53 protein-coding genes (1 of these 53 cut by a window edge) are annotated in these 56,500 nt (G+C 73.1%); 41 read left to right on the forward strand and 12 right to left on the reverse strand.

Annotated features, from left to right (window positions below):
• Positions 1–101: 101 nt before the first annotated feature.
• Positions 102–779: a hypothetical protein gene (locus ACLQ2W_RS18035; protein ID WP_405090861.1), complete on the reverse strand. Its 678-nt coding sequence runs from the start codon at positions 777–779 to the stop codon at positions 102–104.
• A gap of 69 nt (positions 780–848) precedes the next feature.
• Here ACLQ2W_RS18035 and ACLQ2W_RS18040 point away from each other — a divergent pair, with 69 nt between their 5' ends.
• The 3 genes from ACLQ2W_RS18040 to ACLQ2W_RS18050 are packed head-to-tail and all read left to right on the forward strand — an operon-like array spanning position 849 to position 5,232.
• On the forward strand, positions 849–3,467 hold the full coding sequence (locus ACLQ2W_RS18040; protein WP_425787448.1) for a valine--tRNA ligase: 2,619 nt from the start codon (positions 849–851) through the stop codon (positions 3,465–3,467).
• Positions 3,464–4,807 carry a bifunctional folylpolyglutamate synthase/dihydrofolate synthase gene (locus ACLQ2W_RS18045; RefSeq protein WP_107162748.1) on the forward strand — a complete coding sequence of 448 codons (1,344 nt, stop codon included), beginning with the start codon at positions 3,464–3,466 and terminating at the stop codon, positions 4,805–4,807. The genes ACLQ2W_RS18040 and ACLQ2W_RS18045 overlap by 4 nt, the downstream gene beginning before the upstream one ends.
• Complete coding sequence (locus ACLQ2W_RS18050) at positions 4,804–5,232, forward strand: DUF4233 domain-containing protein (RefSeq protein WP_425787449.1); 429 nt, start codon at positions 4,804–4,806, stop codon at positions 5,230–5,232. The genes ACLQ2W_RS18045 and ACLQ2W_RS18050 overlap by 4 nt, the downstream gene beginning before the upstream one ends.
• A 69-nt stretch (positions 5,233–5,301) precedes the next feature.
• On the opposite strand, the gene ACLQ2W_RS18055 is transcribed toward ACLQ2W_RS18050, so the two are convergent.
• On the reverse strand, positions 5,302–6,555 hold the full coding sequence (locus ACLQ2W_RS18055; protein WP_425787450.1) for a VOC family protein: 1,254 nt from the start codon (positions 6,553–6,555) through the stop codon (positions 5,302–5,304).
• Positions 6,556–6,699: 144 nt separating this feature from the next.
• On the opposite strand from ACLQ2W_RS18055, the gene ndk reads away from it, so the two are divergent.
• On the forward strand, positions 6,700–7,125 hold the full coding sequence (gene ndk, locus ACLQ2W_RS18060) for a nucleoside-diphosphate kinase (protein WP_405090857.1): 426 nt from the start codon (positions 6,700–6,702) through the stop codon (positions 7,123–7,125).
• Between the two features lie 31 nt (positions 7,126–7,156).
• On the opposite strand, the gene sigJ is transcribed toward ndk, so the two are convergent.
• Positions 7,157–8,041, reverse strand: coding sequence for an RNA polymerase sigma factor SigJ (gene sigJ, locus ACLQ2W_RS18065; RefSeq protein ID WP_425787451.1), 885 nt, complete (start codon positions 8,039–8,041; stop codon positions 7,157–7,159).
• Positions 8,038–8,481: a carboxymuconolactone decarboxylase family protein gene (locus tag ACLQ2W_RS18070; RefSeq protein WP_425787452.1), complete on the reverse strand. Its 444-nt coding sequence runs from the start codon at positions 8,479–8,481 to the stop codon at positions 8,038–8,040. Before ACLQ2W_RS18070 ends, sigJ begins: the two co-directional genes overlap by 4 nt.
• Before the next feature lie 422 nt (positions 8,482–8,903).
• Between ACLQ2W_RS18070 and ileS the strand changes: the two genes are divergently transcribed.
• Positions 8,904–12,050, forward strand: coding sequence for an isoleucine--tRNA ligase (gene ileS, locus ACLQ2W_RS18075; RefSeq protein ID WP_425787453.1), 3,147 nt, complete (start codon positions 8,904–8,906; stop codon positions 12,048–12,050).
• A gap of 158 nt (positions 12,051–12,208) precedes the next feature.
• Positions 12,209–12,901, forward strand: a complete 693-nt coding sequence (locus tag ACLQ2W_RS18080; protein ID WP_107155667.1) for a lysophospholipid acyltransferase family protein — start codon at positions 12,209–12,211, stop codon at positions 12,899–12,901.
• Between the two features lie 12 nt (positions 12,902–12,913).
• On the opposite strand, the gene ACLQ2W_RS18085 is transcribed toward ACLQ2W_RS18080, so the two are convergent.
• A complete protein-coding gene (locus tag ACLQ2W_RS18085) occupies positions 12,914–14,875 on the reverse strand; it encodes a hypothetical protein (RefSeq protein ID WP_425787454.1) in 1,962 nt (653 codons plus the stop codon).
• Positions 14,876–15,089: 214 nt separating this feature from the next.
• On the opposite strand from ACLQ2W_RS18085, the gene ACLQ2W_RS18090 reads away from it, so the two are divergent.
• The 11 genes from ACLQ2W_RS18090 (at position 15,090) to ACLQ2W_RS18140 (ending at position 27,966) form a co-directional block, all read left to right on the forward strand.
• Positions 15,090–17,075: a TIGR03960 family B12-binding radical SAM protein gene (locus ACLQ2W_RS18090; protein WP_425787455.1), complete on the forward strand. Its 1,986-nt coding sequence runs from the start codon at positions 15,090–15,092 to the stop codon at positions 17,073–17,075.
• Between the two features lie 168 nt (positions 17,076–17,243).
• Positions 17,244–17,681: a hypothetical protein gene (locus ACLQ2W_RS18095; RefSeq protein ID WP_107155670.1), complete on the forward strand. Its 438-nt coding sequence runs from the start codon at positions 17,244–17,246 to the stop codon at positions 17,679–17,681.
• Positions 17,682–17,694: 13 nt separating this feature from the next.
• Positions 17,695–19,119 (forward strand): hypothetical protein, encoded by a 1,425-nt coding sequence (locus ACLQ2W_RS18100; RefSeq protein ID WP_425787456.1) that lies wholly within the window; start codon positions 17,695–17,697, stop codon positions 19,117–19,119.
• 10 nt (positions 19,120–19,129) lie between these two features.
• Entirely contained in the window at positions 19,130–20,371 is a 1,242-nt protein-coding gene (mycP, locus tag ACLQ2W_RS18105) for a type VII secretion-associated serine protease mycosin (RefSeq protein WP_425787457.1), read from the forward strand.
• Between the two features lie 61 nt (positions 20,372–20,432).
• A complete protein-coding gene (locus tag ACLQ2W_RS18110; protein ID WP_425787458.1) occupies positions 20,433–21,248 on the forward strand; it encodes a TIGR03936 family radical SAM-associated protein in 816 nt (271 codons plus the stop codon).
• A 130-nt stretch (positions 21,249–21,378) separates the two neighbouring features.
• Positions 21,379–24,540, forward strand: a complete 3,162-nt coding sequence (locus tag ACLQ2W_RS18115) for an Rne/Rng family ribonuclease (RefSeq protein ID WP_425787459.1) — start codon at positions 21,379–21,381, stop codon at positions 24,538–24,540.
• Positions 24,541–24,661: 121 nt separating this feature from the next.
• Complete coding sequence (locus tag ACLQ2W_RS18120) at positions 24,662–25,132, forward strand: hypothetical protein (RefSeq protein WP_425787460.1); 471 nt, start codon at positions 24,662–24,664, stop codon at positions 25,130–25,132.
• A 187-nt stretch (positions 25,133–25,319) separates the two neighbouring features.
• On the forward strand, positions 25,320–25,637 hold the full coding sequence (rplU, locus tag ACLQ2W_RS18125; protein ID WP_091072401.1) for a 50S ribosomal protein L21: 318 nt from the start codon (positions 25,320–25,322) through the stop codon (positions 25,635–25,637).
• Positions 25,638–25,647: 10 nt separating this feature from the next.
• Complete coding sequence (rpmA, locus tag ACLQ2W_RS18130; protein WP_091072397.1) at positions 25,648–25,902, forward strand: 50S ribosomal protein L27; 255 nt, start codon at positions 25,648–25,650, stop codon at positions 25,900–25,902.
• Positions 25,903–25,991: 89 nt separating this feature from the next.
• A complete protein-coding gene (obgE, locus tag ACLQ2W_RS18135; RefSeq protein ID WP_425787461.1) occupies positions 25,992–27,446 on the forward strand; it encodes a GTPase ObgE in 1,455 nt (484 codons plus the stop codon).
• Between the two features lie 70 nt (positions 27,447–27,516).
• Entirely contained in the window at positions 27,517–27,966 is a 450-nt protein-coding gene (locus ACLQ2W_RS18140; protein ID WP_425787462.1) for a GNAT family N-acetyltransferase, read from the forward strand.
• Positions 27,967–28,227: 261 nt separating this feature from the next.
• Here ACLQ2W_RS18140 and ACLQ2W_RS18145 read toward each other — a convergent pair whose 3' ends face one another.
• Positions 28,228–28,704: a DUF4383 domain-containing protein gene (locus tag ACLQ2W_RS18145; protein ID WP_405090844.1), complete on the reverse strand. Its 477-nt coding sequence runs from the start codon at positions 28,702–28,704 to the stop codon at positions 28,228–28,230.
• Between the two features lie 196 nt (positions 28,705–28,900).
• On the opposite strand from ACLQ2W_RS18145, the gene ACLQ2W_RS18150 reads away from it, so the two are divergent.
• The 3 genes from ACLQ2W_RS18150 to ACLQ2W_RS18160 are packed head-to-tail and all read left to right on the forward strand — an operon-like array spanning position 28,901 to position 30,802.
• The gene (locus tag ACLQ2W_RS18150; protein WP_425787463.1) at positions 28,901–29,683 is read left to right on the forward strand and encodes a hypothetical protein; all 783 of its coding nucleotides are present in this window, start codon (positions 28,901–28,903) and stop codon (positions 29,681–29,683) included.
• A 31-nt stretch (positions 29,684–29,714) separates the two neighbouring features.
• Positions 29,715–30,167: a phage holin family protein gene (locus tag ACLQ2W_RS18155; RefSeq protein WP_405090842.1), complete on the forward strand. Its 453-nt coding sequence runs from the start codon at positions 29,715–29,717 to the stop codon at positions 30,165–30,167.
• Positions 30,164–30,802: a DUF3618 domain-containing protein gene (locus tag ACLQ2W_RS18160; protein ID WP_405090841.1), complete on the forward strand. Its 639-nt coding sequence runs from the start codon at positions 30,164–30,166 to the stop codon at positions 30,800–30,802. The genes ACLQ2W_RS18155 and ACLQ2W_RS18160 overlap by 4 nt, the downstream gene beginning before the upstream one ends.
• 41 nt (positions 30,803–30,843) lie before the next feature.
• Here ACLQ2W_RS18160 and ACLQ2W_RS18165 read toward each other — a convergent pair whose 3' ends face one another.
• Positions 30,844–31,923 carry a glycosyltransferase gene (locus tag ACLQ2W_RS18165; protein WP_425787464.1) on the reverse strand — a complete coding sequence of 360 codons (1,080 nt, stop codon included), beginning with the start codon at positions 31,921–31,923 and terminating at the stop codon, positions 30,844–30,846.
• Positions 31,924–32,042: 119 nt separating this feature from the next.
• Positions 32,043–33,290 (reverse strand): cytochrome P450, encoded by a 1,248-nt coding sequence (locus ACLQ2W_RS18170; RefSeq protein WP_425787465.1) that lies wholly within the window; start codon positions 33,288–33,290, stop codon positions 32,043–32,045.
• Positions 33,291–33,562: 272 nt separating this feature from the next.
• Here ACLQ2W_RS18170 and ACLQ2W_RS18175 point away from each other — a divergent pair, with 272 nt between their 5' ends.
• Positions 33,563–33,952 (forward strand): hypothetical protein, encoded by a 390-nt coding sequence (locus ACLQ2W_RS18175; protein WP_425787466.1) that lies wholly within the window; start codon positions 33,563–33,565, stop codon positions 33,950–33,952.
• 10 nt (positions 33,953–33,962) lie between these two features.
• Here ACLQ2W_RS18175 and ACLQ2W_RS18180 read toward each other — a convergent pair whose 3' ends face one another.
• Positions 33,963–34,181, reverse strand: coding sequence for a DUF397 domain-containing protein (locus tag ACLQ2W_RS18180; protein ID WP_013287999.1), 219 nt, complete (start codon positions 34,179–34,181; stop codon positions 33,963–33,965).
• 66 nt (positions 34,182–34,247) lie between these two features.
• Between ACLQ2W_RS18180 and pepN the strand changes: the two genes are divergently transcribed.
• The 6 genes from pepN to ACLQ2W_RS18210 all read left to right on the forward strand — a co-directional run bounded on the left by pepN (position 34,248) and on the right by ACLQ2W_RS18210 (position 40,332).
• Positions 34,248–36,764, forward strand: a complete 2,517-nt coding sequence (gene pepN / locus ACLQ2W_RS18185) for an aminopeptidase N (RefSeq protein ID WP_425787467.1) — start codon at positions 34,248–34,250, stop codon at positions 36,762–36,764.
• Positions 36,765–36,855: 91 nt separating this feature from the next.
• On the forward strand, positions 36,856–37,452 hold the full coding sequence (gene nadD, locus ACLQ2W_RS18190) for a nicotinate-nucleotide adenylyltransferase (RefSeq protein ID WP_425787468.1): 597 nt from the start codon (positions 36,856–36,858) through the stop codon (positions 37,450–37,452).
• A 146-nt stretch (positions 37,453–37,598) separates the two neighbouring features.
• Positions 37,599–37,970: a ribosome silencing factor gene (gene rsfS, locus ACLQ2W_RS18195; protein WP_107155880.1), complete on the forward strand. Its 372-nt coding sequence runs from the start codon at positions 37,599–37,601 to the stop codon at positions 37,968–37,970.
• Positions 37,967–38,596: a histidine phosphatase family protein gene (locus tag ACLQ2W_RS18200; protein ID WP_425787469.1), complete on the forward strand. Its 630-nt coding sequence runs from the start codon at positions 37,967–37,969 to the stop codon at positions 38,594–38,596. The genes rsfS and ACLQ2W_RS18200 overlap by 4 nt, the downstream gene beginning before the upstream one ends.
• Positions 38,597–38,644: 48 nt before the next feature.
• Positions 38,645–39,496 (forward strand): DegV family protein, encoded by an 852-nt coding sequence (locus tag ACLQ2W_RS18205; RefSeq protein ID WP_425787470.1) that lies wholly within the window; start codon positions 38,645–38,647, stop codon positions 39,494–39,496.
• Positions 39,497–39,555: 59 nt separating this feature from the next.
• Complete coding sequence (locus ACLQ2W_RS18210; RefSeq protein ID WP_425787471.1) at positions 39,556–40,332, forward strand: SDR family NAD(P)-dependent oxidoreductase; 777 nt, start codon at positions 39,556–39,558, stop codon at positions 40,330–40,332.
• A gap of 252 nt (positions 40,333–40,584) precedes the next feature.
• Here the strand turns inward: ACLQ2W_RS18210 and ACLQ2W_RS18215 are convergent, their stop codons facing one another.
• A complete protein-coding gene (locus ACLQ2W_RS18215) occupies positions 40,585–40,878 on the reverse strand; it encodes a hypothetical protein (protein WP_425787472.1) in 294 nt (97 codons plus the stop codon).
• A gap of 195 nt (positions 40,879–41,073) precedes the next feature.
• Here ACLQ2W_RS18215 and ACLQ2W_RS18220 point away from each other — a divergent pair, with 195 nt between their 5' ends.
• From ACLQ2W_RS18220 to ACLQ2W_RS18250, 7 genes are all read left to right on the forward strand, one after another.
• A complete protein-coding gene (locus ACLQ2W_RS18220; RefSeq protein WP_425787473.1) occupies positions 41,074–41,841 on the forward strand; it encodes a Scr1 family TA system antitoxin-like transcriptional regulator in 768 nt (255 codons plus the stop codon).
• Entirely contained in the window at positions 41,838–42,032 is a 195-nt protein-coding gene (locus ACLQ2W_RS18225; RefSeq protein WP_425787474.1) for a DUF397 domain-containing protein, read from the forward strand. Before ACLQ2W_RS18220 ends, ACLQ2W_RS18225 begins: the two co-directional genes overlap by 4 nt.
• A gap of 191 nt (positions 42,033–42,223) precedes the next feature.
• Complete coding sequence (locus tag ACLQ2W_RS18230; RefSeq protein WP_425787475.1) at positions 42,224–43,150, forward strand: helix-hairpin-helix domain-containing protein; 927 nt, start codon at positions 42,224–42,226, stop codon at positions 43,148–43,150.
• Positions 43,147–45,522 (forward strand): ComEC/Rec2 family competence protein, encoded by a 2,376-nt coding sequence (locus ACLQ2W_RS18235; RefSeq protein ID WP_425787476.1) that lies wholly within the window; start codon positions 43,147–43,149, stop codon positions 45,520–45,522. The genes ACLQ2W_RS18230 and ACLQ2W_RS18235 overlap by 4 nt, the downstream gene beginning before the upstream one ends.
• Positions 45,523–45,811: 289 nt before the next feature.
• Positions 45,812–46,174, forward strand: coding sequence for a hypothetical protein (locus ACLQ2W_RS18240; protein ID WP_425787477.1), 363 nt, complete (start codon positions 45,812–45,814; stop codon positions 46,172–46,174).
• A 423-nt stretch (positions 46,175–46,597) separates the two neighbouring features.
• A complete protein-coding gene (gene holA / locus ACLQ2W_RS18245) occupies positions 46,598–47,578 on the forward strand; it encodes a DNA polymerase III subunit delta (RefSeq protein ID WP_425787478.1) in 981 nt (326 codons plus the stop codon).
• Positions 47,575–48,072, forward strand: coding sequence for a hypothetical protein (locus ACLQ2W_RS18250; protein WP_425787479.1), 498 nt, complete (start codon positions 47,575–47,577; stop codon positions 48,070–48,072). The genes holA and ACLQ2W_RS18250 overlap by 4 nt, the downstream gene beginning before the upstream one ends.
• Positions 48,073–48,349: 277 nt before the next feature.
• Here ACLQ2W_RS18250 and rpsT read toward each other — a convergent pair whose 3' ends face one another.
• Positions 48,350–48,616: a 30S ribosomal protein S20 gene (gene rpsT / locus ACLQ2W_RS18255; RefSeq protein WP_405090828.1), complete on the reverse strand. Its 267-nt coding sequence runs from the start codon at positions 48,614–48,616 to the stop codon at positions 48,350–48,352.
• A gap of 187 nt (positions 48,617–48,803) precedes the next feature.
• A complete protein-coding gene (locus ACLQ2W_RS18260) occupies positions 48,804–49,790 on the reverse strand; it encodes a phosphotransferase family protein (RefSeq protein ID WP_425787480.1) in 987 nt (328 codons plus the stop codon).
• 74 nt (positions 49,791–49,864) lie between these two features.
• Here ACLQ2W_RS18260 and ACLQ2W_RS18265 point away from each other — a divergent pair, with 74 nt between their 5' ends.
• The 7 genes from ACLQ2W_RS18265 to ACLQ2W_RS18295 form a co-directional block, all read left to right on the forward strand.
• Complete coding sequence (locus ACLQ2W_RS18265; protein ID WP_405090826.1) at positions 49,865–50,401, forward strand: DUF4240 domain-containing protein; 537 nt, start codon at positions 49,865–49,867, stop codon at positions 50,399–50,401.
• 128 nt (positions 50,402–50,529) lie between these two features.
• Positions 50,530–52,407: a translation elongation factor 4 gene (gene lepA / locus ACLQ2W_RS18270; protein ID WP_405090825.1), complete on the forward strand. Its 1,878-nt coding sequence runs from the start codon at positions 50,530–50,532 to the stop codon at positions 52,405–52,407.
• A 236-nt stretch (positions 52,408–52,643) separates the two neighbouring features.
• Positions 52,644–52,928: a GlsB/YeaQ/YmgE family stress response membrane protein gene (locus tag ACLQ2W_RS18275; RefSeq protein ID WP_343445592.1), complete on the forward strand. Its 285-nt coding sequence runs from the start codon at positions 52,644–52,646 to the stop codon at positions 52,926–52,928.
• 259 nt (positions 52,929–53,187) lie between these two features.
• Positions 53,188–53,472, forward strand: a complete 285-nt coding sequence (locus ACLQ2W_RS18280) for a GlsB/YeaQ/YmgE family stress response membrane protein (RefSeq protein ID WP_405090823.1) — start codon at positions 53,188–53,190, stop codon at positions 53,470–53,472.
• Between the two features lie 220 nt (positions 53,473–53,692).
• The gene (locus ACLQ2W_RS18285; RefSeq protein WP_425787481.1) at positions 53,693–54,985 is read left to right on the forward strand and encodes a sugar ABC transporter substrate-binding protein; all 1,293 of its coding nucleotides are present in this window, start codon (positions 53,693–53,695) and stop codon (positions 54,983–54,985) included.
• Positions 54,982–55,971, forward strand: a complete 990-nt coding sequence (locus tag ACLQ2W_RS18290) for a carbohydrate ABC transporter permease (RefSeq protein WP_425787482.1) — start codon at positions 54,982–54,984, stop codon at positions 55,969–55,971. The genes ACLQ2W_RS18285 and ACLQ2W_RS18290 overlap by 4 nt, the downstream gene beginning before the upstream one ends.
• On the forward strand, positions 55,968–56,500 hold the 5' portion of the coding sequence (locus tag ACLQ2W_RS18295; protein WP_357300924.1) for a carbohydrate ABC transporter permease. Its footprint extends 298 nt past the window's final position; only the first 533 of its 831 coding nucleotides appear in the window; its start codon is at positions 55,968–55,970; the stop codon falls past the right edge of the window. The genes ACLQ2W_RS18290 and ACLQ2W_RS18295 overlap by 4 nt, the downstream gene beginning before the upstream one ends.

Genomic DNA, 56,500 nt, shown 5'->3' on the forward strand with positions numbered 1-56,500 from the left:
AGCGCCGATGGTACTGCACTCGGGAGGGTGTGGGAGAGTAGGACACCGCCGGACAATCTTCCAGTTCAGGGCCACCCTTCGGGGTGGCCCTGAACTGCGTTTCACCGACGCTGCACGCCCTCGCGGATCTCCCGGAACAACGTGGCGGCGTCGTCGACCGCCCGGCCGGGGAACATCCCCATCGCCACGCTGCCGTGATCGGCCCAGCCGCACACCGCGAAGTCACCGCCGTCGCCGCTCGTGGTGCCGCACTTCATCACGCCGCCCAGCCGGCCGGCGTCGACCTCGCGTACCGCCGAGACCTTGCCGGTCTCGTCGGCCATCAGGCCGAAGAGCGTGTCCAGGTCCCGTTCGGGCTGCCAGAGCAGTGTGGTGCCGCCGAACAGCAGCACCGACCGCTTCGCGTCCGCCGGATCCGAGTAGACCGCGCCGAAGCTGCGGTCCAGGTCGATGTCGGCGGCGAATCCGTCGCGCAGGTACTCGGCCGTGCTGCGGGCCCGGTCGCTGTCGTCCCGGGTGAGCCCGGCCACCCCGGGCGGCTGGGTCAGCTCGGTGTCCTTCTGCTGGAGCACCCGCCAGCCGCCCAGGCCGAGCGCGCCGGCGCCGGCGAGGCCGGCCGCCAGGACCGCGGCCAGCACGACCTTTCGACGTCGCGAGACGGGCCGTCGTTCGGGTTCCAGCGCGGGGTCGCGGCGGCTCAGTCGGATCGGCTCGTCGGTCAGCTCGACCGGACCGTGACCCCCGTCGACCTGACGCTCGGTGAGATGCGCGTCGGACATGTCCGCCACCGTACGCGAATCACCGGTGGCGCACGTCAGGTCTCCGGAAGCGCTCCGTAGACTTTGAGAGTGACCGAGAGACTGGATGCCCGACGCCCCGACGCCCCGACCCTTGCCGGCCAGTACCAGCCCGGCGAGGTAGAGCAGCGACGGTACGAGCAGTGGGTAGCCGGCGGGCACTTCCGGGCGTCGGCGCAGAGTGACAAGCCGCCGTTCGCCATCGTCATCCCGCCGCCGAACGTCACCGGCTCGCTGCACATGGGCCACGCGTTCGAGCACACGCTGATGGACGCGCTCACCCGGCGCAAGCGGATGCAGGGCTTCGAGGCGCTCTGGCTGCCCGGCATGGATCACGCCGGCATCGCCACCCAGAACCTGGTCGAGCGGCAGCTCGCCGGTGAGGGGCTGTCCCGCCACGATCTCGGGCGGGAGAAGTTCGTCGAGCGGGTCTGGCAGTGGAAGGCCGAGTCCGGCGGCGCGATCCTGGGCCAGATGCGCCGGCTCGGCGACGCGGTCGACTGGGACCGGGAGCGCTTCACCATGGACGACGGCCTTTCCCGGGCCGTGCAGACCATGTTCAAGAAGCTCTTCGACGACGGGCTGATCTACCGGGCCAACCGGATCATCAACTGGTGCCCGCGCTGCCTCACCGCGCTCTCCGACATCGAGGTCGAGCACACCGACGACGAGGGCGAGCTGGTCTCGATCCGCTACGGCGACGAGGTCGTGGTGGCCACCACCCGGGCCGAGACGATGCTCGGCGACACCGCGGTCGCGGTGCACCCGGACGACGAGCGGTACCAGCACCTGATCGGGACCGAGGTGGCGCTGCCGCTCACCGACCGGCGCATCCCGATCGTCGCGGACGAGCACGTCGACCCGAGCTTCGGCACCGGCATGGTCAAGGTGACCCCGGCGCACGACCCGAACGACTTCGAGATCGGGCAGCGGCACGACCTGCCCTCGCTGACGATCATGGACGAGCGTGGTGTGATCACCGCGCCGGGGCCGTTCCAGGGCCTGGACCGGTACGAGGCCCGCCCGGCGATCGTGGCGGCACTGCGCGAGCAGGGCCGGATCGTGGCCGAGAAGCGGCCGTACCTGCACGCGGTGGGGCACTGCTCGCGGTGCAAGACGACAGTCGAGCCGCGCCTGTCGTTGCAGTGGTTCGTCAACACCGGGCCGCTGGCCAAGGCGGCCGGCGACGCGGTGCGGGACGGCCGGGTGAAGGTCGAGCCGGCCGAGCTGGCCAAGCGCTACTTCGCCTGGGTGGACAACATGCACGACTGGTGCATCTCCCGCCAGCTCTGGTGGGGCCACCGCATCCCGGTCTGGTACGGCCCGGCCGGCGAGATCGTCTGCGTCGGGCCGGACGAGGCCGCCCCCACCGGCGAGGGCTGGCACCAGGACGAGGACGTGCTGGACACCTGGTTCTCCAGCGGCCTCTGGCCGTTCTCCACGCTCGGCTGGCCGGAGCAGACGCCGGACCTGGCCAAGTTCTACCCGACCAGTGTGCTGGTCACCGGCTACGACATCCTGTTCTTCTGGGTCGCCCGGATGATGATGTTCGGCCTGTACGCGATGGACGGCGTCCAGCCGTTCGACGTGGTGGCGCTGCACGGCATGGTCCGCGACGAGCACGGCAAGAAGATGTCGAAGTCGTTCGGCAACGTGGTCGACCCGCTGGACTGGATCGACCGGTTCGGCGCCGACGCCACCCGGTTCACGCTGGCCCGCGGCGCCAACCCGGGCCAGGACGTGCCGGTCAGCGAGGAGTGGTGCCAGGGCTCCCGCAACTTCTGCAACAAGCTGTGGAACGCCACCCGGTTCGCGCTGCTCAACGGCGCGCACACCGACGGTCCGCTGCCGGCGGCCGGTGAGCTGTCGACCGTCGACAGGTGGATCCTGTCCCGGTTGGCGCACGTCACCGCCGAGGTGGACGAGCAGTTCGAGGCGTACGAGTTCGCCAAGGTCTGCGACCTGCTGTACCACTTCGCCTGGGACGACGTCTGCGACTGGTACGTGGAGCTGAGCAAGTCGGTGCTCGCCGAGGGCGGGCCGGCGGCCGACGCCACCCGCCGGGTGCTGGGCCACGTGCTGGACCAGTTGCTGCGGTTGCTGCACCCGGTGATCCCGTTCGTCACCGACGAGCTGTGGGCCGCGTTGACCGGCGCGGAGACGCTGCTGGCGGCCCGGTGGCCGGCGGTGGACCGTACCGGGATCGACGACGCCGCGGAGGCGGAGGTCGCCACGTTGCAGCGGGTGGTGACCGAGGTCCGCCGGTTCCGTTCGGACCAGGGGCTGCGGCCGACCCAGCGGGTCGCCGCCCGGCTCGACGGCCTGGCCGGCGCAGGTGTCGCGGCGCACGAGCCGCTGATCCGGTCGCTCGCCCGGCTCGACGCGCCCGGCGACGACTTCCAGGCCAGCGCCACGTTGGCCATGCCCGGCGAGGTGAGCGTCGCGCTCGACACCCGCGGCGCGATCGACGTGGCGGCCGAGCGTGCCCGGCTCACCAAGGACCGCGCGGCGGCCGAGAAGGAAGCCACCCAGGCGCGGGCGAAGTTGAACAATCCGGCGTTCGTCGGCAAGGCGCCCGAGCCGGTGGTCGCGAAGATCCGTGAGCGGCTGGCGGTGGCCGAGACGGACCTGGCCCGGATCGACGCCGCCCTGGAGGCCCTGCCCTCATGAGCGACCGTACCGACCACGCCGCGTTCGTCGAGGTGGAGGCCGCGCTGAACGCGCGCGGCTTCACCCGGATGCGGTTCGAGCTGGAGAAGATCGAGAGCCTGCTGGACCTGCTCGGCAGCCCGCAGCGGGCGTACCCGTCGATCCACCTGACCGGCACCAACGGCAAGACCTCGACGGCCCGGATGATCGATTCGCTGTTGCGGGCGTTCGGGCTGCACACCGGGCGTTACACCAGCCCGCACCTGGAGACCGTCCGGGAGCGGATCAGCCTGGACGGCGAGCCGGTGAGCGAGGAACGGTTCGTCTCCACGTACCGGGAGATCGCGCCGTTGGCCGAGCTGGTCGACCAGCGTTCCGCCGAGCCGCTGACGTACTTCGACCTGACCACGGCGCTGGCGTTCGCCACGTTCGCCGACGCCCCGGTCGACGTGGCGGTGGTGGAGGTCGGGCTGGGCGGCGCGGAGGACGCGACGAACGTGATCCAGGCCGGCGTCGCGGTGATCACGCCGATCGGGTTGGACCACACCGAGTGGCTGGGCGACACGATCGAGGACATCGCGCTGCACAAGGCGGGCATCATCCACCCGGGCGCCACGGTGATCGCCGCGGCGCAGGAGGAGGAGGCGGCCCGGCCGATCCTGGAACGCTGCGCCGAGGTCAACGCCACGGTCGCCCGCGAGGGCGCCGAGTTCGGGGTGATGCGCCGGGCGGTCGCCGTCGGTGGTCAGGTGCTGACCATCCAGGGCCTGGGCGGGGTGTACGAGGAGATCTTCATTCCGCTGCACGGCGCGCACCAGGCGCAGAACGCGGCCGTGGCGCTGGCCGCGGTGGAGGCGTTCCTGGGGGCCGGCGCGCGGCGGCAGCTCGACGTCGAGGCGGTGCGGGAGGGCTTCGCCGCGACCAGCTCCCCGGGCCGGTTGGAGCGGGTGCGTACCGCGCCGACGGTGCTGCTCGACGGCGCGCACAACCCGCACGGGATGGCCGCCACCGTGGCCGCGCTCCAGGAGGAGTTCGCGTTCAGCAAGCTCGTCGGCGTGCTGGCGGTGCTCGGCGACAAGGACGCGGCGGGCCTGCTCGAACTGCTGGAGCCGGTGCTGGACACGATCGTGGTCGCGGAGAACAGCTCGCCCCGGGCGATGCCTGTCGACGAGCTGGCCGAGCTGGCCCGGGAGGTCTTCGGGCCGGACCGGGTGCAGGTGACCCGGGACATGCCCGATGCCATCGAGGCGGCGGTGGCGGAGGCCGAGTCCGACGTGCCGGGCGAGCTGGCCGGGGTGGGCGTGCTGATCACCGGTTCGGTGGTGACCGTGGCCGACGCCCGCCGGCTGCTCAAGCGATGACCGGCCCGGAGCAGCGCCCGGACGCGCAGCCGGGGCCGGAGCAGTCGGGGTCGGAGCAGTCGGGGTCGGAGCAGTCGGGCGGAGTCCGCCGCTCCGGGCTGCGCAACCCGGACCGGGCGGTACGCGGGCTGGGTGCCGGCACGCTCGCGCTGGAGGCGCTGGTGCTGCTGCTGGCGATCCAGCCGATCCGGGTGGTCGGCGGTGACCTGGGCGGCGCCGCGATCGGCGTGATCGTCGCGCTGGCGGTGGCCTGTGTGGTGCTGGCCGGCATGATGCGCCGCCCCTGGGCCTGGCACGCCGGCACCGTGCTCCAGGGCCTGCTGCTGCTCTCCGGGCTGCTGCACTGGTCGCTGTTCGGGCTCGGCGTGATCTTCGCGTTGGTGTGGGCGTACGCGCTGCACGTGCGGCGGGTCATCCTCGGCTGAGCGCTGCCACGGGTTAAGCGGGGGCCCTTCCTCTACCGAATGCGTTAAGAAGGGGCCCCGCCTTGCACCTCAGGCGTCGGCGAGGGTGCGCCACTGGGTGAGGGCGACGCCGTGCCCGTCGGGGTCGCGGAAGGCAGCGGCCCAGACCTCCAGCTTGGTGCCCCGGTTGACCACCCGCGGGGCGTACGTGAAGCGCACGCCGGACTCGCGCAGCCGCTCGTACGCCGCCTGGATGTCGTCGACCTCCAGGTTGACGTGCACCAGCCGGCGGCTGATCGGGGCGGCCCCGGTCACCCGGCGCAGCACCAGCCGGGTCGGCCCGGAGGAGAGCACGGCGTTGCCCTCGCCCCGGTCCATCTCGTCGAAGCCCAGCTCCCGGTAGAAGTCGAGGGACCGGTCCAGGTCGGTGACGAGCAGCGTGATGCCGACCCCGCTGATCGGGCTGGCCAGCTCGTCCGGCTCGGCGTCGCCGACCGGGCCGAAGATGGCCTCGTCCAGCTCCTGCGGGGTGGGCGTGGTGGCGGACCCCGGAGCGTCCAACGGCACGTCGATCGACTCCACCGGGACCGTGGCCGGGTCCTGCTCCTCGGCCGGCGGGCGGGGCGCCGGCGCGCGGCGCGGGAGCGGGCCGAGGGCGGTCGGCTCGACCACTTGCCCCTCCAGCACGACCGGGCCGCCGGGCCGCTGGTGCATCACCACCGGCTCGCGCTCCTCGCCGCGCAGCGTGACGTCGTCCAGCAGTGGGTCCGGTGCGGGCGGGTAGTCGTCGCGGAAGTCGTCCTCCGGGGCGCGCCCGGCCCACGGCGGCGCCTCCTGCCCGAAGAGCGGCTCGTCGAGCGGCTGTTCCGGCCCGGCGTACTCGGGCGGCAGGTCGGCGACCGTGGCGGCGTTCTCGGCGTGGGTGGGCACCTCGTCCCAGAGCACCCGGACGTGGCGCTGGTCGTCGAGGGCCACCCGGACCGGCAGCGCCTGGCCGAGCGAGGGCCACTTGGCCACCGGCACCCGGGGCTCGATGATCTTCTTGGAGCGGGGCGGCAGCCCGGGGGCGTCGATCACCAGTTGCAACTCGCAGCGACCGAACGCGTACTGCGTGGGTGGCTCGGACGCGCTGTGCACGTGCCCCAGGCCGACCACCCAGGTGCGGCCACCGCCGCGCACCGTGGCCAGGGCTATCGCGAGCACCAGCAGCGCGACGCCGAGCGCCACGATCGCCCAACTGGTCATGCCGAGCCCGAACAGGGTCACGAAGGCGGCGACGGTGCCCAGCACCGCGCCGATCAGTTTGCGTACCGGCGCGATGGTGCGGTTCCCGCCATTCGCCACAGTGGACCTCCCAGGGGTTCCAAGGCCAGGCTAGGCCGCCGCGGCGGGCCAGGGAAGACGCAGCCGCCGCGCCGGCGCCGGGACCGGGTCGCTACGCTGACCGTACCCAGCCTGACCCCGGTTCGTGCACAGGAGGAAACCAGCGTGTCCAGCAGCAGCCCGGCAGAGCGGACGCTCGTACTGATCAAGCCCGACGCGGTGCGCCGCGGTCTGGTGGGGGAGATCCTGTCCCGTTTCGAGCGCAAGGGCCTGCGGATCGACGCGCTGGTGAGCCGGACCATCGACGGCGACTTCGCCGACCAGCACTACGCCGAGCACGTCGACAAGCCGTTCTACCCGCCGCTGAAGACGTTCATGACCGGCGGCCCGCTGGTGGCCCTGGTGCTCTCCGGCGACCAGGTGATCGAGGTGGTGCGCGGCATGATCGGCAGCACCGACGGTCGCAAGGCCGCCGCCGGCACCATCCGTGGCGACCTGTCGCTGTCGAACCGGGAGAACCTGGTGCACGCCTCCGACTCGACGGACAGCGCCAAGAGCGAGATCGCGCTCTGGTTCCCCGAGCTGGACTGACCGCGGCCCGACCGGCGCGGGCCCGTCCGGTTCAGCCGGCGACCCGGGTGAGCTTGTCGGGGTTGCCGACCAGGTAGACGCCGGTGATCCGGCCGCCGGCCGCGGCGACCCCGAGCGTGTAGCAGGCGCCGTCCGGCCAGCTCAGCACCAGCGCCGGCGCGCCGTTGAGCTCGACCGACGCGATCCGCACCCCGGGCCGCCGGCGGCCGTACACCCCGGCGAAGAAGCGGGCGATCCGGTCCGCGCCGTACAGCGGTTTGCGGGCCGCGCGGATCCGCCCGCCGCCGTCGGACCAGGCGGTGGCGTCGGCCGCGACCAGATCGGTCAGCCGGGCCAGGTCACCGTCGCGCGCCGCGGCGAGGAACGCGTCGAGCAGTCGGCGCTGCTCGGCCGGGCCGGCGGTGAAGCGCCGCCGCTGCTCGGTCAGCCGGGCCGCCGCGCGGTGGTGCAGCTGGCGGCAGTCCGCCGCCGACCGGTCCAGGATGTCGCCGATCTCCGCGTACGGCAGCGCGAACGCGGTGTGCAGCACGTAGACCGCCCGCTCCGGCGGGGTGAGCTGTTCCAGCAGGTGCAGCAGGGCGGTGGAGACCGTCTCCCGCAGCTCGACGGTCTCCAGCGGCCCGAACGGCGACGGGTCGGTGGGCACCGGCTCGGGCAGCCACGGGCCGACGTACGTCTCCCGGGCGGCCTGCCGGGCGCGCAGCCGGTCCAGCGCCAGCCGGGTCACCACCCGGGACAGGTAACGGCGCGGTTCGGTGACCGTTTCCCGGTCCACGCCGAGCCAGCGCAGGTACGCCTCCTGGAGCACGTCCTCGGCGTCGTGCAGGCTGCCCAGCAGCCGGTAGGCCAGCCCGAGCAGCATCGGCCGGTGCGCGGTGAGCGCACCGGCCGACTCCGCCGCCGGCGTGGCGGTCACACCTCGCGCGGTGGCTGGGTCCGACTGCTGATCACGATTCGGTTCCACACGTTGATTGTGGCGATCGCGACGACGAGGTCCGCCAGCTCCTTCTCCGACCAGACCTTCGCGGCGGCGTCCCACACGTCGTCCGGCACGCCGTGCTCGCCGAGCCGGGTGACCGCGTCGGTCAGCGCCAGCGCGGTCCGCTCCCGCTCGTCGAAGAACGACGGCGCCTCCCGCCAGGCCGCCACCGCGAACAGCCGCCGGCTGTCCTCCCCGGCGGCCAGCGCGTCCCGGGTGTGCATGTCCACGCAGAACGCGCAGCCGTTGAGCATCGACGCCCGCACCTTCACCAGCTCCAGCACGGTGTGGTCCAGGTTGCCCCGGATGTAGGTCTCCAGCCCGAGCACCGCCCGGTACGCCTCCGGCGCCACCGTCGCCAGGTTGATCCGGCTCATCGTCTTCTCCCTCGTGTCGTCGCTACGCCCACACGACGGATCCGACCCCGGCCGGTGTGACGCCCCGACGGTGTGACGCCGGTCATGCGAGGTGTGAGGAGGGGCCCCCGCCAATCCGTATGCGTTAACCGGGGGCCCCTCCTTACTCGGAGGCGGCGGGGTGGGCGGGGAGGGTAGGCTGGGGCGTACAGGCGTCGACCCGGCCATCACCGGCGAGCCTCCGGAAGAACGGTCGGGCAACCGGCTCAGTAGAACCGGACGGGACGGCCCGTCACAGCCGACCAACGAGCGGGCGGTCGCACCTCGACCGCCAAGCGGGGTGGTACCGCGGACCACCCGGGGGCGTCGTTCCAGGCGTACCCGGAAAGGTTCGTCCTCGCAGACCCACCGACGAGTGAGCTGCGCGAGGAGAGCGACCCCCGATGGCCTATCCGTTGCACGACCCGACCGGCGCCGGTGTCCCGGCGAGCCCGGACCTGCCCGCGGTCGAGCGTCGGGTGCTTGAGCACTGGACCGCCGACAAGACCTTCGAGGCGAGCCTGGAAGCCCGCCCCGCCGGAGACGACGGCAAGAACGAGTACGTCTTCTACGACGGCCCGCCGTTCGCCAACGGCCTGCCGCACTACGGCCACCTCTTCACCGGTTACGTCAAGGACGTGGTGCCGCGCTACCAGACCATGCGCGGGCGGCACGTCGAGCGCCGGTTCGGCTGGGACTGCCACGGGCTGCCGGCCGAGGTGGTGGCCGAGAAGCAGCTCGGCATCACCAGCAAGGCGGAGATCCTCGACCTCGGCGTGGCGCGGTTCAACGACGCCTGCCGGGCCAGCGTGCTGGAGTTCACCCAGGACTGGGAGCGCTACGTCACCCGGCAGGCCCGCTGGGTCGACTTCGCCAACGACTACAAGACGCTCGACCTGGACTACATGGAAAGCGTCATGTGGGCCTTCAAGACGCTGCACGACAAGGGCCTGGTCTACGAGGGCTTCCGGGTGCTGGCGTACTGCTGGCGGTGCGAGACCCCGCTGTCGAACACCGAGACCCGGATGGACGACGTCTACCGGGACCGGCACGACCCGACGCTGACCGTGTGGTTCGAGCTGACCGCCGACGAGAACGCGCCGGAGCCGCTGCGCGGGCCGGTCAAGCTGGGCGTCTGGACCACCACGCCGTGGACGCTCCCGTCGAACCTGGCGCTCGCCGTCGGCCCCGACATCGAGTACGCGGTGCTGGACCGCGACGGCGAGCGGTACGTCGTCGGCGCGGCCCGGCTCGGCGCGTACGCCAAGGAGCTGGAGGGGTACCAGCAGGTCGGCACCGTGCACGGCCGGGACCTGGTCGGTCGCCGCTACACGCCGCTCTACGACTTCCTGGTCGAGCCGGCCGGGCCGAACGCCTACCAGGTGCTCGGCGCGGAGTTCGTGACCACCGAGGACGGCACCGGGATCGTCCACCTGGCGCCCGCGTTCGGCGAGGACGACCAGAACACCTGCAACGCGGCCGGTATCCCGACGGTGGTCACCGTGGACGACCACACCCGGTTCACCGCCTTGGTCCCGCCGTACCAGGGCGAGCAGGTCTTCGACGTGAACAAGCCGGTTATCCGGGAGCTGAAGGAGCGGGGGGTGGTGTTGCGGCAGGACGTCTACACCCACTCGTACCCGCACTGCTGGCGCTGCGACACGCCGCTGGTCTACAAGGCGGTGTCGTCGTGGTTCGTCGCGGTGACGCGGTTCCGGGACCGGATGGTCGAGCTGAACCAGCAGATCAACTGGACGCCGGGGCACATCAAGGACGGCTCGTTCGGCAAGTGGCTGGCCAACGCCCGGGACTGGTCGATCAGCCGGAACCGGTTCTGGGGCTCGCCGATCCCGGTGTGGCGCTCCGACGACCCGACCTATCCGCGCGTCGACGTGTACGGGTCGCTGGACGACATCGAGCGCGACTTCGGCGTACGCCTGACCGACCTGCACCGGCCGGCGGTGGACGACCTGGTCCGTCCCAACCCGGACGACCCGACGGGCAGGTCGATGATGCGCCGGGTGCCGGAGGTGCTGGACTGCTGGTTCGAGTCCGGCTCGATGCCGTTCGCCCAGGTGCACTACCCGTTCGAGAACCGGGACTGGTTCGAGCACCACTACCCGGGCGACTTCATCGTCGAGTACATCGGGCAGACCCGCGGCTGGTTCTACACCATGCACGTGCTGGCCACCGCGCTGTTCGACAGGCCGGCGTTCCGCAACTGCCTGAGCCACGGCATCCTGCTCGGCTCCGACGGGCGCAAGATGTCCAAGAGCCTGCGCAACTACCCGGACGTCTACCACGTCTTCGACGCGTACGGGTCGGACGCGATGCGGTGGATGCTGATGTCGTCGCCGGTGCTGCGCGGCGGGGACATGGCGGTCACCGAGTCGGGCATCCGGGACGCGGTGCGTCAGGTGCTGCTGCCGCTGTGGAACGTGTGGTATTTCTTCACGCTCTACGCCAACGCGGACGGCTACCAGGCGCGTCGGCGCACCGACTCGACGAACGTGCTCGACCGGTACGTGCTGGCGAAGACGAACGAGCTGGTGGCGACCGTCGGCGCGCAGATGGACGCGTACGACATCTCCGGCGCGTGCGCCACCGTCCGGTCCTACCTGGACGCGCTGACCAACTGGTACGTGCGTCGCTCGCGGGACCGGTTCTGGGCCGGCGACGTGGACGCGTTCGACACGCTCTCGACCGTGCTGGAGACGCTCTGCCGGGTGGTGGCGCCGTTGGCGCCGCTGACCGCCGAGGAGATCTGGCGCGGGCTGACCGGCGAGCGGTCGGTGCACCTGACCGACTGGCCGTCGGCGGACGAGTTCCCGGCCGACCACGAGCTGGTCTCCGCGATGGACAACGTCCGGGCGGTCGCCTCGGCGGCGCTGTCGCTGCGCAAGGCGAAGGGCCTGCGGGTCCGGCTGCCGCTGGCGACGCTGACCGTGGCCTCGCCGGTCGCCGACCAGCTCCGGCCGTTCGCCGAGCTGGTCGCCGACGAGGTCAACGTGAAGGAGGTCGTGCTCACCGGCGAGGTGGCGGCCTACTGCCAGCAGGTGCTGACCGTGGTGCCGCGGGCGCTCGGCCCGCGCGTCGGCAAGGCGGTCCAGCAGGTGATCAAGGCGGTCAAGTCGGGGGAGTGGGAACTCGTCGACGGCGCCCCGGTCGCCGCCGGGGTCACCCTGGCCGAGGGCGAGTACGAGCTGCGGCTGGTCGCCGCCGACGCCGAGCACTCCGCGCCGCTGCCCGGCGGGGAGGGCGTGGTCGTGCTGGACACCGAGGTCACGCCGGAACTGGCCGCCGAAGGGCTGGCCCGGGACGTGGTCCGGGTGGTGCAGCAGGCCCGCCGGGACGCCGACCTGGACATCTCGGACCGGATCACGGTGGCGGTGTCGGCGTCCGAGGAGGTGCGCGCGGCGGTCGCCGCGTACACGGACTTCGTGGCGCGGGAGGTGCTGGCGGAGAGCATCGACTTCGTCGAGGGCCTCGACGGCTTCGCCGGCGAGGTCGGCGACGGCGAGCGCGTGGTGGTCAGCGTCCGCCGCGTGTGAGGTGTAAGGCGGGGCCCCTTGTTAACGCCTTCGGTAGAGAAGGGGCCCCGTCTCACCCGACGCACCGGCGGGTGGACTGCCCGCCACCCGCTCGGCCGGGGGTGGCGGCGTCGGCTACCGTGACAGCGCCTGTTCCGCGTACGACCGCCGGAGGACCCGTGCCCCTGCTCTACACCATCGGCAAGCTCACCGTGGCGCCCACGCTCCGGTTGGCCTTCCGTCCCCACGTGGAGGGGTTGGAGCACATCCCGGCGACCGGCGGTGCGATCTTCGCGGGCAACCACCTCTCCGTCGCGGACGAGCTGCTGCTCGGCACCGTGGTGCCCCGCCACCTGGCCTTCTGGGCCAAGTCGGAGTACTTCAACGGCACCGGGGTGAAGGGCGGCTTCTCCAAGTTCGTGCTCACCGGGCTGGGCGCGATCCCGGTCGAGCGGGCCGGCGGTCGGGCGGCGCTGTCCGCGTTCGACGCGGCCATCCCGGTGCTCCAGGCCGGTGACCTGGTCGCGGTCTATCCGGAGGGCACCCGCTCGCCGGACGGGCGCCTCTACCGCGGGCGCACCGGCGCGGCCCGGCTGGCGGTGGCCGCCGGCGTGCCGATCATCCCGGTCGGCGTCACCGGCACCGACAAGGCCCAGCCGATCGGGACGCGGGTGCCCCGCCCCGGTCGCGCCAAGATCACCATCAAGTTCGGCAAGCCGCTGGACTTCACCGGCCGGCCCGACGACCGGACGTCGCTGCGGACCATGACCGACGAGCTGATGACCGAGATCCAGAAGCTCACCGGCCAGGAGTACGTCCCGCGCTACGCGCCGAAGCGCGCCGAGCAGACGCCGGGCGAGTCGCCCGCCTGACCCGGCCCCGGGTCAGGACTTCTTCGGGACCACCACCTGCTCCCGCAGCTCGTTCAGCAGCCGGCCGCTGTCGTCCACCGACAGTCGGGTGAACACGCCCGTGGTCAGACTGCCGTAGTCGACCGAGGTGCACACCACCACCGCGTCGTCGTCCGTCCGGCCGACCGCGCAGCGCTCGTACCGGCCCCGCACACCGGTGTCCACGCTGACCGAGGCTTGCAGGGCGTAGTCGCCGGCCAGGCGCTTCAGCTCGGCCTCGGCGTCGGACTCCGGGGTCAACCGGAAGCCGGTGCTGCCGAAGAGGGTCACCCGCTTGCCGTCGTCGGTGGCGTAGATGCCGGCGAACGTGTCCTCGGCGAGCAGGTCCGCCTGGCGTACCTGGCTCTTCAACTCCTCGGCGGCGGCCCGGCTGCGCTCGTCCTGACGCAACTGCATCGAGTCGAGCTGGTCCGGGAGGCTGGCGCTGGCCGGATACTGGCTGGACAGCGGCTGGACCCACCACAGCGGGACGCCGCAGCAGCAGGCCACGGAGAGCAGCAGCACCCAGGGCCAGCGGCGCCGCCGGCGTCGCGGCGCGTACCCCTTGGGCGCCTGCCACCCGGGCGGCGGCGCGACCGGCGGCGGAGTCCCGCCCCGGCGCTGCTTCGGCGGTCGGGCCTGCTTCGGTGCCCGGGGAGCGACCACCGGGGCCGGTGGCGGAGTGTGCGCCGGCGGTGACACCGGGCGGGCGGCGGGTGACGCCGGGTACGGCGGCGTGTGCGCGGGTGGCGAGACCGGCCGGGCGGCCGGCGGCCCCGGGTACGGCGGGGCGGGCGCCGGCGGTGACACCGGCCGCACGCCCGGCGGCGGGGCGGGGTGCGGCGCCGGGTGCGCCGGCCAGGGCGCGGTGTACGGCATGGTCGCCGGTGGCGCCGGCAGATCGGCCGAGTGGAGGTCCCAGCCGGTGGTGTCCACGCCCGCCCACGGGTCGACCGGGGTGGCGTGCTCGGGGGAGCTGACCGGCGGTACCGGGGTGGGCTCGGCCGACTCGCCCCAGCCGCGCCGGCGCGGCGGCGGGGGCGGAACCGCGGCGGAGCCGCTCCACCGCGGCGCCGGCGGCTCGACGCGGGTCGGCGGTGACCCGTTCTCGACCCGGGTGGCGTTCGGCCCCGGCTCGATGCGGGTGGCGTTCGGGCCGGTCTCGATGCGGGTGGCGTTCGGGCCGGTCTCCATGCGGGCGGCGTCCGGCGCGTTCTCGACCCGGGTGGGGTGCGGGCCGTCCTCGACCCGGGTGGGTGCCGGTTCCGGTGGCGGTGGGGTGGCGCGGCCGGGCACGGCCGCGGAGCCGCGGGCCCGGCCGACCGGTACGGCCGGCACTGCCGGGGTGGCGTCGGTGCCGGTGCCGGTGCCGGTGCCGGAGGTTGGCGGCGCCTGGTGTTCCGCGTCGGTGTCGGGCGTCGGCGGCGCGTCGCGCTCTGCCCCGGTCCCGACGGCGCTGGTCCCGACGGCGCTGGTCCCGACGGCGCTGGTCCCGACGGCGCTGGCCCCGACGGCGCTGGTTCCGACGGCGCTGGTCCCGACGGGTTCGGTCCCGAGAGTGTCGGTTCCGACGGCGCTGGTTCCGACAGCGTCGGTTCCAGCGGGGCTGGTCCCGGCGGCGTCGGTCCCGGCGGCGTCATCGTCGGCCGAGGTGTCCGAGGTTGCCGAGGCGTTCGCTGCCTCCGACGGCGTCGAGGCGTTCGAAGGGTCGGGGACCTGCGAGGTGGCTCCCGCGGTGACCGGCTCCCCGGCCCCGGCGATGGGGGCCTCGTCGGGCGCCGCCACCAGCGGCACCCCGGTCTCCGGTGCGTCGGGTGGAGACGGCGCGTCGGGTGGGGACGGCGGGGTGGTGGCCTGGGCGTCGGCCGGCGTCGGTACGGCGGTCGACGGCTCGGTGACGGCTGGCCCATCGGCCCCGTCGGCCGGCCGGCCCGCCTCCGGCTGCGGCTGCGACATCGCGGCAATCTCCTCTCGCGCCCGTTGCGAGGTTAGTACCGCCCCGCCACCCCCGACGAATCCCCGCCTCCGCCCGCCAGCCCGATGATCAAGGAGTTCGTGTCGGCCCAGGGCCCGGATCCGCGCGCCAACTCCTTGATCAACGGGGACGGGGCCGGGGGGAACGGTGCCGGTGGGGGAGGGCGGGGTGGGGGACCGCGTATCCTTGGGCATCATGAGTGCCCCGTCGACGACGCCGCGCCCGGTCGCGGCCAATTCCGTGTGGCCCCGGCTGGAGCCGCTGCTGCCCCAGGTGACCAAGCCCATCCAGTACGTCGGGGGCGAGTTGGGCGCGGTGGTCAAGGACTGGGACGCGGCGACCGTCCGCTGGGCGCTGATGTACCCGGACGCCTACGAGGTGGGCCTGCCCAACCAGGGCGTGCAGATCCTCTACGAGGTGCTCAACGAGCTGCCCGACGTGCTCGCCGAGCGTACGTACGCGGTCTGGCCGGACCTGGAGGCGCTGATGCGCGCCCACGGCGTCCCGCAGTTCACCGTCGACGCGCACCGCGCGGTACGTGACTTCGACGTGTTCGGCGTCTCGTTCTCCACCGAGCTGGGCTACACCAACCTGCTCACCGCGATCGACCTGGCCGGCATTCCGCTGCTCGCCGCCGACCGCACCGACGCCGACCCGGTGATCGTGGCCGGTGGGCACGCCGCGTTCAACCCGGAGCCGATCGCCGACTTCGTCGACGCCGCGGTGCTCGGCGACGGCGAGGAGGCGGTGCTGGAGATCACCGCCATCGTCCGGGAGTGGAAGGCCGAGGGCTCCCCGGGTGGCCGGGACGAGCTGCTGCTGCGGCTGGCCCGCACCGAGAGCGTCTACGTGCCGCGCTTCTACGACGTCGACTACCTGCCCGACGGCCGGATCCAGCGGGTCGTGCCGAACCGCCCGGACGTGCCGTTCCGGGTGCACAAGCGCACCACGATGGATCTGGACGCGTGGCCGTACCCGAAGAAGCCGCTGGTCCCGCTCGCCGAGACGGTCCACGAGCGGTACGCGGTGGAGATCTTCCGGGGCTGCACGCGAGGCTGCCGGTTCTGCCAGGCCGGCATGATCACCCGCCCGGTGCGGGAGCGCTCGATCACCACGGTCGGCCAGATGGTGCAGCAGGGGCTGGAGTTCTCCGGCTTCCACGAGGTGGGCCTGCTGTCGCTGTCGTCGGCCGACCACTCCGAGATCGGTGACATGTGCTCCGGCCTGGCCGAGCAGTACGCCGGCACCAACGTCTCGCTGTCGCTGCCGTCGACCCGGGTGGACGCGTTCAACATCGACCTCGCCCAGGAGTTGTCCCGCAACGGGCGGCGGACCGGCCTGACCTTCGCCCCGGAGGGCGGGTCGGAGCGGATCCGCAAGGTGATCAACAAGATGGTGTCGAAGGAAGACCTGATCCGCACCGTGGTCACCGCGTACACCAACGGCTGGCGGCAGGTGAAGCTCTACTTCATGTGCGGCCTGCCCACCGAGACGGACGAGGATGTCCTGGAGATCGCCGACATGGCGCACGAGGTGATCCGGGCCGGCCGTGCGGCCACCGGGTCCAAGGACATCCGCTGCACGGTCTCCATCGGCGGGTTCGTGCCGAAGCCGCACACCCCGTTCCAGTGGGCCTCGATGTCCACGCCCGAGGTCATCGACGGCCGGCTCAAGCTGCTCAAGCAGGCGATCAACAGTGACCGTTCGCTGGGCCGGGCGATCGGCTTCCGCTACCACGACGGCGAGCCGTCGCTGATCGAGGGCCTGCTGTCCCGGGGCGACCGCCGGGTCGGCGCGGTGATCCGCAAGGTCTGGGAGAACGGCGGCCGGTTCGACGGCTGGAGCGAGCACTTCTCGTACCAGCGCTGGGTGGACGCGGCGGCCGAGGCGTTGCCGGCGTTCGGGGTGGACCTCGACTGGTACACCACCCGGGAGCGCGAGGAGTTGGAGGTCCTGCCCTGGGACCACCTCGACTCCGGTCTGGACAAGGACTGGCTCTGGCAGGACTGGCAGGATTCGCTGTCCGAGTACGAGCAGGACGACTGCCGCTGGACGCCCTGCTTCGACTGCGGCGTGTGCCCGTCCATGGACACCGAGATCCAGATCGGCCCGACCGGCCGCAAGCTGCTGCCGCTGACGCCGGTCGGCGGGATGCGGCTGCCCGCGGCGGCCCAGGGCTGAGCCGCACCGACGCGTGACGGAGCGCGGGAACCCCTCGGGGGGCCCGCGCTCCGTCGTGTCACGTGTCGACCGTCGGGCGGTCGGGGCGGGGCTGCCCCGGCTGGTGCTTCCTCGATACGCTGCGTCCGTATTGGACCGGCCGGGCCGGTAGCGGGGGAGGACAGCAGCATGGGCATCACACCGCCGGACACCGGCGACCTGCACGTCAGCGTCGAGGACCTGGACGCCGCCGCCGACTACGTCGAGCGCCTCAAGCAGTACGTCGACGACACCATCGGCTACGAGATGGAACGCATCAAGGAGCGGATGAAGGGCGACAGCAACAACGCCCAGGCGGTGCCGAACGGCACGCCGTTCGGCGCGTACGAGGACGCGCGGATGCAGTGGGCGGCGCTGACCCGGTCGACGGCCAACATGGAGGCCCATCTCAAGGCCATCTCCAGCAAGCTGGCCGGGCTGAAGAAGGGCACCGAGGACATCGCGAAGGCGTTCCGCGACGCCGAGGCCCGCAACGCCGCCAACGGCAAGCAGATCGAGCGGCTGCTGGAGTCCGCGGCGCCGCCGCCCGAGGCGGGGCAGCAGCCCACCTACCCGTACCCGGCCTGAGGGAGAGGCGATCATGGCTGGAGGCACCTGGGAGCGCTGTGTCCGGGAGGTGACGCTCTCCGCGGATCCGGAGACGGTCGGGTCGGTCGGCGTCGGCTGGAGCAACCTCTCCGCCGGGCTCGGCCACCTGCGCGACGCGCTTGTCGGGCGCTCGTTCGTCGGCCCGATCGCGTCCGGTCAGGAACGCCCGCACAGCGGCGGTCTCCCCGGGCTGCTGGCCGGCTGGACGGGCAGCGGCGGTGACGCGTACCGCGAGCACCTGGGCGGCATCGGCAAGGACATCGAGGAGCTGATCACCCACGCCAGTGACGTCAGCGGCGCGCTGTCGCGGATCGAGGGCGACATCCGCAAGGCGGTGGCCAGCATCCCGATCCCGCTGATGGACGACTTCGGCTGGAACGAGTGGAGCCTGCCCGGCGGCACCGAGCTCGACGACGCCCGCGACGGCGAGAGCCAGTCCGGCTTCCTCGCCTCGCTGCGCAGCGACTACCAGCAGAACCAGTCGCTCTACGCCGACGGCGCGTTCCGCGACAAGGCCGACGACCTCGAGGCGACGATGAGGGTCGACGGCAACGCCGACGACCAGAAGCGTGGCGGCTGGTGGGACACCAAGTCGCACCTGGACAACTGGTACCGGGACAACCAGGAGGCGGCCAACAGGGCGATGTCGCCGCTGCCCGCCGCGGTGGAGACCGAACGCCCGAAGCTGGTCGTGCCCCAGCCCTCGGCCAATGACGCGCGTGACGGCTACACGCCCGACAACCGCGTCCCGCCGTCCGGTGTGCCCGACACCGGGTTGCCCGGCGGTGGTGGTGGCGGGGGCGGCAAGGTGCCCTCGCTGGGCAGCACCGGCATCGGTGGTGGCGGCGGTGGCTCGTACGGTGGCGGTTCGTTCTCACCGCCGCCCACCACGGGCGGCGTCGATCTCGGCGGCGGCCAGACCGGCGGTGGGTCGTCCGTCCCGCCGGTCACCGGTGGCGGCTACCCGGGCTCGGGTGACCACGACTACGGCACCGGCCTGGCCGGCGCGGGCGGGCCGGGCACGATCACGACCGGCGGTCCGGGCAGCGCGTTCGGCGGCGGTGGGCTGGGCACCGTCGGTGGTGGTGGCGGGTTCGGCGGCGGCGGCGCCGGGCTGGGCGCCGGTGGTGGTCCCGGCGGTGGTGGTCTCGGCGCGGCCGGCGGGCCGGGCGTGGGTGCGCTGCCCGGGCTGGTCGGCGGCGGCAACGGCAAGGTCCCGCCGCTGACCAGCGCCGCCAGCGCGCTCCGCAACGCGGCCGGCGCGGGTGCCGGCGGGGGCATGATGGGCGGCGGGATGATGGGCGGGCACGGCGGCGCCGGGCACGGCGGGGGCGGTGGCGAGCACTCGTCGTGGTTGACTGAGGACGACGATCCGTGGGGTGCCGGTGACAGTGCGTCCCCGGGCATCCTGCGATGAGGACGGACGGATGAGGGCGCACGTCGCCGCGCTCCGGCCGGTGGCGGCCGGCCTGCTGGCCGGCCTGACGGTGCTGGGCGCGGCCCAACCGGTGGTCGCCGCGCCGCGCCGGGCCGAGCAGTGGTACCTCGACGAGCTGCGCATCGACCGTGCGCATCGGATCTCCACCGGGCGTGGGGTGGTGGTCGGCGTGGTGGACACCGGTGTCGACGCCACCCATCCGGCGCTGCGCGGTCGCGTGCTGCCCGGCGACCGCAGCTACGGCGCCCGGGGCGACGGCCGGGAGGACCCGGACGGTCACGGCACGCACATGGCCGGCATCATCTCGGCGGCGAACGTCGGCGACGGCGTGGACGGCATCGCGCCGGACGCCCGGATCCTGCCCATCAAGCAGGAGCCCGGCCCCGGAACCGTGCCCGACGGCGCGTCCGCCCTGGGCATCCGGATGGCGGTCGACGGGGGCGCGACGGTGCTCAACCTCTCCTTCGGCCGGGCCGGCGCGCCCGACCCGGACGAGGAGGAGGCGATCCGGTACGCGCTGGCGCGCGACGTCGTCGTGGTCGCCGCCGGCGGCAACCGCAAGGCGGGCGACGTGGACATCGCCTCGCCGGCCCGGATCCCCGGCGTGATCGCGGTGACCGGCACCACCCGGGGCGGCGGCTTCTGGTCCGGCTCCGCCCAGGGCCCGGAGGCGGTCGTCGCCGCGCCGGCGGACGGGATCTACAACGCCGGTCGCGACCACGGCTACGGCTGGGGTGACGGCACCTCCGACTCCAGCGCCATCGTCTCCGGCGTCGCGGCGTTGATCCGTGCGAAGTACCCGCAGCTCTCCGCGTCCGACGTGATCAACCGGATCATCCGCACCGCCCGGGACGCCGGCCCGTCGGGCCGGGACCCGCAGTTCGGCTTCGGCCGGATCGACCCGGTGGCGGCGCTCACCGCGGACGTGCCGTCGGTCTCGGTGAACCCGCTGCTCGACCCGGCCTCGCCGAGCGCGGCCGCGCCGCAGGCGGCCGAGGACGACGACTTCGACGTGACGGAGTACGGCGACCGCGGCGGCCCCACCGACCAGCAGGTGCTGGTGGTCGGCATCGGCATCGCGGTGGCCCTGGTGGTGCTGCTGGCGCTCGTGGTGTTCCTGATCTGGAACCGGCGCCGGCACCGACGTGAGCTGGCCCGGGTGGCGCAACTCCCGGACGACGCGCTCGACCGGCTGGACGGCCCCACCCCGGCCGGCGACCGCCGCCCCTGACCACCCCACCGTAGCGGGGGTGGTGGGGGCGGGTGTGGGAGGCGGTGCGGGCTGCGCCAGGATGGGACGGACACGCGCAGGCACAGCCGAGGAGTTCACGATCGCCAGAAAGCCTCAACCCGAGGGCGGCCAGGCGCCCGTCGTCCAGCGGGTCCGCATCCGGTACGCCAAGCGTGGACCGCTGCGGTTCACCTCGCACCGGGACTTCGCCCGGGCCTTCGAACGCGCGTTGCGCCGCGCCGGCGTGCCGATCGCGTTCTCCCAGGGCTTCACCCCGCACCCCAAGATCTCGTACGCCTCCGCGGCGCCGACCGGCGTGGCCAGCGAGGCGGAGTACCTGGAGATCGGCCTCCGTGAGCCGGTCGACCCGGAGCGCCTCCGGGCCGCTCTGGACGCCGCGCTCTCGCCCGGGCTCGACGTGCTCGAGGCGGTCGAGGCGTCCGGTGGCAGCCTGGCCGACCGGATCGAGGCGTCGTACTGGCGGATCGAGCTGCCCGAGGTCGATCCGGACGTGCTCCGGGCCGCCGTGGCGGCCTTCACCGCCGCCGAGGAGATCCAGGTCGAGCGGATGACCAAGCAGGGCCGGCGGACGTTCGACGCCCGCGCCGCTGTGATCGCCATCGATGCGCTGGTGCCGGCTGAGACGCCTTCCGGAGCGGCGACCGTACCGTGTGCGATACTCGAACTGGTCGTGCGGCAGGTCACCCCGTCCGTGCGACCCGATGACGTCCTTTCCGGCCTCCGCGTGGTGGCGGACCTGGAGCCGCCGGTCACCCCGAAGGTGATCCGGCTGGCGCAGGGCACGCTGACCGCGCAGGGCGAGATCGTCGATCCGTTGGACGCGGATCGCGACGGGGCAGCCATCGGAGGGCACTGACCGACGGTCAGCGCTCTGGCAGGCAGACTTCGGCGGTCGCGCACCTGCGCGCCCGGCGGAAACACCTTTGCGGCAACCCTGCGTGGCAGCGCTCAACCGCGCCCGGGGCAGCCAGAACTGGAGAACGTCCATGCTCGAGAACGAGCCCGAGGGCGGCGAACGGACCGGCGCCGAGCCGGCCGACCCGACCGCCACCAGCACCGACGGCGTCGCCGAGGTGAAGCCGCCGCCCCGCAAGCGGGCCAGCCGCCGCAAGGTCGCGCCGCTCAACCAGCCGGAGCAGACCGACGCGCCGGTCGAGGCGTCCGCCGCGGCCACCGGCAGCGGCGAGTCGCCGCAGGCCGAGGTGTTCGCGCCGGTGGCCGGTGAGTTGGAGGCCGCGCCGAAGACCACCCGCCGGCGCCGGAAGGCGACTCCGGCGAAGGCGGTCGAGGAGCCGGTGGCCGCCGCCGAGGTGCAGGCCACCTCGGACGAGGTGGTGCCGCCGGTCAAGGTCACCCGGACCCGCCGCCGCAAGGCCACCCCGCCCGCCGCCGAGCCGATGCCGGCCGCCGAGTCGCCGACCGAGGCGTCCGCCGAGGTCACCGGCCCGTCGGTCGAGCCGGCCACCGGGGCTGCCGGGCCGTCGGGTGGTGCCGTGGTCGACGGACCGGTCTCGGTGCCGGGCGGCGCGGGCGAGATCGCCGAGGGCCGGGCCCCGCTTGACGAGGACGTGCTCGACGAGGACGCGGTCGGCGAGGACGCCGTGGACGAGCCCACCCCGGGCGAGGGCGCCACCCGGTCCCGTACCCGCGGGGCCGCGGGCGAGGGCGGTGCGCGGTCGCGTGCCGGCGGGCGGCGCGTGTCCCGGCGTACCGACGAGGTTGACCTGGCCCGGGCCGGCGGGCCGGCGGACGCCACCGGCGTGGTGTCGACCGGCGCCGCGGTGCCGGGTGTGGCGGACGAGCCGGCGGCCGAGGAGCGGCCGGCCACCGGCCGCCGGCGTCGCGCGGCGCTCTCCGCGCCCACCGTCCTGTTCATGCCCCCGCAGCCCGAGGAGGCCCCGGCGGTCCGGGTCACCTACCCGGCCGTCGAGGAGGCGGCGGAGGAGCCGGTCGAGACCGGCCGCCGTCGCCGTCGCGGCCGGCGGGAGGCCGAGCCGGTGGCGGCCGAGGTCGAGCCCGAGGCCGTCGAGGAGGAGGAGCCGGCCGCCGAGGCGGACGAGTCCGCCGACGCCGACGCCGAGGACGACGACGACACCGCCGAGGGTCGCCGCCGCCGCCGTCGTGGTCGCCGGGGCCGTGGCCGGGGCAAGGGCGGCGCCGACGAGGCCGACGAGGACGAGACCGGTACGGCGGAGCCGGCCGAGGCGGAGGCCGAGGAGAGCGACGAGGAGGCCGAGGGCGACGGGATGACCCGTCGTCGCCGTCGGCGTCGTCGCCGGGGCGCGGGTGAGGCGGAGACCACCACCGAGGACGGCGTGCCCACCGTCGTCAAGATCCGTGAGCCGCGCAAGGCGGTCGACGAGGTGCAGGGCGTCTCCGGGTCGACCCGGCTGGAGGCCAAGCGGCAGCGCCGCCGGGACGGCCGCGAGCAGCGGCGTACCCGGCCGCCGATCCTGAGCGAGTCGGAGTTCCTGGCCCGCCGCGAGGCGGTCGACCGGACGATGGTGGTGCGCCAGCGTGGCGACCGCACCCAGATCGCGGTGCTCGAGGACGGCGTGCTGGTCGAGCACTACGTGACCCGCAACTCGTCCGGCACCATGGCCGGCAACGTCTACCTCGGCAAGGTGCAGAACGTCCTGCCGAGCATGGAGGCGGCCTTCGTCGACATCGGGCGCGGGCGCAACGCCGTGCTGTACGCCGGCGAGGTCAACTGGGACGCCACCGGCCTGGAGGGCCGGGCCCGCTCGATCGAGCAGGCGCTGCGCTCCGGCGACCCGGTGCTGGTGCAGGTCACCAAGGACCCGATCGGGCACAAGGGCGCGCGGCTCACCAGCCATGTCGCGCTCTCCGGCCGGCACCTGGTCTACGTGCCCAACGGCAACGCCTCCGGGATCAGCCGCAAGCTGCCGGACACCGAGCGCAAGCGGCTGCGGGACATCCTCAAGAAGCTGGTGCCGGACGGCGCCGGGGTGATCGTCCGGACCGCGGCGGAGGGCGCCAGCGAGGACGAGCTGGCCCGGGACGTCAAGCGTCTCCAGGCGCAGTGGGACGACATCCAGGCCAAGGCCGCCTCCGGCGGTGCCCCGGTGCTGCTCTACGAGGAGCCGGACCTGGTCATCCGGGTGGTCCGGGACCTCTTCAACGAGGACTTCCGCGAGCTGGTCATCGAGGGCGAGTCGGCGTACGACGTGGTCGAGTCGTACCTGTCGCACGTCTCGCCGGACCTGGTGGCGCGGCTGCGCCGGCACGCCGGCGTCACCGACGTGTTCGCCGAGTACCGGATCGACGAGCAGATCCTCAAGGGGCTGGACCGGAAGGTCTTCCTGCCTTCCGGCGGGTCGCTGGTGATCGACCGGACCGAGGCGATGACCGTCGTCGACGTCAACACCGGCAAGTACACCGGCTCCGGCGGCAACCTGGAGGAGACGGTCACCCGCAACAACCTGGAGGCGGCCGAGGAGATCGTGCGCCAGTTGCGGCTGCGCGACCTCGGCGGCATCGTGGTGATCGACTTCATCGACATGGTCCTGGAGTCGAACCGGGAGCTGGTGCTGCGCCGGCTCACCGAGTGCCTGGGCCGGGACCGGACCAAGCACCAGGTCACCGAGATCACCTCGCTGGGCCTGGTGCAGATGACCCGCAAGCGGATCGGCGCGGGCCTGCTGGAGGCGTTCAGCGAGACCTGCGAGTGCTGCAAGGGCCGGGGCGTGGTGATCCACACCGAGCCGGTGCCGGAGAAGCCGCGTGCCGCTGGCGCGGGGGAGAAGGTCAAGGCGGTCGCCTCGGCGGTCGCGCCGGTCGAGGAGAAGGGCCGTCGCCGGGGTCGCAAGGCCGCGGCGGAGAAGCCCGCCGTGGAGGCCGCGGCGGAGTCGCCGGCCGCCGCCGCGCCGGAGCGGACCGTCGTCGAGGTGGCCGAGTCCGCCGACGACTACTACGACACCCAGGGCTACGACCTGTCCCGGTTCGAGACCGAGACGCCGGCCGCCCCGGCGGTCGCGGACAGCCAGGAGGGCGACTCGGCCCGACTCGCCGCCGCTGACGACCCGGACGCGATCGGCGACGGCGACAGCGACGACGAGGGCGCCGACGGCGGCTCGTCGCGGCGGCGGTCCCGCCGTGGCGGCGCCCGGCGGCGTACCCGGCCGTGAGCCGCTGACCTGCGTGGCGTTTGACAGGGCCCCTGGTCCGGCAACAGAGTGCCGGGAGCAGGGGCCCTGCCGTTGCCCGTCGACCCCCGGTCGGGCCGGCCGCGCCCCGGAGGGAGAAGACATGCGCCGGGTGTTCGCGGTCACCGCGTTGACCGGACTGCTGCTGGCCGGGTCGGGCTGCGCCGAACGGACCGACCCGTTCTCGGTGGGCTTCGCCTCACCGGCCCCGGCGGCCACGTCGCTCACTCCGGCCCCGACCGTCACCGGCGACGCGGGGGTCTGCGCCCGCGCGAAGCAGGCCGGGTCCGTGGCCGTCCAGACGTACGTGCAGAAGCTGGCGGAGATGCTGCGGGCGGGCGGCACCGGGGACCGGGGCACGGAGAAGGCCGCCCGGCGGGACGCGGAGGCCGCGCTGGCGGGCTGGCGGGACGTGCTGCGGGAGCAGTCCGGGCGGGCCACCGACCCGCGCCTGCGGACGCTGCTGGCGGACCTGGCCACCGAGGTGGGCGGGCTCGGCACCGACGTGCGGAAGATCGACGAGACCGCGTTCGACCGGCTCCAGCAGCGGCTCGACCAGCTCTGCCCGGCGTGACCGGCAGCCCGGTTTGGGCGGCGGACCGGGTATGGCGTACTCTTGCCTGCGGCGCACTTTGGTGTGCCTAGTTCCCGCGCGCCCGCGCCGCCGGTGTCACGGCTCCCGGCGAGACGCCGTGGGAACGACCCGCCGGCAACGGTGGGAAAAGACGCCAGCAGCCTCAACGACAGGGAGTGCGCCTCCGATGTACGCGATCGTCAAGACCGGCGGCAAGCAGTACAAGGTCGCCGAGGGCGACGTGATCGAGGTCGAGAAGCTCACCGGTGCCCCCGGTGACGCGGTGAAGCTCACCGCGGTGCTCCTCGTCGACGGTGACGACCTGGTGACCGACGCGGCGAAGCTCGCCAAGGTCGCGGTGTCCGGCGAGATCGCCGCGCACACCAAGGGCCCGAAGATCCGGATCCACAAGTTCAAGAACAAGACCGGCTACCACAAGCGTCAGGGTCACCGGCAGCCGCTGACCCAGATCAAGGTGACCGGCATCTCCAACAGCGGGAAGTAGGTCGTCGGAAATGGCTCACAAAAAGGGTGCGTCCAGCTCGCGTAACGGTCGCGACTCCGCGGCCCAGCGGCTCGGCGTGAAGCGCTTCGGTGGTCAGGTCGTCAGCGCGGGTGAGATCCTCATCCGTCAGCGTGGCACCAAGTTCCACCCCGGTGACCTGGTCGGCCGTGGCGGCGACGACACGCTGTTCGCGCTGTCCGCCGGTTCGGTGCAGTTCGGCACCAAGCGCGGTCGCAAGACCGTCAGCATCGTGCCTCAGCAGTAGTTCGAAGCCGAAGCGGGCCGCGGACCTCGGGTCCCGGCCCGCTTCGGCTTTCCACGTGCGGGGCGGACCCCGCTGGAAGGATTGGCGTCGTGACGACGTTCGTTGACCGGGTCGTCCTGCACATGCAGGCCGGCGACGGCGGGCACGGCTGTGTCTCGATCCACCGGGAGAAGTTCAAGCCCTTCGGTGGCCCGGACGGCGGTAACGGCGGCCATGGCGGCAGCGTGTCGCTGGTGGTCGACCCGCAGGTCACCACGCTGCTCGACTTCCACTTCCGGCCGCACCTGAAGGCCGAGAACGGCAAGGGCGGGGCCGGCTCGAACCGGGACGGCGCCAACGGCCGCGATCTGGTGATCAAGGTGCCGAACGGCACCGTGGTCCAGACCCTGGACGGCGAGGTGCTGGCCGACCTGGTCGGGATGGGCACCACCTTCGAGGCGGCCCGCGGTGGCCGGGGCGGTCGGGGCAACGCCTCGCTGGCCAACGCCCGCCGCAAGGCGCCCGGCTTCGCCGAGCTGGGTGAGCCCGGCGACAAGCTCGACGTGGTGCTGGAGCTGAAGAGCGTCGCCGACGTCGGCCTGGTCGGGTTCCCGTCCGCCGGCAAGTCCTCGCTGATCTCGGTGATCTCGGCCGCGAAGCCGAAGATCGCCGACTACCCGTTCACCACGCTGGTGCCCAACCTGGGCGTGGTCCGGGTGGACAACCACACCTTCACCGTCGCGGACGTGCCGGGCCTGATCCCGGGCGCCGCCACCGGCAAGGGGCTGGGCCTGGAGTTCCTTCGCCACGTCGAGCGGTGTGCCGTGCTGGTGCACGTGGTCGACACCGCGACGCTGGAGCCGGGCCGCGACCCGCTCGCCGACATCGACGCCATCGAGTCGGAGCTGGCCCAGTACGGCGGGCTGGCCGACCGGCCCCGGCTGGTCGCGCTGAACAAGGTCGACGTGCCGGACGGGAAGGACCTCGCCGACATCGTCCGGCCCGACCTGGAGGCCCGTGGCTTCCGCGTCTTCGACGTCTCCAGCGCCACCCGCGAGGGCCTGCGCGAGCTGACGTACGCGATGGCCCAGGTGGTCGACGAGGGCCGCCGCGCCGTTCCGGACGTCGAGCCGACCCGGGTCGTGCTCCGCCCGAAGGCGGTCGACGACGCCGGTTTCACCATCGAGGCCGAGGCGGACGGCTCCTACACCGTCCGGGGCAGCCGGCCGGAACGCTGGGTGAAGCAGACCAACTTCGACAACGACGAGGCGGTGGGCTTCCTGGCCGACCGGCTGGCCCGGCTGGGCGTCGAGGAGAAGTTGGCCAAGGCCGGCGCGCAGGCCGGCGACCTGGTGCGGATCGGCGAGCGCGAGTTCGACTGGCAGCCGACGCTCTACGCGGGCGTCGACTTCACGCCCGGCAACCGGGGCACCGACGTGCGGTTGGAGGACAAGTCGACACGCCCCTCGGCCGCGGACCGGCTGGAGGCCCGCAAGGCCCGCCGGCAGCGCCCGGAGGACGAGATCGAGGCGGGTCCGACGGCGGAGGACACGGACGACGATTAGTTCGGTCGCGTCCGTGTTGCGGACGTTGACCGGAAACCTCCGTGAAATCCGGCCGACCTACCGTGACGGGATGCTGATCGAATGCCGGCCCGCCACCGATCCGGAGGTCGCCGCGCTCGTCGTGGCCCAGCAGCGTGAGCTGCGGGACGCCGACGGCGGGCTGGACGGGCAGGTCACCGTCACCCACTCCGACATCCGTTATCTGGCGGCCGTGGTCGGCGGCCGGGCGGTCGGCTGCGGCGGTCTCCAGGCGCTCGACGCCGACACCGGCGAGCTGAAGCGGATGTACGTCCGGCCGGCGTACCGGGGGCGCGGCATCGCCCGGCAGTTGCTGCTCGCGCTTGAGGAACTGGCTTTCCGGCAGGGGCACCGGACGGTGTGCCTGGAGACCGGTGTCTACCTGCCGGCCGCCATCGCGCTCTACCGCTCCAGCGGCTACCAGCCGATCCCGGTCTACGGCGAGTACGTCGACAACCCCCACAGCGTCTGCTTCGCCAAACACCTCCCCGTGGCGGCGTAAGGAGGGGCCCCTTCTCAACGCCTGGCGTCGAGAAGGGGCCCCTTCTCACACACCGCTCAGGCGCTCGTCTGCGCGTGCGGGGCGGTCACGGCTGGGACTCGGGGCTGGCGTGGAACGCGCCGAGCATGGCGACCGGGAGCGCGTTGCCCCGCAAAACCGTGACATAGCCGGACCTCCTCGTCCCGCCCCGTTCACCGTCCGTACCGGGGCTCCTGCCCCCGGCCACCCCGGGGTGAACGCAGGCCGGCGTGTCGTCCCTGGTCAGGGCCGGTCGATCGGGATGTCCGGCCGGCCGCCGGCACCCACCTCGTTGTTCAGCAGCAGGCCCGCGGCGAGCATGCCGAAGCCGAGGAACAGGTGCAGCCAGTTGTCGGCGTCGTTGACCGGTACGAAGTTCGCCGCGCTCTCCCGGTCGATGGCGAAGCCGTACAGCCAGAGGACCAGGTAGAGCGCGCCGCCGCCGGCCAGGAACACCCGCGCGCCGGCCAGCCGCCGCGCGGCCAGCAGCCCGACCAGCCCGAACAGCAGGTGCACCAGGTTGTGCAGCACCGACACCTGGAACACCCCGAGCAGCTTCGCCCCCGAGTGGTGCCCGGCGAACGCCAGTTCGCCGTAGTGGGTGGTGACGCCGGGGACGAAGCCGAGCACACCGATCAGCACGAAGACGGCCGCGACCGCGAGCGCGACCTTCTGCACGGCCGGCCGGGCCGGCGGCGCTTCCCGTACGTCGCGTGCCATCGCTGTCACCCCCCGTGGCGCCCCACCCGGTCGGGCCGGACTCCCCATTCTGTGATCGGGACGGGTCGCCCACACAGAGAAATGACGAATCAGGCATGGACCCGGAGCTCAGGGGTAGGGAAATTGTCACGCGGAAAGTATTCGCGTGATCCCCCCGAACACAACCCGCTGGGAACGCACGAGCGGAAGGGACACCATGACTCAGAATCTTTCCCCCACGTCCGCCACGTACGAGTCGACGAACGGCGGCGGCGTACGCGATCAGGCCCGTCAGGTCGGCTCCGACGCCGCAAGCGCGGGCGGCGCGGTCGCCCAGACCGCCAAGGAGCAGGGTCGGGAGGTGGTGGGCGAGGCCAAGCGGCAGGCCCGCGACCTCTACGGCGAGACCCGCAACCAGGTCACCACGCAGGCCGGTCAGCAGCAGCAGCGGGCCGCCAGCGGCCTGCGGTCGCTGGCCGACGAGATGCGGTCGATGGCGCAGCAGGGTGGCGGCTCCGGGCCGGTCACCGAGCTGGCCCACCAGGCGGCCGAGCGCGTGCACGGCGTGGCCGGCTGGCTGGAGCAGCGCGAGCCGGGCGACCTGCTCAACGAGGTGAAGAGCTACGCCCGCCGTAACCCGGGCACGTTCCTGGTCGGCGCCGCCCTGCTGGGCGTGGTCGCCGGCCGGCTGACCCGGAACATCGCCGCGGTGGGCAACGACGACAGCGGCGTCCGGCCGGCCTACGACCCGGACCGGACCGCGGTCATCCCGACCACGCCAGCCGTGCCGACCCAGCCGGCTGGTGGCTACCTCGACCCGACGCCGGGCACCTACGCCGAGCCGGACCCGGGCTACTCCGCGCCGGGCGCGACCTACCCGGGCGGCGGCGCCCCGAACACCTGGGCCGACCCGGCCGGCGGCACCGGCCAGCCGCTGCCGCCGCCGAGCCAGACCGACCCGCTGCCGGGCGTGCCGTCGACCGGCGCTCCGCGCCCGTGAGCGGCCGGACCGGCAGAAGGGAGACCACGGCATGACCGTGCCGACGCAGGACCCCGGCTACCAGCCGGCGGGCGCCCCGCCCCACGCCGACGAGGTGCGGGGCAGCTCGATCGGGCAGTTGATGAGCCAGGTCACCGGCGACCTCTCCACGCTGATGCGGCAGGAGGTCGAGCTGGCCAAGGCCGAGATCCGCCAGGAGGGCAAGAAGGCGGGCAAGGCCGCCGGTCTCTACGGCGGTGCCGGCTTCGGCGGCTACATGGTGGCGCTCTTCGTCTCCGTCGCGGTGTGGCAGTTCCTCGACAACGTCATGGACTCCGGCCTGGCCGCGCTCATCGTGGCGGTGGTGTGGGCCGCGATCGCGGCGGTCCTCTACTCGAAGGCCAAGAAGAACGCCGAGCAGATCCGTGGCCTGAAGCAGACCAACGACAGCGTCCAGCGCATCCCGGACGCACTCAAGCCGCACCCGGAGGGAGTCACCCGATGAGCACCGATCCCGACCAGATCCGCCGGGAGATCGAAGCCACCCGCAACAACCTCAGCTCGGACGTGGACGCCCTGGCGTACAAGGTCAGCCCGAGCCGCATCGTCGACGACCGCAAGCAGCGCGTCCGCAGCGCGCTGACGAACGTGAAGGACAAGGTGATGGGAACCGCTTCCGACCTCGGCCACAGCACCGGCCACGCCGCCCACTCGGTGGGCGACCACGCGTCCTCGGCCGCTTCCACGGTGAGTGACAAGGCGCACTCCGCCGCCTCCACGGTGGGCGACGCCGCGCACCGGGCGCCGCAGGTCGTGCGGCAGAAGTCCCAGGGCAACCCGATCGCCGCCGGCGTGATCGCCTTCGGCGTCGGCATGCTGGTCTCCTCGCTGATCCCGGCCACCCGCCGCGAGCAGGCGCTCGCCGCGCAGGTCAAGGAGAAGGCGACCGAGCACAGCGGTGCGGTCAAGGAGAAGCTGGGCGAGGTCGCCGGCGAGCTGAGGGACGAGCTGCGCGAGCCGGCCCAGCACGCCGCCGAGTCGGTGCGCTCGACCGCGCAGGAAGCCGTGCACGCGGTCAAGGACGACGGCCGCAGCGCCGCCCAGGACGTACGGGAGAGCGCCCACCAGGCGCGCTCCTGACCGCGATCTGTTAAGCGGGGGCCCCTGCTATCGCTCAGGCGTTAACAAGGGCCCCCGCCTTCGCATGTCGCGACCCAGCGGGTCAGCTCGTCGGGGTGGTGCGGGGAAAGCCGCCGCAGGGACCGGGTGCTGTGGGCCGCTGTGCGTAGGCGGCTGCCCGCGTACGGCAGCCCGCCGCGCAGTCGCCGGCCCACCGCCAGCCAGGCGCACACGCCGCGCTCCAGCACCCAGGCGGGCGCCGCGAGCGTGGTGTGTGCCGGGAAGACCCGGGCACCGCCGGCCCGTCGCCGGCCCAGCTCCGCCACCGCGACCGTGACCAGCCCGGCCCGCACCAGCAGCCCCGGGCGGCGGGCGGCGAGCGCGACCACCGTGGCCGGCAGCACCGCCAGCGCGGCCAGCAGCCACGCCGGCCGGGCCGTCTCGTCGTACGCCTGGCGCACCCGCTGCCCGAGGAAGTGCCCGGCGGTGGGCGGCAGCCGCCGCACGTACAGCCAGGCCGGGGTGACCGTGCTGCCGCCGTACGCGCGGACGGTCCGCACCAGCTCCAGGTTCTCGAAGAGCACGTCCGGGTCGTAGCCGCCCATCGCCAGGAAGGTGCTCCGGCGCAGCGCCAGCGTGCCCGGCCAGTCCCCGCCGAACACCCGGGCGAGCAGCGTCCGTCCGGTGTCCCACCAGGCGTGCCAGGGCAGCGGGGCGAAGTGGTTCTGCGGCCGGACCAGGTCCACCCGGTCGAGCAGCTCGTGCACCGCGCGCAACGCCGACAGGTCGTACCGGACGTCGTCGTCGGCGATCACCACGTGCTCGTGCCGGGCCAGCGCGACGCCGGTGAGCACCCCGAGCGCCTTGCCGTTGCGCCCGCGCAGCGCGGGATCCGGCGGGACGTGCCGGACCAGCCCCCGCCAGGCGTCCGCGTGCCGGGCGAACAGCTCCGGTGGCGAGCCGTCGACCACCACCACGTCCACCCAGCGGCGCAGCTCGCGCAGGTAGCCGGTCAGCTCGTCGAGACCGTGGTCGTCGGCGGCGCGCAGCGGCAGGACGTACGCCATCGGGAGCCCGTCCGGCGCGGACGCCGCGACGGACCGGCCGGGGTGCGGCAGCGGTGGAACGGTCGCTCGGGTCACGTCGCCTCCGGTCGGGTCGGGTCCCGCGACTTGCCCGGAATGCGGCCCCTGAAACCGTTTCGACCGCCGTGACCCGGGTAGCGCAGGCCGGCTGACCGTGGACGGGTGCGGTGGGCCGCTCAGGCCGCTCGCCGCACCCCGTCGATGACCAGCCCACTGGGCGGCAGCGTCGGCATCCGGGTGAGGTCGAGCGCCAGGTCCTGCGGCGGGACGCGGTAGCTCATCGCGCCGGTCAGGTTGGCCACCGCCCGCTTCATCAACTCGATCGTGATCCACTCACCGGCGCAGCGGTGACCCGTGTCGTGGTCGCCGCCGCCCTGCGGGACCAGACCGAACGGGTCGTCCCGCCAACCGGCGAACCGCTCCGGGCGGAACCGCTCCGGCTCCGGCCACAGCTCCGGGTGGTGGTTGGTGCCGTACAGGTCGAGCAGCACCCGGCGGCCCTGCGGGAACGCGTACCCCCGCCACTCGAACGAGCGGCGCACCCGCGCGGCGGCCAGCGGGAAGAACGGGTAGTAGCGGCGGACCTCCTGCACGAACTGCTCGGTCGCGTCGTCGTCGCCGCGTACCCGGTCGCGCCAGTGCGGGTGGTCGTGCAGCGCCAGCGCGGCGAAGACCACGTACCGGTCCACCGCGACGGTGGGGCGCAGCACGTTGAGCAGCTCCACCGCGGCGATCCGGCGGGGCAGCGGCTGGCCGCGTTCGTCCCGGTGCTCGGCGACGATCCGCAGCGCGCTGCCCTCGGGCGCCGGCAGCGCGCCCGCGCGGACCCGCTCGACCAGCGCACCGGCCCAGCGTTCGGCCCGGCGGCGGCCGAGCAGGCCGCGCCAGTGCTTCGGGCCCAGCACCGCCGGTCCCTCGATCATGGCGTGCATCTCGGCGGTGCGGCGGCGCACGTCGGCCTCGGCCAGCGGCACCCCGGCCCAGGCCCAGACCGCGCGGGTCAGCAGCCGGCCCGTCTCGTCGTAGAGCACCACCGGCCCGTGTTCCGCCCAGACCGGGATCCGGGCCCGCCACTCGTCGTCGAAGAGCTGCCCGAGCCGCCGGACCGCGGCCGGCGTCATCATCGACAGGAACATCGCCTTGCGGGCGCGGTGCGCCGCCCCGTCGAGGCCCTGGACGCCACCCACCCCGGTCAGCGTGCGCTGGCCGCGCATCGGCGTGGCGCCGCGCCGGACGAACCGCTCCTCGTCGTAGAACAGCTCGGCGGCCTCCCGGCCGCGCAGGCAGATGGTCGGCTCCAGCATCAGCCGGGTCTGCACGACGTCGGAGCCCAGCCGGTCGCAGCGGGCGCCGACGAAGCGGTAGCCCTCCCGGAAGTAGGCAAGCGTGCTGTCCGGGCTCCGGTCACTCGGCATGGTGCTCATCTCGGTTGCTCCTGACCCGGCTCGGCGATCCCTGCGCGATCTGCGCTGCCTGGACCCTGCGCGGTCTGCGCTGCCTACCCGGGCCGGCGCGGCCGAATCCTCCGTTTCCGCAGATCCGCCCGCCCGGGGGAGGGCGGACCGTACACCCGGGCGCTGGCCCCTCCCGGGGCGCGGAAAAGCTGGTTGGCTCGTACCCGGACCGGCGGCGGCCGGTCCGGCCCTCGCCGGGCCCGGCGTCCGGCGGGCGGTCACCGGCGACGGGGGAGGCACGGATGCGCGACAACCGGGCGGCGCGGCGGTATCACCGCGACGGGACGGCCGGGCTGCGGGGCGGCGGCCGGGCGGAGCCACTGACCGGCGGGCCCCGGCGGGCCGGGGCCCGCCCGCCGGGGTTCTTCACCGTGCACCTCGGCTTCGTGGCCGCCGACCCCGCCGTCGCGCGGGAGCTGGCCGTCGCGTACGCGGAAGCGCTCGACCTGCTCCGCCCGGAGCTGGCGCTCGGCGCGGCGGCGCTGTCCCCGGCCGACGCCTGGCACCGGGCCGAGCGGCTGTTCTGCGGGGCGGCCGGGCCCGACGGCGAGCGGTGTGCCGACGTGGCCGGCCATCCCGGCTTCCACCATGCGCCCGGGCCGGGCGGCCTCGGCTGGGGCGACGGTGACTGACCCGGGCGGCTCAGTCCAGGTCGAACTCGCCGTCCTGGGCGCCCGCCACGAACGCGTCCCACTCGGCCTGGGTGAAGACCAGGACCGGGCCGTCCGGCTCGGCCGAGTTGCGCATCCCGATCAGATCGTCGACGAAAGCCACCTCGACCGCGCCCTCGGACGTGTCGCCCTCCGCTCGCTGCCAAACCGCCCGAGAAAGGTCGAAATCGCCCTTGGGGTGTTGACCCATCGTTTTCCCTCCATCGCCACGCGTCACGGGAAGGCCCGTGCGGACCTCATCGGGCAGGATAAGCGGATGCCGAGCCTGACCCGTGTAGAGGCGACCGCGCGTGGCGCGTCGATCACCGTCGAGTCCTATCAGGTGGACCTCGACGTGACCGGCGACGCCGAGCGGTTCCGCTCCACCACCACCATCCGGTTCCGGGCCATCCCCGGCACCGAGACGTTCGTCGACGTCAAGCCCCGCCGACTCCTGCGGGTCCGCCTCAACGACCGCCACCTCGATCCGGCCCTGCTGACCGACGGGCGACTGCCGCTCACCGGGCTGGCCGAGGCTAACGAGATCACCGTCGAGGCCGAGATGGCCTACTCCAACACCGGCGAGGGGCTGCACCGCTTCGTCGACCCGGCCGACGGCGAGACGTACCTCTACGCGATGTCCTTCCTGGACGACGGGCCGCGCATCTTCGCCGCCTTCGACCAGCCCGACCTGAAGGCGCCGGTGACGCTGGCGGTCACCGCGCCGCCGGAGTGGACGGTGGCCGCGAACGGGCAGCTCGCCGACCGGCCGGCGCCGGGGCGGTGGGAGTTCGCCCCGACCGCGCCGCTGGCCACCTACCTCGTCTCGCTTGTCGCCGGGCCCTGGCACGTGCTGCGCGCCGAGCACGACGGCATCCCGCTCGGGTTCTACTGCCGGCGTTCGCTCGCGGCGCACCTCGACGCCGACGCGGACGAGATCCTCACCGTCACCCGGCAGTGCCTCGACCGCTTCCACCAGCTCTTCGCCGAGCGCTACCCGTTCGGCAAGTACGACCAGGCGTTCGTGCCCGAGTTCAACGCCGGCGCGATGGAGAACCCGGGCCTGGTGACGCTGCGCGACGACTACGTCTTCCGGTCCGCGGTCACCGACAGCCAGCGTGAGTACCGGGCCACCGTGATCGCCCACGAGATGGCGCACATGTGGTTCGGCGACCTGGTCACCATGCGCTGGTGGGACGACCTGTGGCTGAACGAGTCGTTCGCGGAGTACCTCGGCACCCGGGTCACCGCCGAGGCCACCCGCTTCGACCATGCCTGGACCACCTTCGCGATGCGTCGCAAGGCGTGGGGATACGCCGCCGACCAGCGCCCCTCCACCCACCCGGTGGCGCCCGAGGAGGTCGCCGACGCCGCGGCGGGCCTGCTCAACTTCGACGGCATCTCGTACGCCAAGGGCGCCGGCGTGCTGCGCCAGCTCGTCGCCTGGCTCGGTGACGACGTGTTCCTCGCCGGCCTGAACGCGCACTTCGCCACGCACCGGTTCGGCAACGCCACCCTCGCCGACCTGCTCGACAGCCTCGCCTCGGCCGCCGGCCGGGACCTCAGTGGCTGGGCCGAGCGGTGGCTGCGCCGGGCGCAGGTCAACACGCTGCGGATGGAGACTGCGGTGGACGCCGACGGCCGGTGGAGCGAGGTGGCGGTGACGCAGACCGCGCCGACGACCCATCCGGTGCTGCGACCGCACCGCATCGGCGTGGCCCAGCACACCGCCGAGGGCCCGACGCGCCGGTTCGAGGTCGACCTCGACCCGGACGCCGACGGCGGCCGGACGCCGCTGCCCGAGCTGGTCGGTCAGCCCGCCACCGGCCTGCTGCTGCCCAACGCGGGCGACCTCACGTTCGCCAAGATCCGGCTCGACGCGGCCTCCGCCGACGCGGTGCCGATGCTGCTCCCCGGGCTCGACGACCCGCTGGCCCGGGCGCTGCTCTGGGGTGCGGCGCTGGACGCCGCCACCGACGGCGAGCGGCCGGTCGCCGAGCTGGTCGCCCTGATCACCGCCGCGCTGCCGGCCGAGACCGAGGTGATCATCGCGGAGGACGTGCTCGCGCTCAGCCGCAACCTCGTCGACCGCTACCTGGAGCCGCTGGCCCGGGACGCGGCGCTGCTGCGGATCGCCGAGGCGTGCCGGGCGCTGCTGGCCGGCGCCCCCGCCGGCGGTTCGCTCCAGCTCGCCGCCGTGCGGGGCCTGATCGGCGCCACCACTGATGCCGACCTGCTCCGCGGCTGGCTGGCCGGCGCGGGCGTGCCGGAGGGGCTGGCGGTCGACGCCGACCTGCGCTGGGCGCTGCTGCACCGGCTGGTGGTGCTGGGCGGCGCCGGCGAGGCGGAGATCGCCGCCGAGTCGGCCGGCGACCGCAGCGCCACCGGCGCCGAGCGGGCGGCCGACTGCCGGGCGGCCCTGCCGGACGCCGACGCCAAGCGGGCGGCCTGGGAGATCATCGTCAGTAACACCGAGCTGTCGAACCGGTTGGTGGAGGCCACCGCCGAGGGGTTCTGGCAGCCGGAGCAGGCGGAGCTGACCGCCGGCTACGTCGAGCGTTACTTCGCCGAGATGCCGGCGACCGCGCGTCTGCGTACCGCGTGGGTGGCCGACCGGGTGGCGGCCGTGGCGTTCCCGCGCTACGCCGTGGCGCAGTCCACCCGGGAACTGGCCGCGGCGTTGCTGGCCCGCGACGACCTGACGCCGGGGCTGCGCCGGCGGGTCGTCGACCTGGACGACGACCTGCGCCGCGCGCTGGTGGCCCGGACGGCGGTGGCCGCCGTGGGCGCCTGACCGACGCCTCGCGCCGGGCGGCCGACCACCCGCCCGGCGCGAGCCGGCGACCCCGGCTGACCGACACCGGGGCGCGGCCTAGGATCGCGGGGTGGAGGAAGACATCCGGCGGATCGGCATCATGGGTGGCACGTTCGACCCGATCCACCACGGTCACCTGGTGGCGGCGAGCGAGGTGGCCGACCGGTTCGGGCTGGACGAGGTGGTCTTCGTGCCGACCGGGCAACCGTGGCAGAAGGCGGACGAACCGGTCAGCCCGGCCGAGGACCGCTACCTGATGACCGTGATCGCGACCGCCTCCAACCCCCGCTTCCAGGTGAGCCGCGTCGACATCGACCGCGGCGGGCCCACCTACACCGTCGACACGCTGCGCGACCTGCACGCCGAGTGCGGCCCGAAGGCGCAGCTCTTCTTCATCACCGGCGCGGACGCGCTGGAGCGCATCCTCTCCTGGAAGGACCTGGACGACGTCCTGGAGCTGGCCCACTTCATCGGGGTGACCCGCCCCGGCTTCGAGTTGACCGACAAGCACCTTCCGGCCGACTCGGTCAGCCTGGTGCAGGTGCCCGCCATGGCCATCTCCTCGACCGACTGCCGCGCCCGGGTCGCCCGGGGCGAGCCGGTCTGGTACCTGGTACCGGACGGTGTGGTGCAGTACATCGCCAAACGGCGCCTCTACCAGCGATGATCTCGCCCGTTACCGCCCTGTTCGTGCCGATAACCGGCCAGAACTGACAGGTCGTCACGCCGCCCGGTGTGAGAGGCTTGGAGGGTCGCACGGTTGATCGAAGGAGAACGGTGACCACCATTCCGGAACGCGCCTACGAGCTGGCGATGGCCGCTGCCCAGGCCGCGGCCGACAAGAAGGCACAGGACATCGTCATCATCGACGTGGGCGACCAGCTCGCGATCACCGACGCGTTCCTGGTGGCCTCCGCTCCGAACGAGCGTCAGGTCCTCGCCATCGTCGACGCCATCGAGGAGCGCCTGCTGGAGCTGCCGGAGAAGGCCAAGCCGGTCCGCCGCGAGGGTGAGCGGGGCGGTCGCTGGGTGCTGCTCGACTACGTCGACATCGTGGTGCACGTCCAGCACACCGAGGAGCGCGAGTTCTACGCGCTCGACCGGCTCTGGAAGGACTGCCCGCAGATCCCGTTCGTGGACCGCGACCTGGCCGACTCGGCCGCCGGCACCGCCACCGCCGAATGACCCGCCTGATCATCTGGCGGCACGGCAACACCGACTGGAACGCGCAGAGCCGCGTCCAGGGGCAGACCGACGTGCCGCTCAACGACCTCGGCCGGGAGCAGGCCCGCGCCGCCGCGTCGGTGCTGGCCGCGCTGCGCCCGGACGCCATCGTCGCCAGCGACCTGCGCCGCGCCGCCGACACCGCCGCCGCGCTGGCCGCGTCGACCGGGCTGCCGGTCCGTTCCGACCCACGGCTGCGGGAACGGCACTTCGGGCAATGGCAGGGCCTGGCCCTGGCCGAGGCCGCCGAGCGGTTCCCCGACGAGTTCGCCCGCTGGCGGGCCGGCGACCCCGACCCCGGCGCCGGCATCGAGAGCCTCGACGACCTGGGCGGGCGGCTCGGCGCCGCATTCCGCGACGCGGCCGACCTGGCCACCGGCGGCACCGTGGTGGTCACCACCCACGGCGGCGGGGCCCGGCAGGGCATCGGCCACCTGCTCGGCTGGGACCACGTGGTGCTGCGCAGCGTCGGCTCGCTGGCCAACTGCCACTGGACCGAGCTGCGCCACGACGACGATCGCGGCTGGCACCTGCGCGCGCACAATGTCGGGCTGATCACCCAGCCGGCGCTCACCGACGCGGTCTGAGCCGGTCGGCCCCGGCGCGGCACCGCGACATCGGCTAGCGTGCCGGTCATGCCCGTAGCGGTCGTCACCGACTCCACCGCCTACCTGCCCCCCGAGATGGTCCGCGCGCACCGGCTCACCGTCGTCCCGCTGACCGTCGTGCTCAACGGCGCCGAAGGGCTGGAGGGCATCGAGACCTTCCCGGCGGACGCCACCCGCGCGCTGGGTGCCCGACGCGTCTCGGTGAGCACCTCCCGGCCCGCGCCGGAACAGTTCGCGCAGGTCTACCGCGCGTTGCTCGCCGACGGCGCGGACGGCGTGGTCTCCGTGCACCTCTCCGCCGGGCTGTCCGGCACCGTCGACGCCGCCCGGCTCGCCGCCGTCGAGGTCGGCGACGACCGGGTCGCGGTGGTGGACAGCCGCTCCACCGGCATGGGCCTCGGCTTCCCGGCGCTCGCCGCCGCCTCGGCCGCCGCCGGGGGCGCCGACCTGACCGGGGTACGCGCGGCGGCGCTGGACGCGATCGACCGGACCACCATCTTCTTCTACGTCGACACGCTGGAGTTCATGCGTCGGGGTGGCCGGATCAACGCGGCCGAGGCGCTGCTCGGCACCGCGCTCTCGGTCAAGCCGATCATGCACATGCCGGCCGGCGCGATCGTGGTGCGGGACAAGGTCCGCACCGCCAGCCGGGGCGTGGCGCGCCTGGTCGACCTGGCCGTCGAAGCGGCCGGCGACCACGACGTCGACCTCGGGGTGCACCACCTCGCCGCCCCGCAGCGCGCCGAGGCGTTGCTGGCGGCGCTGACCGAGCGGCTGGGGGACCGGCTGCACGACACGTACGTCACCGAGGCCGGCGCGGTGGTCGCCGCGCACGCCGGTCCCGGGCTGGCCTGCGTGGTCGTCCACCGCCGCCCGTGACGGTTCCCGTGGCGGGCGGTCACCGGGCGCGCCGCGGTCGCCCGCACCAGGTTGATCGCATGAACGCGCGGTCGTACGTCGTCACCGGAGGCGGGCGGGGGGTCGGACGGGCCGTTGTCGAACGGTTGACCGCCGACGGTGGCGCGGTGGTCGTGGTCGAACGGGACGACAGCGCGCTCGACTGGCTGGCCGGGCATCCGGCCGCCGACCGGCTGCACGCCGTCACCGGGGACGCCGCCGACGAGGCGGTCACCGGCCGGGCCGCGGACCGCGCCGAGGCGTTCGCACCGCTGGCCGGCTGGGTGAACAACGCCGCGGTCTTCCGCGACGGCGACCTGCACCGGGTGCCCGCGACCGAGGTGTTCGACCTGATCGCGGCCAATCTGCGCCCCGCCGTGGTGGGGGCCGGCACCGCCGTACGCCGGTTCCTGGCCGCCGGGAGCGGCGGCGCGATCGTCAACGTCTCCTCCCACCAGGCCCGCCGGGCGGTGCCGGGCGCCCTGCCGTACGCCACCGCGAAGGCCGCCGTGGAGGGGCTGACCCGGGCGCTCGCGGTCGACTACGGCCGGCACGGCATCCGCACCAACGCGGTCGCGCTCGGCTCGATCCACACCGAACGGCACGCCGCCTACCTGGCCGGGCTGGACCGGGCCGGGGTGGAGCACGTCGAGTCGGAACTGGCCCGGCTGCACCCGGTGGGCCGGATGGGGCGTACCGGGGAGGTGGCCGACGTGGTCGCGTTCCTGCTGTCGGAGGCGGCCTCGTTCGTCAACGGTGTGACGCTGCCGGTCGACGGCGGTCGGGCCGCGCTCGGGCTGGACCCGGAGGCACGCTGACCGGCGCGCTCCTCCGGCCGTGCTGGCCGTGAGTGACGGCGCGCGCCGAAGACACCCGTGCCATTCCACTCAAGCCCACCCGGCCCGTGACTGGAACGCCAGGGCTGTCTCCGGCCCGTTTTGGCAACCATGACGTTCCACCCACCGCGGACCACCCACCGCGCTTCGCGCCCTCTCTGGCCGCCCGGCCCCACATCTCTGTCGTCGAGAGTTACGGACTCTGCAACGGTAGGTGCGGGCGGCCGCTGCTCCTCATGTTGGCACCGACGCTTTCACGCGGGCCTGTTGCGGCTGGTGGGTGCTGCCGGAGTGGGTAGCGGCGAGCAAGCGGAGTCCGGCCGGCTGTACGAATAGCTCCCGCTTGGCGACCGCCTCGCCCCTGGCATTCAGCTCGTAAGCCTCGATCCAGGTCCAGCCGTCGTAGCAGTGCCGGTCGATCATCTCTCGGATGACTCGGACGACGATCGGGCGAACGAACTGCACGCTCGCGGAGCGGGTCAGGTGCAGGACGTCTCCACCCCTGATCAAGCCCGTGCTTCCCGGCACGCGTTCACCTCCGTCACTGGGAAGGGGCCGCCCCTGGCTGCTCGCCCAAGGGGCGACCCCGACAGCGCTCCCGCCGGGCATCGGGCCTCCACCGGGTAGCGCCGCTCATCGACCACCCTGCCGAGTGCTACGGGATCAGTACACAGCGTTGATGTATGGTGCCGAGATATCCAGGACGTCCATCGGGGAGGTGGGATGAACCACGTACTCCAGGCGGCGATGGTTGAGGCTGGCGAGACGGCCGAGAGTCTTGCAGATCAAACCGGTGTAGATCCGAAGACGGCAGCGCGTTGGATCTCCCCGGGACGTGTGCCGCAACCACGCCGACGCGCGCAGGTGGCCAAACTCCTTGGTCGGGACGTTGCGGATCTATGGCCCGATGTCCTCAAAAGACGTGAGCCCCAGTGGCTACGTGAGTGGGTCGATTGGGAACGGGAAGCGGTAGCGGTCCGGTGGTTCGAGCACTGTTGGATACCTGGCCTACTTCAGACCGAGGCGTACGCACGGGCGACGCTTGCCGGTGAGGCGCTGACCTCGGTGGAAGTGAACGATCTGGTCGCCTCGCGTATCGAGCGGCAAGCGATCCTGCGTCGAGAGCGCCCACCCTTGTTCGTCGCCGTCATCTTCGAGGCAGTGCTGTACCAGTCGGCGTATGGCGACCGTGAGCTGATGTGCGAACAGGTCGAGCACCTCGCCCGCTGCGCAGCCCTTCCCATGGTGCAGGTGCACATCGTGCCGAAGGACGTGGGCATGTATCCAGGTCTCGGTGGCGGCTTCATCATCGCTGAGCTGCCCAGCGGCGAGCACGTCGCGCACGTCGACAGCCAGGGACCGGCGCAGATCGTCAATCAGCCTGCGCCCGTTGCTACGCTCAGCCGTAGGTGGGAGCGCATCAGGGGTGAAGCCCTCTCCCGAAACCAGTCCTCAGACCTGATCAGAGAAGCGGCAGGATCATGGACATGACCGGTGCGCGGTGGCGCAAGAGCACGAAGAGCGGCAACAACGGTGGCTCGTGTGTCGAGGTCGCCGACAACCTGCCCGGCGTCGTCCTGGTCCGAGACACAAAGGACCGCGACGGCGGAACGCTGGCCATCGGCCCGGCATCCTGGCAGGGCTTCGTCAACCTGGCGAAGAAGATCGGCCCCATGGGCTGACCAGAGGCCAAGCGCAGCCCCGGCATCCCTGATGGATGCCGGGGCTGCTTCGCGTCGCGGTACGCGAGAAGACCAGTCATCGCCAGCACATCGCCCGCATGATCGGGTGGTTGTCCACAACCGCGCTGTTGTCCACAGGCGAGGGTACGCGGGACAGCTCTCGGCCCGGCGTCGCCGCTAGCGTCCCGGCCGTGTCAGACGACGAGGAGACGACGGTACAGCGGAGGCTCGCCCGGCTGTTCACGCCGGCGGCGGGCAGGGCTGCCGTTCCGGCTCTCGCCGGCAGCGCTCCGCGGGCCGTCCGAGCGGCGGTGCCCGAGTCGCCACCGGCGTACCCGTTCGCCGAGCCGGACCGCCCCGAACCGCGACGCGGACACCCGGCGCCCCTGTCGGGGACACCGACGACGGACGATGCGGACGGGCCCCACGAGGACAGCCCGGACCCGGAGGCCGGGCTGACGTCCCGGCTGCCCGGGCCGGGCGCGTTCGATCCGGGCCGGCGAGGCGTCCGCGTCCTGGCCGTGGTGGCCGCGATCGTCGTCCTGGTGGCCGCCGTCTGGGCGTGGCGATCCCGGCCGAGCGCCGAACCGGTCCGGCCGGTCGAGTCGGTCGGCGAGACGCCGGCCGGGGTGGCGACGCGGGCGCCGACCGAAGCGGCCGACCCGGCGGGTCCGTCCGGCCAGGTGGTCGTCACGGTCGCCGGCAAGGTCCGCCGCCCCGGGCTGGTCCGGCTCCCGGCCGGCGCCCGGCTGGCCGACGCCCTGACGGCGGCCGGGGGAGCACTGCCCGGGATCGACGTGGCGCTGCTCAACCCCGCCCGGAAGGTCACCGACGGTGAGCTGATCCTGGTCGGCGTCACCGCCCCGCCCGGGCAGCCCGCCCCCGGTCCGGCGGCCGGCGGCGGTGCGCCCGGTGGTCCGGCGGCCGGGCCGGTCAACCTGAACACCGCCACGCTGGCCCAGCTCGACGCGCTGCCCGGCGTCGGCCCGGTGCTCGCCCAGCGGATCCTCGACCACCGGGACCAGCACGGCGGGTTCCGGTCCGTGGCCGACCTGCGTCAGGTCGACGGCATCGGGGACGCCCGCTACGAGCAGCTCAAGGAACTGGTGACGGTGTGAGCGCCGACGGTGGGGAGGCCGGGCCGGACCTGCGACTGGCCGGTTTCGCGGTGGCGGCCTGGCTCGCCGCGCTGGCCGGGCTGCACCTCTCCGTCCGGTGGACCGCCGGGCTGGCCGCCGTCGCCGCCACGCTCGCGCTGGTCGCGGGCCTGCACCTCGGTGGCGTGCTGGGTCACCCCGTCGGCCCGGCCCGCCGGTACGGCTGGATCGCCGTCACCGTCCTGCTCGGCGCGCTCTGCGGGGCGGCGGCCACCGGGGCGCGGGTCGCGGTCCGCGACGCCGCCCCGGTCCGCACGCTCGTCGCCGAACGCGCCCTGGTCACCGCCGACCTGGTGGTCCGGGACGACCCCCGCCCGGTGCGCGGCGCGCCCGGCCGCGCGGCCACCCTGCTGGTCCGGGTCGATCTGGTACGCCTCACCGGCGCCGACGGCGGTCAGGTCACCGGCCCGGTGCGCGGTCTGGTGCTGGCCACCGACCCCGGCTGGCGGGGGCTGCTGCCGGGGCAGCGCGTCACCACCCGGGGACGGCTCGCCGCGCCGCGCGGCGGCGACCTGACCGCGGCGGTGCTCTCGGCCACCGGGCCGCCCACCCGGCACGGCGCCGCGTCGTGGCCGCAGCGGGCGGCCGGCGCGCTGCGGGCCGGGTTGCAGCGGGCCTGCGAGCCGTTGCCGGACGCCCCGGGAGGGCTGCTGCCCGGCCTGGTGGTGGGCGACACCAGCCGGCTGCTGCCCGAGGTGGAGGAGGACTTCCGGGCCACCGGGATGACGCACCTCAACGCGGTGTCCGGGTCCAACGTGGCCATCGTGGTGGGAGCGGTGCTGCTGCTGGCCCGCTGGGCGCGCGCCGGTCCGCGTACCGCCGTGGCGCTCTGCGGGCTGGCGCTTGTCGGCTTCGTCATCCTGGTGCGACCCTCGCCGAGCGTGGTGCGGGCCGCGGCGATGGGTGCGATCGGGCTCGCCGCGCTGGCCGCCGGCCGGCCCCGGGCCGCGCTGCCCGCCCTGGCCGCGGCGGTCGCCGGGCTGGTGCTGCTGGACCCGGATCTGGCCGGTGACCCGGGCTTCGCGCTGTCGGTCTGCGCCACCGGCGGGCTGCTGTTGCTGGCGTCGGGCTGGCGGGACGCGCTGCGTCACCGGGGCGTACCGCCGGGGCTGGCGGAGGCGCTGGCGGTGCCGGCCGCCGCGCAGCTCGCCTGCGGCCCGGTGATCGCCGCGCTGTCCGCGACCGTCAGCCTGGTGGCGGTGCCGGCGAACCTGCTGGTGGTGCCCGCCGTCGCGCCGGCCACGGTGCTGGGTGTGCTCGCCGCGGTGCTGTCGCCGGTGTGGCCGGCCGGCGCGGAGTTCCTCGCCTGGCTGGCGAGCTGGCCGGCGCGTTGGCTGGTGGCGGTGGCGACCCACGGGGCCGGGCTGCCGGCCGGGAACCTGCCCTGGCCAGGCGGGGTGACCGGCGGCCTGCTGCTGACCGCCGTGAGCGTGGCGCTGCTGCTCGCCACCCGGCACCGTCGGGCCCGACGGCTGGTCGCGGTCGTGGCGCTCGCCGTGGTGCTGGGCGCGGTGCCGATCCGGTTGCTCGCCTCCGGGTGGCCGCCGCGCGACTGGGTGGTGGTGGCGTGCTCGGTGGGCCAGGGCGACGCCGTGGTGCTGCCGGTCACCCCCGGCCGGGTCGTGGTGGTCGACGCCGGCCCGGAGCCGTCCGGCGTGGACGCCTGCCTGCGCCGCCTTCGGGTACGCGAGGTGTCGTTGCTGGTGGTCAGCCACTTCCACGCCGACCACGTGGGCGGGGTGGCCGGGGTGTTCCGGGGCCGCCGGGCCGGCGCGGTGGTGGGCCCGCCCTGGTCCGATCCGCCCTACGGGGTGGCCCAGGTGCGCGAGGCGGCCCGTCGGGGTGGTGCGTCGCTCGCCCCGGCGTCGGCGGGTTGGCGCTGGCGGGCCGGCGCGGTGGAGGTGGTCGCGGTCGGGCCGCCGTACCCGCTGCGCGGCAGCCGCTCCGACCCGAACAACAATTCCCTGGTGCTGACCGCCACGGTGGCCGGTGTGCGGATCCTGCTGGCCGGGGACGCCGAGACCGAGGAGCAGCGGGCATTGCTGGAGACGGTGCCGGCCGGCGCGTTCCGGGCGGAAGTGCTGAAGGTGGCGCATCACGGGTCCGCCTACCAGGATCCGGACTTTCTCGCCACGGTGCGCCCGGCGGTCGCGCTGGTCTGCGTCGGTGTCGACAACGACTACGGGCATCCCAACGCCGGTCTACTGGGGCGGTTGAGCAGGGGCGGCGCGCGGGTGATGCGTACCGACACCGACGGGGACGTGGCCGTCGTGAGGGTCGGAGCCGGTCTGGCGGTGGTGGCGCGTGGCACCGGGCCCGGACGGTCGCGGTGAAGCTCTGCCCGCCACACTGCCGCGGTCGCTGGCAGCCCCAACCGCCGGAGTGGCAGTTTCGCTGTCCTGGTTGGCTGTGACGGGCACGGGCCCCCGACACAGCATTGACAACCAGGCGAGGCAAACGCCCTGGTCAGAGGATATCGCCGTGGGTCGAACCTGATGAATACCGACAGATTTGTCTTATCTGGAATTTAGCTGGTCATCTATGGATTTGATCCCCCGGGTGGGCCAACCTGGGGCCACCGTACGGGTGACCATGTCTCGACAAGCGATGGGAACTCCAGCCATGAAGAACAAGAACTTGATCCTCGCCGGCGCGGGGGCGGCACTGGCCGGCGGCCTCCTGCTGGCCGTACCCCTGACTGCCGCCGCCGACCCCGGCTCGACCACGGCCGCCAAGTCGCAGGTGGCGATGGCTCCGATGTCCCAGCGGACCGGCACCTCGGTGTCGGTGTCGCCGGGAGCCAACGGGGTCGCCACCGTCACCTGCCCGGCCGGCACGATCGTGACCGGCGGTGGCGGCCAGACATCCGCCTTCGACATCTTCATCACCGACTCCTTCGCCTCCGGCAACGGCTGGGCGGTGCGCGGCAGCAACCGGGGCGCGACGGTCCAGACCATCAGAGCCGTCGCCATCTGCATCGGCTAGTCGTGGCGACCATGGGCCTCGTCGACGGCGTGCCGGCCTGAGACCAGGCGAGACCTCCGGCGAGGCGTGCGGTGTCGACGCCCACGACCGGACCGGAGGTCTCCTGGTCGCTGAGGGTCCGGGATGCTTCCCGGTCGGTACGCGCGCTGGTCGATCCGGCCGCGCGCGCGGTGCTGCTGGACGCGACAGGGCCGAGCGGTGCTCATCCCCCGCCGGGGTGCCGCCGCTGCAAGGCCGTCCGGGTCGGCGCCGGTCTGGCGGGTGGTGGTGCGCGGCTCCGAGCCGGGGCGGTCGCGCTGAAGGCGCCGAGATTCTGCGCTATAGGTCAGGAATCAAGGCAAATGTCTGGATTTGCGTTGAGTGCGGGTTGGGCCGTCACAGTCCGCGATGAGCAGGCACGATCCGCCCCGAGGGCGTGCGAGTATGTGCGACGTGACCCCCGCCAGCCTGCCTCCCATTCTGCTCGTCCTCGGCGACGAGGAGCTGCTCGCCACGCGCGCGGTCTCCGACGCGGTCGCCCGGGCCCGCGCGGTGGACCCCGACGTGGACGTGCGGGAATGCCAGGCCGGCTCGCTGGCGGTCGGTGAGATCGACGAGATGCTGAGCCCGTCCCTGTTCGGCGGTCGCCGGGTGCTGGTGCTCCGCTCCGGCCAGGACACCCGCAAGGACCTGTCCGCCGCACTGCTGGCGTACGCGAAGAATCCCGACCCGGACGTGCAGCTCGTGGTGCTGCACCTGGGCGGCGCCAAGGGCAAGGCGTTCGCCGACGGCCTGCGGTCGGCGGGCGCGACCGTGGTGCCGGCGGGCAAGCTCAAGGGGCACCGTGAGCGGGTCGCCTTCGTCCGGGACGAGATCCGCCGCCATGGCGGGAAGTGTGCCGAGGACGCGGCCGAGGCGCTGATCGCGGCCGTCGGCAACGACCTGCGTGAGCTGGCCGCCGCCTGCTCGCAGCTCGTCGCCGACACCGACGGTCGGATCGACGCCGAGACGGTCGCCCGCTACTACCGGGGCCGGGTCGAGGTGACCGGCTTCACCGTGGCCGACGCGACGATGGTCGGTGACGTTCCCGGCGCCTTGGAGGCGCTGCGCTGGGCGCTGCACGTCGGGGTCGATCCGGTGCCCATCGCGGACGCGCTCGCCGACGGCGTGCGGACCGTGGCCCGGGTCGCCTCGGCCGGGCGGGGCAGCGCCTACCAGCTCGCCAGCAGCCTGGGCATGCCGGCGTGGAAGATCGAGCGGGCCCAACGCCAGGGTCGGGGCTGGACGCCGGAGGGCCTGGTCACGGCGATGCGGGCCGCCGCCGAGTGCAACGCGGCCGTCAAGGGCGGCGCCGACGACCGGGCGTACGCGTTGGAGCGGGCCGTCTTCTCGGTGGCCGCGGCCCGGCAGGGCGGCGCCCGGTGACCCGAGCGTGGTCGACCGTGCCGACGGACGAGGACCGTTACCGGCCCCTCTACGCCCGGGTGCTCGGCCTGCGCTTCGTCAACCCGGGTGGGGTGCTCTGCTTCCTCTTCTTCGAGGGCGCGGTGGCGCTGGCCGTGCTGCTCTCGCTCGCCGAGTTGGTGAGCTGGTGGGCGGTGCTGGTGCTGCCGACCGCCGTGGCGGTCATGGTCAAGCTCAACGACGTGGTGGCCGAGATCGTGATCCGCACCGCGGCCCAGGTGCCCGACCAGGAGCGGGACCGCTTCCGCCGGCAGATGGAGCCGGTCGTCGGGCGGGCCCGGGTGCCGGCCACGGTCCGGGCGGTGTCCGGCGGCCTGAGCCTGACCGGCGACAGTGCCACCCGCTCGGCGGCTCCCTACCACCGGGCGGGGCGTTCGGCGCCGCCGCTCGACCGGCCCGAGGAGCGGGGCCGGCGGACCGCCTCCGAGATCACCTGGCCCGATCCCTTCCGCTGACCGCCGTTCGCTCCGCCCAGCCGTGCCAGTCTGTCAGCCGCGCCAGTCTGTCAGCCGCGCCAGTCTGTCAGCCACGACCGATGCGGTTCAGCCAGCCAGCCAGCCAACCAGCCGCGCCAGTCCGTCGCGCCGCGCCAGCCAGCCGCGCCCGCCCGGGCCGCGGCCCATGCCAGCCGGACCGCGTGCGCGCGCCCGATCCCGCGCCGGTGGAGAAACGCGGACAGCCGGAAGCCCTGGGGCGGTGGCCCCAGGGCTTCCGAGCAGGTCTACGGTCTTGTCAGGCCGAGAACGAGGCGACGCGCTTGGCGATCGCCGACTTCCGGTTCGCCGCCTGGTTGGCGTGAATGACACCCTTGCTGGCGGCCTTGTCCAGCTTCCGGGTGGCCTCCTGCATGAGCACGGAGGCCTTCTCGGTGTCGCCCGCCTCGGCAGCCTCGTGGAACTTGCGGATGGCGGTCTTCAGCGACGACTTGACCGACTTGTTACGCAGCCGGCGCTTCTCGTTCTGCCGGTTGCGCTTGATCTGGGACTTGATGTTCGCCACGCGACAGCCTCGTCTTGATAGCTCGGGTTGGTCAGCTTGCGTACGCGACGAGCATGCGTCATCGCCGCGCGAATGGTCAGGCTACCAGGTCGTTCCCGGACGAGCCAAAACGCCTCCCGAACGCACCGGTCAGCAGCGGTGAGAAGGGGCCCCTTCTCTACCGGAAACGTTAAGCGGGGGCCCCTCCTTACCCCCGGGCCCAGCCGCGGCGGGCGGTGAGCCAGGTGAGGGCCTGGGTGCCGCTCCACTGCTGGTGGGAGCGCAGGTGTGGGGAGGCGGTCGACGGGCCGGCGGCGGCGCCGGTGAGGAAGTAGCCGGCGAGTGCGGCGAGGCTCACGTCCAGCGCGTCCGCGGGCGCCCCGGCGGTCGCCGGGTGGCGGGCGAAGGCGGTGTCCGCGTCGAGGCCGCTGGCGTACCCGGTGAGCAGCAGGCCGGCCAGGTCGAACCAGGCGGGCCCGTGGCAGAGCCAGGTCCAGTCGCAGAGCCAGGCGCGACCGTCGGCGTCGATCAGGAGGTTGTCCACCCGCAGGTCACCGTGGGCCAGCCCGGGGGCGGCGTCGGCATACCCGGGGAGGCGGGACTCCAGCGCGACCAGCTCCGCCAGCGGGACGCCCGCCGCCGCCGCGGGCAGCGGTTCGCGGCCGGCGGCCACCTCGCCCCACCACAGGATGTCGTCCCGGGCCAGGTCGGCCAGGCGCGGCAGCCCGAGCGCGACGAGGTCCCCGGGCGGTTCGGCGAGCGCGGCGGCCACCTCGGCGTACGTGGCGAGGGCCGCCGCCAGCTCGGCCGGGTCCCAGGGCAGCCGAGGGGTGTGCCCGTCGATCGCGTCGAGCGCGAGCGCGTACCAGCCGGACCCGGTCAACGCCCAGCGCGGCCGGGGCACCGGCAGGCCGGCGGGGAGCCGGGCCAGGATCGCGGCCTCGTGGGCGTACCAGTCGACCAGGTGCCGCTGCCCGGCCAGCGCCGCCGCCTTGACGAACACCCGGTCGCCGGTCGGGCCGGTCAGCACGGCGGCGAAGCCGCGCGTGAAGCCGCCGCCGGCCACCCGGACCTCGGCCGGTGGGCCGCCGAGCCGGGCCGCCAGCGCGTCGCGCAGCCCGTCCGGCAGGTCGGCCCAGCCGGGTCGTTCGGCCGTCTCCCCGTACGGAACGGGTGGTAGCGAGATCGCACGCACCGCTCCATGCTGCCGTACCGCCACCACCGCCGGGTGCGGGCGGCGCGTCGGTGGGCTCTGCCAGACTGCCGACCATGAGGACCGAGGACTTCTGGCAGTTGATCGACCAGGCCCGGGCCAACGCCGGGGGAGAGGCCGACGCGGTCGCCGTGCGGGCGGTCGCGCTGCTCGCCGAGCGCGATCCGGAGGAGATCGTCGGGTACGCCCACCACCAGCGGCGGGTGCTCGCCGCCTCCTACCGGGTCGACCTGTGGGGCGCGGCGTACCTGATCAACGGGGGCGCCTCGGACGACGGCTTCGAATACTTCCGGGGCTGGCTGATGACGCAGGGCCGGGCCGTCTTCGCGCGGGCGGTGACCGAGCCGGATTCGCTGGCCGAGCTGCCCCGGGTCCGCTCCGCCGCGCTCAGCGGCGAGGAGTTCGAGTGCGAGCGGATGCTGTCGGTGCCCTGGGAGGCGTACCGGCAGGCCACCGCGTCCGAGTTGCCGGCCGACCGGGACCCGGTGAAGGTGCCGGACCTGAACGACTTCTGGGACTTCGACGACGAGGAGGAGGCCCGCCGCCGGCTGCCCCGGCTCGCCGCGCTCTTCGTCGAGCCGCCGGCGGAGTGACGCCCCGCCGGGCGGCGGGTGGCCGGGCAGTGCCGGGGGAGCCCGGGCGCGCGCCGGACGACGTGGGAGCATAGAGGGGGCCGGCGGCGCGCCGGCCCGCTCACGTCAGCCGACCAGAACGGACCGCTGTGCCACCGAAGCTCGATCCCGGCGCGAACGCTCCTGGTGCCACCGACCCGGCGCGCATCCGGAACTTCTGCATCATCGCCCACATCGACCACGGGAAGTCGACCCTGGCCGACCGGATGCTGCAGCTCACCGGCGTGGTCGACCCCCGGCAGATGCGCGCGCAGTACCTGGACCGGATGGACATCGAGCGCGAGCGTGGCATCACCATCAAGAGCCAGGCCGTCCGGATGCCGTGGACGATCCGGGAGGGTGACCGGACCGGCGAGACCGCCGTGCTCAACATGATCGACACCCCCGGCCACGTCGACTTCACCTACGAGGTGTCCCGCTCGCTGGCCGCCTGCGAGGGCGCGGTCCTGCTTGTCGACGCCGCGCAGGGCATCGAGGCGCAGACCCTCGCGAACCTCTACCTGGCGCTCGAGAACGACCTGCGCATCATCCCGGTGCTCAACAAGATCGACCTGCCGGCCGCCCAGCCGGAGAAGTACGCCGAGGAGCTGGCGCACCTGATCGGCGGTGACCCGGCGGACTGCATCCGGGTCTCCGGTAAGACCGGTGAGGGCGTGCCGTACCTGCTCGACGAGATCGTCCGGCAGTTCGTGCCGCCGGTGGGGGAGGCCGACAGCCCGGCCCGCGCGATGATCTTCGACTCGGTGTACGACGTCTACCGCGGCGTGGTCACGTACGTCCGGGTGATCGACGGCCGCATCTCGGCCCGGGACCGGATCAAGATGATGTCCACCGGCGCGGTGCACGAGCTGCTGGAGATCGGTGTCATCTCGCCGGAGATGGTGAAGGCCGACGCGCTCGGCGTCGGCGAGGTGGGATACCTCATCACCGGCGTGAAGGACGTCCGCCAGTCGCGGGTCGGTGACACGGTCACCATCAACGGCAACCCGGCCCGGGAGGCGCTTGGCGGCTACAAGGACCCGAAGCCGATGGTCTACTCGGGTCTCTACCCGATCGACGGCTCGGACTACCCGAACCTGCGCGAGGCGCTGGACAAGCTCAAGCTCAACGACGCGGCGCTGGTCTACGAGCCGGAGACGTCCGGCGCGCTGGGGTTCGGCTTCCGTTGCGGCTTCCTCGGCCTGCTGCACCTGGAGATCATCCGGGAGCGGCTGGAGCGGGAGTTCAACCTCGACCTGATCTCCACCGCGCCGAACGTGGTCTACCGGGCCATCACGGAGGACGCCCAGGAGATCGTGGTGACCAACCCGAGCGAGTACCCGACCGGCAAGATCGCCGAGGTGTACGAGCCGACCGTGCGGGCCACCGTGCTGACGCCGAACGACTACGTCGGCGCGGTGATGGAGCTGTGCCAGGGCCGCCGGGGCAACCTGCTCGGCATGGACTACCTCTCCGCCGACCGGGTGGAGCTGCGCTACACGCTGCCGCTGGCCGAGATCATCTACGACTTCTTCGACCAGCTCAAGAGCCGCACCAAGGGGTACGCCTCGCTCGACTACGAGACCTCCGGCGAGCAGGCGTCCGACCTGGTGAAGGTGGACATCCTGCTGCACGGTGAGCCGGTGGACGCGTTCAGCGCCATCGTGCACAAGGACAAGGCGTACAACTACGGCACCACGATCGCGGCGAAGCTGCGGTCGCTGATCCCCCGTCAGCAGTTCGAGGTGCCGATCCAGGCGGCCATCGGCAGCCGGGTGATCGCCCGGGAGACGATCCGCGCGATCCGCAAGGACGTGCTCGCCAAGTGCTACGGCGGTGACATCAGCCGGAAGCGCAAGCTGCTGGAGAAGCAGAAGGAGGGCAAGAAGCGGATGAAGATGGTGGGCCGGGTGGAGGTTCCCCAGGAGGCCTTCATCGCGGCGCTCTCGTCCGACTCCGGCGACGGCAAGCCCGCCGGCAAGAAGTAGCCCCGACGACCCCACGAAACCGGCCGGCACCTCCGTCGAGGGTGCCGGCCGGTTCGCGTACTCAGGAAATTTTCAGCTCGCCGGAACCGCTCCCACCTGCGGGTTTCGGGTCTTCGAGCCGCCGGGAGCCGGCGAGACGGGGATTCGGCCGGTTTCGGTTTCTGGTCGGTCGGGAACTTAGCGGTCACGACAGCAACCGCACAGAACGTGCGAAACCGCTTATAGGAGGACCGACCGTGGAGTTCACCGTCTGGGGCATCATCACCGCGCTGATCGTCGGCCTGATCGTCGGCGCGCTGGGCCGGCTGGTCGTGCCGGGCCGGCAGAACATGCCGATGTGGCTGCACATGCTGATCGGTGTGGGCGCCGCGCTGCTGGGCACGATCGTCGCCCGGGCCTCCGGCTTCGCCGACACCGCCGGCATCGACTGGCGCGAGCTGCTGCTGCAGGTGCTCTTCGCCGCCATCGCCGTGGCCCTGGTGGCCGGGGTCGGTCGTCGGCGGGGCGTCACCCACCACTGACCGCGTACCAACGCGCCTCGACGGGCGCCCGGCCGACCGGCCGGGCGCCCGTCGCCGTTTCGCATTGAAGCCGGTCGGTTCGCCGACGGCAGGGACGACGGCAGCCCTGGCCGGCCCTTGGGCGGGAAAACCCAGCTCAGGGTAGGGATGAACGATTCGTCACCCGAGTCGGTTTGGATTTTTCGCCGGTCGGGAACTTACCGGTCACGACAGAAACCACACGACATCGTGTGACTCGATCTGAAGGAGGAGGGCGACCATGGAGCTCACCGTTTGGGGCATCATCACGGCGCTGGTCGTTGGTCTGATCGTCGGCGCGCTGGGCCGCCTGGTCGTGCCGGGCCGGCAGAACATGCCGATGTGGCTGCACATGCTGATCGGCGTCGGTGCCGCGCTGCTGGGCACGATCGTCGCCCGGGCCTCCGGCTTCGCCAACACCGCCGGCATCGACTGGCGCGAGCTGCTGCTGCAGGTGCTCTTCGCCGCCATCGGCGTCGCCCTGGTGGCCGGTGTCGGCCGTCGGCGTGGCGTCTCGCGCTACTGACCCCCACCACGACGCTCGACGGGCGCCCGGCCACTGGCCGGGCGCCCGTCCGCGTACTCCCGCTCTGACCTGCCCGGACGGCACCCCTGCCGGCCGGGCGTTCGGCTGCGATACGGTCGCCTCGGTCGCCCGCCGGGCCCACCCCCTGTTGTAAAGGAAATTTTCCTACTAAGGTGCGGCGGAGAAGGTTAGTGCCAAACGGCCCTGAGGGAGATATGGCGTGAACAGGTGGAAGCGGCTGGCTCCGGTCACCGCCATCGTGGCGTCGGCCGCGCTGGTGCTGACCGGTTGCGGTGGCTCCGGCGACGATGACAAGGCCGCCGACAACAGCAAGCTGACGGTCTGGATGATGGGCGAGGGCGGCGACGCCCAGACCACGTTCCTCGACACGGTCGAGGCGGAGTTCAAGAAGAAGCACCCCGAGACCGACGTCGTGGTGCAGTACATTCCCTGGCTCGAGGCGCCGAAGAAGTTCCAGGCCGCGCTCGCCGGCGGGGAGGGCCCGGACGTCACCGAGCTGGGCAACACCGAGACCCAGGGCTGGGCCGCGCAGGAGGCCCTGGCCGACGTGACGGACAAGTTCAACGGCTGGTCCGAGGGCAAGGACATCCTGCCCGACCTGGTGAAGAACGCGCAGCTCGACGGCAAGCAGTACGGCGTGCCGTGGTACGCCGGCGTGCGCGCCGTCTACTACCGCACCGACTGGTTCGCCGAGGCGGGTGTGAAGCCGCCGACGAACTGGGACGAGATGGTCGCCGCCGCCAAGGCCGTCCAGGCCAAGAAGCCCGGCACCTACGGCATCGCCCTGCCCGGCAACTCCGAGCTGCCGTTCTACTCCTTCCTCTGGGGTGCCGGCGGCGAGATCGCCACCAAGGACGGCGACACCTGGAAGTCCGGCTACAACACGCCCGAGGCGCAGAAGGCGGTCAAGTTCTGGACCGACCTGGTGACCGTGCACAAGGTCGCCCCGCCGGCCGCCGCCGGCTGGAACGAGGTCGACGCCCGGACCCAGTTCGCCACCGGCAAGGCCGCCATGGCGTTCGCCGGTAGCTGGCAGGGCGGCGCGATGAAGAAGGACAACCCCGACATCGAGAAGGTCTGGGGCACGTTCCCGATCCCCGGCCCGGACGGCAAGGCCGCCCCGGCGTTCGCCGGCGGTTCCGACATCGCGGTCTGGAAGGACAGCGAGCGGTCGGCGTTGGCCTGGGACTACATGACCGTGCTGCTGAGCAAGCAGAAGGACCAGGAGTTCGCCAGCAGCCTCGGCTTCTTCCCGGTCTACCAGGACCTGGTCAGCGGCGGGAACTACGCCAACGACAAGGTGATGGCCGCGTTCGCGACCGCCATCCAGAACACCAAGCTGACCCCGCTCACCCCGAAGTGGGTCGAGGTCAGCCGCACCAAGACGGTGACCCAGGCGATGAACAGCTCGGTCATCAAGGGCCAGAAGACGGTCGAGAAGGCAACCGCCGACGCGGCCACCGAGATGGAAAGCATTCTCAACGCCAAGTGACAACGCTGACCAAGGCCACCGGCGAGGCCGCCGCGCGGGAGAACCCCGCGCGGCGGCGCCGCCGAAAGGTGGACCGCCTCCCGTACCTGTTGCTCCTGCCCTGCCTGGCGATCATCGCCGTGCTGTTGCTCTGGCCGCTCGGCCAGGTCGTGATGATGTCCTTCTACAAGCTGGACAGCGTCCGGCAGCTCCGGGGGGACCGCGAGTGGCCCTGGGTCGGCCTGGCCAACTACGCGCAGATCCTCGGCGACCCGTTCTTCCGGACCGTGCTGCGCAACACCGTGCTCTTCGCGTTCGCCAACGTGGCGCTCACCATGGTGCTCGGCACGCTGGTCGGGCTGCTGCTCAACCGGCTCGGCAAGAAGATGGCCACGTTCGTGGCGAGCTGCGTGATGCTCGCCTGGGCCACCCCGGCGCTGACCGGCACCATCGTCTGGAAGTGGATCTTCGACGACACGAGCGGCCTGGTCACCTGGCTGTTCAACAAGCTGCCCGACGGCCTCTCCACGACGCTGTTCGGGCGTAGCGACTGGACCGGCTACGGCTGGTTCAACGACCCGCTGCTGTTCTTCGGCATCCTGACGCTGGTGGTGGTCTGGCACTCGTTCCCGTTCATCGCGGTGAGCGTGCTGGCCGGGCTCAAGAGCGTGCCCACCGAGTTGCAGGAGGCGGCCCGCGTCGACGGCGCCGGGCCGTGGCGGGTCTTCTGGTCGGTCACGTTCCCGATGCTCCGGCCGGTCTTCGGCATCCTGGTGGTGCTCTCCACGATCTGGGACTTCAAGGTCTTCACCCAGCAGTTCGTGCTGGCCGGCGGCACCCAGGACCGGTCGACGTTCATGCTGTCGATCTACTCGTACGCGGAGGCGTTCTCGCCGCCGCCGAAGTACGGCCTCGGCTCGGCGATCGCCGTCATCCTCACCGTGATCCTGCTCGCGGTGACCGCCCTGTACGTCCGCATGGTGCTCAAGCAGGAGGACGAGTCGTGAAGAAGATCGCGCTCAACGGCGCCGGCCTGCTGGTCGCGCTCTTCGCCGCGTTTCCCGTCTACTGGATGATCGCGACGTCGCTGAAGCCCAACCGGGAGATCTTCTCGGCCACGCCGCGCCCGGTGCCGGCGGAGCCCACCCTGGAGCACTACCGGGAGATCCTCACCGGCAATCTGATCCCCGGCGTGACGTTCCTCGACTTCTTCCTCAACAGCGTGCTGGTCGCGGTGGCCACCGTGCTGCTGAGCGGGCTGGTCGCGCTGCTCGCCGCGACCGCGGTGGCCCGGTTCCGGTTCAAACTGCGCACCAGCTTCCTGATCCTGCTCCTGGTGGTGCAGATGATTCCGCTGGAGGCGCTTGTCATCCCGCTGTTCCTGATGATCCAGCGGCTCGGCCTCTACAACACGCTGCCCAGCCTGATCCTCACCTACCTCGGCTTCTCGCTGCCGTTCGCGGTCTGGATGCTGCGCGGCTTCGTCGCGGCGGTGCCGAAGGAACTGGAGGAGGCCGCCGCGATCGACGGGGCCAG

The organism is Micromonospora sp. DT227 (assembly GCF_049841835.1).
Taxonomy (GTDB): domain Bacteria; phylum Actinomycetota; class Actinomycetes; order Mycobacteriales; family Micromonosporaceae; genus Micromonospora.

Coding starts and splice junctions, on each gene's coding strand:
- ACLQ2W_RS18035 (WP_405090861.1), bottom strand. CDS start 779: ATGTCCGACGCGCATCTCACCGAGCGTCAGGTCGACGGGGGTCACGGT.
- ACLQ2W_RS18045 (WP_107162748.1), top strand. CDS start 3,464: ATGAGCGACCGTACCGACCACGCCGCGTTCGTCGAGGTGGAGGCCGCG.
- ACLQ2W_RS18050 (WP_425787449.1), top strand. CDS start 4,804: ATGACCGGCCCGGAGCAGCGCCCGGACGCGCAGCCGGGGCCGGAGCAG.
- ACLQ2W_RS18070 (WP_425787452.1), bottom strand. CDS start 8,481: ATGAGCCGGATCAACCTGGCGACGGTGGCGCCGGAGGCGTACCGGGCG.
- ileS (WP_425787453.1), top strand. CDS start 8,904: ATGGCCTATCCGTTGCACGACCCGACCGGCGCCGGTGTCCCGGCGAGC.
- ACLQ2W_RS18085 (WP_425787454.1), bottom strand. CDS start 14,875: ATGTCGCAGCCGCAGCCGGAGGCGGGCCGGCCGGCCGACGGGGCCGAT.
- ACLQ2W_RS18090 (WP_425787455.1), top strand. CDS start 15,090: ATGAGTGCCCCGTCGACGACGCCGCGCCCGGTCGCGGCCAATTCCGTG.
- ACLQ2W_RS18095 (WP_107155670.1), top strand. CDS start 17,244: ATGGGCATCACACCGCCGGACACCGGCGACCTGCACGTCAGCGTCGAG.
- ACLQ2W_RS18100 (WP_425787456.1), top strand. CDS start 17,695: ATGGCTGGAGGCACCTGGGAGCGCTGTGTCCGGGAGGTGACGCTCTCC.
- mycP (WP_425787457.1), top strand. CDS start 19,130: ATGAGGGCGCACGTCGCCGCGCTCCGGCCGGTGGCGGCCGGCCTGCTG.
- ACLQ2W_RS18110 (WP_425787458.1), top strand. CDS start 20,433: ATGGGACGGACACGCGCAGGCACAGCCGAGGAGTTCACGATCGCCAGA.
- ACLQ2W_RS18115 (WP_425787459.1), top strand. CDS start 21,379: ATGCTCGAGAACGAGCCCGAGGGCGGCGAACGGACCGGCGCCGAGCCG.
- ACLQ2W_RS18120 (WP_425787460.1), top strand. CDS start 24,662: ATGCGCCGGGTGTTCGCGGTCACCGCGTTGACCGGACTGCTGCTGGCC.
- rplU (WP_091072401.1), top strand. CDS start 25,320: ATGTACGCGATCGTCAAGACCGGCGGCAAGCAGTACAAGGTCGCCGAG.
- rpmA (WP_091072397.1), top strand. CDS start 25,648: ATGGCTCACAAAAAGGGTGCGTCCAGCTCGCGTAACGGTCGCGACTCC.
- ACLQ2W_RS18140 (WP_425787462.1), top strand. CDS start 27,517: ATGCTGATCGAATGCCGGCCCGCCACCGATCCGGAGGTCGCCGCGCTC.
- ACLQ2W_RS18145 (WP_405090844.1), bottom strand. CDS start 28,704: ATGGCACGCGACGTACGGGAAGCGCCGCCGGCCCGGCCGGCCGTGCAG.
- ACLQ2W_RS18150 (WP_425787463.1), top strand. CDS start 28,901: ATGACTCAGAATCTTTCCCCCACGTCCGCCACGTACGAGTCGACGAAC.
- ACLQ2W_RS18155 (WP_405090842.1), top strand. CDS start 29,715: ATGACCGTGCCGACGCAGGACCCCGGCTACCAGCCGGCGGGCGCCCCG.
- ACLQ2W_RS18160 (WP_405090841.1), top strand. CDS start 30,164: ATGAGCACCGATCCCGACCAGATCCGCCGGGAGATCGAAGCCACCCGC.
- ACLQ2W_RS18170 (WP_425787465.1), bottom strand. CDS start 33,290: ATGAGCACCATGCCGAGTGACCGGAGCCCGGACAGCACGCTTGCCTAC.
- ACLQ2W_RS18175 (WP_425787466.1), top strand. CDS start 33,563: ATGCGCGACAACCGGGCGGCGCGGCGGTATCACCGCGACGGGACGGCC.
- ACLQ2W_RS18180 (WP_013287999.1), bottom strand. CDS start 34,181: ATGGGTCAACACCCCAAGGGCGATTTCGACCTTTCTCGGGCGGTTTGG.
- pepN (WP_425787467.1), top strand. CDS start 34,248: ATGCCGAGCCTGACCCGTGTAGAGGCGACCGCGCGTGGCGCGTCGATC.
- rsfS (WP_107155880.1), top strand. CDS start 37,599: ATGGCCGCTGCCCAGGCCGCGGCCGACAAGAAGGCACAGGACATCGTC.
- ACLQ2W_RS18200 (WP_425787469.1), top strand. CDS start 37,967: ATGACCCGCCTGATCATCTGGCGGCACGGCAACACCGACTGGAACGCG.
- ACLQ2W_RS18205 (WP_425787470.1), top strand. CDS start 38,645: ATGCCCGTAGCGGTCGTCACCGACTCCACCGCCTACCTGCCCCCCGAG.
- ACLQ2W_RS18210 (WP_425787471.1), top strand. CDS start 39,556: ATGAACGCGCGGTCGTACGTCGTCACCGGAGGCGGGCGGGGGGTCGGA.
- ACLQ2W_RS18220 (WP_425787473.1), top strand. CDS start 41,074: ATGAACCACGTACTCCAGGCGGCGATGGTTGAGGCTGGCGAGACGGCC.
- ACLQ2W_RS18225 (WP_425787474.1), top strand. CDS start 41,838: ATGACCGGTGCGCGGTGGCGCAAGAGCACGAAGAGCGGCAACAACGGT.
- ACLQ2W_RS18240 (WP_425787477.1), top strand. CDS start 45,812: ATGAAGAACAAGAACTTGATCCTCGCCGGCGCGGGGGCGGCACTGGCC.
- holA (WP_425787478.1), top strand. CDS start 46,598: ATGTGCGACGTGACCCCCGCCAGCCTGCCTCCCATTCTGCTCGTCCTC.
- ACLQ2W_RS18265 (WP_405090826.1), top strand. CDS start 49,865: ATGAGGACCGAGGACTTCTGGCAGTTGATCGACCAGGCCCGGGCCAAC.
- ACLQ2W_RS18280 (WP_405090823.1), top strand. CDS start 53,188: ATGGAGCTCACCGTTTGGGGCATCATCACGGCGCTGGTCGTTGGTCTG.